This window comes from Mangrovibacter sp. MFB070, from assembly GCF_000705335.1.
GTDB classification, from domain to species: Bacteria; Pseudomonadota; Gammaproteobacteria; order Enterobacterales; family Enterobacteriaceae; genus Mangrovibacter; species Mangrovibacter plantisponsor.
Genome location: NZ_JJMI01000015.1, coordinates 57672 through 115342, shown reverse-complemented (window position 1 = coordinate 115342; position 57671 = coordinate 57672). Strand labels below are relative to the sequence as shown.

Annotated in this window: 56 protein-coding genes, 1 pseudogene and 1 other annotated feature (1 of these 58 only partly in view); of the genes and pseudogenes, 27 read left to right on the top strand and 30 right to left on the bottom strand. The window is 48.9% G+C overall.

Annotated elements, in window-relative coordinates; translation table 11 throughout:
- Positions 1-88 precede the first annotated feature (88 nt).
- The 8 genes from sapA to pdeR all read left to right on the top strand — a co-directional run bounded on the left by sapA (position 89) and on the right by pdeR (position 11134).
- A complete protein-coding gene (gene sapA / locus DT73_RS06020; RefSeq protein ID WP_036105500.1) occupies positions 89-1726 on the top strand; it encodes an ABC transporter substrate-binding protein SapA in 1638 nt (545 codons plus the stop codon).
- Positions 1723-2688, top strand: a complete 966-nt coding sequence (sapB, locus tag DT73_RS06015; RefSeq protein WP_036105496.1) for a putrescine export ABC transporter permease SapB — start codon at positions 1723-1725, stop codon at positions 2686-2688. The genes sapA and sapB overlap by 4 nt, the downstream gene beginning before the upstream one ends.
- On the top strand, positions 2675-3565 hold the full coding sequence (gene sapC, locus DT73_RS06010; RefSeq protein WP_036105492.1) for a putrescine export ABC transporter permease SapC: 891 nt from the start codon (positions 2675-2677) through the stop codon (positions 3563-3565). Before sapB ends, sapC begins: the two co-directional genes overlap by 14 nt.
- A complete protein-coding gene (sapD, locus tag DT73_RS06005) occupies positions 3565-4557 on the top strand; it encodes a putrescine export ABC transporter ATP-binding protein SapD (protein ID WP_036105490.1) in 993 nt (330 codons plus the stop codon). The genes sapC and sapD overlap by 1 nt, the downstream gene beginning before the upstream one ends.
- A 2-nt stretch (positions 4558-4559) precedes the next feature.
- Positions 4560-5369, top strand: coding sequence for a putrescine export ABC transporter ATP-binding protein SapF (sapF, locus tag DT73_RS06000; protein ID WP_036105487.1), 810 nt, complete (start codon positions 4560-4562; stop codon positions 5367-5369).
- Positions 5370-5552: 183 nt separating this feature from the next.
- The gene (gene fabI / locus DT73_RS05995; protein ID WP_036105486.1) at positions 5553-6341 is read left to right on the top strand and encodes an enoyl-ACP reductase FabI; all 789 of its coding nucleotides are present in this window, start codon (positions 5553-5555) and stop codon (positions 6339-6341) included.
- A 492-nt stretch (positions 6342-6833) separates the two neighbouring features.
- Complete coding sequence (locus tag DT73_RS05990; RefSeq protein WP_036105483.1) at positions 6834-8765, top strand: exoribonuclease II; 1932 nt, start codon at positions 6834-6836, stop codon at positions 8763-8765.
- A gap of 377 nt (positions 8766-9142) precedes the next feature.
- Complete coding sequence (pdeR, locus tag DT73_RS05985; protein WP_036105480.1) at positions 9143-11134, top strand: cyclic di-GMP phosphodiesterase; 1992 nt, start codon at positions 9143-9145, stop codon at positions 11132-11134.
- Here the strand turns inward: pdeR and DT73_RS05980 are convergent.
- Positions 11131-12000: a crotonase/enoyl-CoA hydratase family protein gene (locus DT73_RS05980; RefSeq protein ID WP_036105477.1), complete on the bottom strand. Its 870-nt coding sequence runs from the start codon at positions 11998-12000 to the stop codon at positions 11131-11133. The two genes, pdeR and DT73_RS05980, sit on opposite strands and share 4 nt — an antisense overlap.
- 497 nt (positions 12001-12497) lie before the next feature.
- Here DT73_RS05980 and DT73_RS05975 point away from each other — a divergent pair, with 497 nt between their 5' ends.
- Positions 12498-12677 carry a hypothetical protein gene (locus tag DT73_RS05975; protein ID WP_036105474.1) on the top strand — a complete coding sequence of 60 codons (180 nt, stop codon included), beginning with the start codon at positions 12498-12500 and terminating at the stop codon, positions 12675-12677.
- Between the two features lie 297 nt (positions 12678-12974).
- Positions 12975-13193: an osmotically-inducible lipoprotein OsmB gene (gene osmB / locus DT73_RS05970; RefSeq protein WP_036105471.1), complete on the top strand. Its 219-nt coding sequence runs from the start codon at positions 12975-12977 to the stop codon at positions 13191-13193.
- An 82-nt stretch (positions 13194-13275) separates the two neighbouring features.
- On the opposite strand, the gene yciH is transcribed toward osmB, so the two are convergent.
- The 6 genes from yciH to DT73_RS26725 all read right to left on the bottom strand — a co-directional run bounded on the left by yciH (position 13276) and on the right by DT73_RS26725 (position 16920).
- Positions 13276-13602, bottom strand: coding sequence for a stress response translation initiation inhibitor YciH (gene yciH / locus DT73_RS05965; RefSeq protein ID WP_036105467.1), 327 nt, complete (start codon positions 13600-13602; stop codon positions 13276-13278).
- Entirely contained in the window at positions 13603-14337 is a 735-nt protein-coding gene (pyrF, locus tag DT73_RS05960; protein ID WP_036105464.1) for an orotidine-5'-phosphate decarboxylase, read from the bottom strand.
- A 161-nt stretch (positions 14338-14498) separates the two neighbouring features.
- Positions 14499-15668 (bottom strand): lipopolysaccharide assembly protein LapB, encoded by a 1170-nt coding sequence (lapB, locus tag DT73_RS05955; RefSeq protein WP_036105461.1) that lies wholly within the window; start codon positions 15666-15668, stop codon positions 14499-14501.
- A gap of 3 nt (positions 15669-15671) precedes the next feature.
- Positions 15672-15971 (bottom strand): LapA family protein, encoded by a 300-nt coding sequence (locus DT73_RS05950; RefSeq protein WP_036105458.1) that lies wholly within the window; start codon positions 15969-15971, stop codon positions 15672-15674.
- A 153-nt stretch (positions 15972-16124) separates the two neighbouring features.
- The gene (gene pgpB / locus DT73_RS05945; protein ID WP_235234427.1) at positions 16125-16811 is read right to left on the bottom strand and encodes a phosphatidylglycerophosphatase B; all 687 of its coding nucleotides are present in this window, start codon (positions 16809-16811) and stop codon (positions 16125-16127) included.
- On the bottom strand, positions 16720-16920 hold the full coding sequence (locus DT73_RS26725; protein ID WP_235234428.1) for a hypothetical protein: 201 nt from the start codon (positions 16918-16920) through the stop codon (positions 16720-16722). The genes pgpB and DT73_RS26725 overlap by 92 nt, the downstream gene beginning before the upstream one ends.
- A 138-nt stretch (positions 16921-17058) precedes the next feature.
- Here DT73_RS26725 and ribA point away from each other — a divergent pair, with 138 nt between their 5' ends.
- Positions 17059-17649 (top strand): GTP cyclohydrolase II, encoded by a 591-nt coding sequence (gene ribA, locus DT73_RS05940; protein WP_036105452.1) that lies wholly within the window; start codon positions 17059-17061, stop codon positions 17647-17649.
- 45 nt (positions 17650-17694) lie between these two features.
- Here ribA and acnA read toward each other — a convergent pair whose 3' ends face one another.
- The 6 genes from acnA to DT73_RS26125 all read right to left on the bottom strand — a co-directional run bounded on the left by acnA (position 17695) and on the right by DT73_RS26125 (position 25474).
- Positions 17695-20379, bottom strand: coding sequence for an aconitate hydratase AcnA (gene acnA, locus DT73_RS05935; protein WP_036105449.1), 2685 nt, complete (start codon positions 20377-20379; stop codon positions 17695-17697).
- A gap of 424 nt (positions 20380-20803) precedes the next feature.
- Positions 20804-20974, bottom strand: a complete 171-nt coding sequence (locus DT73_RS26425) for a hypothetical protein (RefSeq protein ID WP_160173961.1) — start codon at positions 20972-20974, stop codon at positions 20804-20806.
- 8 nt (positions 20975-20982) lie between these two features.
- The gene (locus tag DT73_RS25405) at positions 20983-21108 is read right to left on the bottom strand and encodes a YmiA family putative membrane protein (RefSeq protein WP_072006909.1); all 126 of its coding nucleotides are present in this window, start codon (positions 21106-21108) and stop codon (positions 20983-20985) included.
- A gap of 347 nt (positions 21109-21455) precedes the next feature.
- Positions 21456-22430 (bottom strand): HTH-type transcriptional regulator CysB, encoded by a 975-nt coding sequence (gene cysB / locus DT73_RS05925; RefSeq protein WP_036105443.1) that lies wholly within the window; start codon positions 22428-22430, stop codon positions 21456-21458.
- Positions 22431-22671: 241 nt separating this feature from the next.
- The gene (gene topA, locus DT73_RS05920; RefSeq protein ID WP_036105439.1) at positions 22672-25269 is read right to left on the bottom strand and encodes a type I DNA topoisomerase; all 2598 of its coding nucleotides are present in this window, start codon (positions 25267-25269) and stop codon (positions 22672-22674) included.
- Complete coding sequence (locus DT73_RS26125) at positions 25244-25474, bottom strand: hypothetical protein (protein WP_146211493.1); 231 nt, start codon at positions 25472-25474, stop codon at positions 25244-25246. Before DT73_RS26125 ends, topA begins: the two co-directional genes overlap by 26 nt.
- Before the next feature lie 192 nt (positions 25475-25666).
- On the opposite strand from DT73_RS26125, the gene DT73_RS05910 reads away from it, so the two are divergent.
- Positions 25667-25918 carry a YciN family protein gene (locus tag DT73_RS05910; protein ID WP_036105435.1) on the top strand — a complete coding sequence of 84 codons (252 nt, stop codon included), beginning with the start codon at positions 25667-25669 and terminating at the stop codon, positions 25916-25918.
- 35 nt (positions 25919-25953) lie between these two features.
- Here the strand turns inward: DT73_RS05910 and sohB are convergent, their stop codons facing one another.
- Complete coding sequence (gene sohB / locus DT73_RS05905; RefSeq protein WP_036105554.1) at positions 25954-27003, bottom strand: protease SohB; 1050 nt, start codon at positions 27001-27003, stop codon at positions 25954-25956.
- Positions 27004-27234: 231 nt separating this feature from the next.
- Between sohB and DT73_RS05900 the strand changes: the two genes are divergently transcribed.
- Positions 27235-27996 (top strand): YciK family oxidoreductase, encoded by a 762-nt coding sequence (locus DT73_RS05900; RefSeq protein WP_036105432.1) that lies wholly within the window; start codon positions 27235-27237, stop codon positions 27994-27996.
- Positions 27993-28583 carry a cob(I)yrinic acid a,c-diamide adenosyltransferase gene (gene cobO, locus DT73_RS05895; RefSeq protein WP_036105429.1) on the top strand — a complete coding sequence of 197 codons (591 nt, stop codon included), beginning with the start codon at positions 27993-27995 and terminating at the stop codon, positions 28581-28583. Before DT73_RS05900 ends, cobO begins: the two co-directional genes overlap by 4 nt.
- Before the next feature lie 129 nt (positions 28584-28712).
- Here the strand turns inward: cobO and rluB are convergent, their stop codons facing one another.
- The 3 genes from rluB to DT73_RS05880 all read right to left on the bottom strand — a co-directional run bounded on the left by rluB (position 28713) and on the right by DT73_RS05880 (position 31309).
- Entirely contained in the window at positions 28713-29576 is an 864-nt protein-coding gene (rluB, locus tag DT73_RS05890; protein WP_036105425.1) for a 23S rRNA pseudouridine(2605) synthase RluB, read from the bottom strand.
- 237 nt (positions 29577-29813) lie between these two features.
- Positions 29814-30434 (bottom strand): L-threonylcarbamoyladenylate synthase, encoded by a 621-nt coding sequence (locus DT73_RS05885; RefSeq protein WP_036105422.1) that lies wholly within the window; start codon positions 30432-30434, stop codon positions 29814-29816.
- The gene (locus tag DT73_RS05880; protein WP_036105417.1) at positions 30431-31309 is read right to left on the bottom strand and encodes a PHP domain-containing protein; all 879 of its coding nucleotides are present in this window, start codon (positions 31307-31309) and stop codon (positions 30431-30433) included. The genes DT73_RS05885 and DT73_RS05880 overlap by 4 nt, the downstream gene beginning before the upstream one ends.
- A 159-nt stretch (positions 31310-31468) precedes the next feature.
- Positions 31469-31564, top strand: a sequence feature (Trp leader region).
- Between the two features lie 23 nt (positions 31565-31587).
- On the opposite strand from DT73_RS05880, the gene DT73_RS05870 reads away from it, so the two are divergent.
- The 5 genes and pseudogenes from DT73_RS05870 to trpA all read left to right on the top strand — a co-directional run bounded on the left by DT73_RS05870 (position 31588) and on the right by trpA (position 38164).
- The gene (locus DT73_RS05870) at positions 31588-33150 is read left to right on the top strand and encodes an anthranilate synthase component 1 (protein ID WP_036105412.1); all 1563 of its coding nucleotides are present in this window, start codon (positions 31588-31590) and stop codon (positions 33148-33150) included.
- Positions 33150-34741: pseudogene (gene trpD / locus DT73_RS26720) on the top strand (bifunctional anthranilate synthase glutamate amidotransferase component TrpG/anthranilate phosphoribosyltransferase TrpD). The gene DT73_RS05870 and the pseudogene trpD overlap by 1 nt, the downstream one beginning before the upstream one ends.
- A 3-nt stretch (positions 34742-34744) precedes the next feature.
- Positions 34745-36103, top strand: coding sequence for a bifunctional indole-3-glycerol-phosphate synthase TrpC/phosphoribosylanthranilate isomerase TrpF (trpCF, locus tag DT73_RS05855; protein WP_036105405.1), 1359 nt, complete (start codon positions 34745-34747; stop codon positions 36101-36103).
- Between the two features lie 61 nt (positions 36104-36164).
- Entirely contained in the window at positions 36165-37358 is a 1194-nt protein-coding gene (gene trpB, locus DT73_RS05850; RefSeq protein WP_036105402.1) for a tryptophan synthase subunit beta, read from the top strand.
- Positions 37358-38164, top strand: a complete 807-nt coding sequence (gene trpA / locus DT73_RS05845; protein WP_036105399.1) for a tryptophan synthase subunit alpha — start codon at positions 37358-37360, stop codon at positions 38162-38164. Before trpB ends, trpA begins: the two co-directional genes overlap by 1 nt.
- 197 nt (positions 38165-38361) lie before the next feature.
- On the opposite strand, the gene ompW is transcribed toward trpA, so the two are convergent.
- Positions 38362-38994, bottom strand: coding sequence for an outer membrane protein OmpW (ompW, locus tag DT73_RS05840; RefSeq protein WP_036105396.1), 633 nt, complete (start codon positions 38992-38994; stop codon positions 38362-38364).
- A gap of 374 nt (positions 38995-39368) precedes the next feature.
- Here ompW and DT73_RS05835 point away from each other — a divergent pair, with 374 nt between their 5' ends.
- Together DT73_RS05835 and DT73_RS05830 are read left to right on the top strand one after the other, a co-directional pair.
- Positions 39369-40112 carry a YciC family protein gene (locus tag DT73_RS05835; protein ID WP_036105372.1) on the top strand — a complete coding sequence of 248 codons (744 nt, stop codon included), beginning with the start codon at positions 39369-39371 and terminating at the stop codon, positions 40110-40112.
- A gap of 53 nt (positions 40113-40165) precedes the next feature.
- Positions 40166-40702, top strand: coding sequence for a septation protein A (locus tag DT73_RS05830; protein ID WP_036105370.1), 537 nt, complete (start codon positions 40166-40168; stop codon positions 40700-40702).
- Positions 40703-40960: 258 nt separating this feature from the next.
- Here DT73_RS05830 and DT73_RS05825 read toward each other — a convergent pair whose 3' ends face one another.
- Entirely contained in the window at positions 40961-41149 is a 189-nt protein-coding gene (locus tag DT73_RS05825; RefSeq protein WP_036105367.1) for a YdiH family protein, read from the bottom strand.
- Positions 41150-41412: 263 nt separating this feature from the next.
- On the opposite strand from DT73_RS05825, the gene DT73_RS05820 reads away from it, so the two are divergent.
- Together DT73_RS05820 and yciA are read left to right on the top strand one after the other, a co-directional pair.
- The gene (locus tag DT73_RS05820) at positions 41413-41793 is read left to right on the top strand and encodes a hypothetical protein (RefSeq protein WP_036105364.1); all 381 of its coding nucleotides are present in this window, start codon (positions 41413-41415) and stop codon (positions 41791-41793) included.
- Positions 41794-41935: 142 nt separating this feature from the next.
- Positions 41936-42328, top strand: coding sequence for an acyl-CoA thioester hydrolase YciA (gene yciA, locus DT73_RS05815; protein ID WP_036105361.1), 393 nt, complete (start codon positions 41936-41938; stop codon positions 42326-42328).
- A 19-nt stretch (positions 42329-42347) separates the two neighbouring features.
- On the opposite strand, the gene DT73_RS05810 is transcribed toward yciA, so the two are convergent.
- Together DT73_RS05810 and DT73_RS26420 are read right to left on the bottom strand one after the other, a co-directional pair.
- Positions 42348-43085: an energy transducer TonB gene (locus tag DT73_RS05810; RefSeq protein ID WP_036105358.1), complete on the bottom strand. Its 738-nt coding sequence runs from the start codon at positions 43083-43085 to the stop codon at positions 42348-42350.
- Entirely contained in the window at positions 43075-43230 is a 156-nt protein-coding gene (locus DT73_RS26420; RefSeq protein ID WP_160173960.1) for a hypothetical protein, read from the bottom strand. Before DT73_RS26420 ends, DT73_RS05810 begins: the two co-directional genes overlap by 11 nt.
- A 69-nt stretch (positions 43231-43299) precedes the next feature.
- Here DT73_RS26420 and DT73_RS05805 point away from each other — a divergent pair, with 69 nt between their 5' ends.
- Positions 43300-43596, top strand: coding sequence for a YciI family protein (locus tag DT73_RS05805; RefSeq protein WP_036105354.1), 297 nt, complete (start codon positions 43300-43302; stop codon positions 43594-43596).
- Between the two features lie 73 nt (positions 43597-43669).
- Here the strand turns inward: DT73_RS05805 and DT73_RS05800 are convergent, their stop codons facing one another.
- From DT73_RS05800 to DT73_RS25400, 3 genes are all read right to left on the bottom strand, one after another.
- Entirely contained in the window at positions 43670-45259 is a 1590-nt protein-coding gene (locus tag DT73_RS05800; protein ID WP_036105351.1) for a methyl-accepting chemotaxis protein, read from the bottom strand.
- Between the two features lie 280 nt (positions 45260-45539).
- Positions 45540-47114 carry an EAL domain-containing protein gene (locus DT73_RS05795; RefSeq protein ID WP_036105348.1) on the bottom strand — a complete coding sequence of 525 codons (1575 nt, stop codon included), beginning with the start codon at positions 47112-47114 and terminating at the stop codon, positions 45540-45542.
- A gap of 236 nt (positions 47115-47350) precedes the next feature.
- Entirely contained in the window at positions 47351-47524 is a 174-nt protein-coding gene (locus DT73_RS25400; RefSeq protein ID WP_110025312.1) for a YciY family protein, read from the bottom strand.
- A 145-nt stretch (positions 47525-47669) separates the two neighbouring features.
- Here DT73_RS25400 and cls point away from each other — a divergent pair, with 145 nt between their 5' ends.
- Positions 47670-49130 (top strand): cardiolipin synthase, encoded by a 1461-nt coding sequence (gene cls / locus DT73_RS05785; RefSeq protein WP_036105341.1) that lies wholly within the window; start codon positions 47670-47672, stop codon positions 49128-49130.
- A gap of 37 nt (positions 49131-49167) precedes the next feature.
- Positions 49168-49497 carry an HI1450 family dsDNA-mimic protein gene (locus DT73_RS05780; protein ID WP_072006907.1) on the top strand — a complete coding sequence of 110 codons (330 nt, stop codon included), beginning with the start codon at positions 49168-49170 and terminating at the stop codon, positions 49495-49497.
- A 100-nt stretch (positions 49498-49597) separates the two neighbouring features.
- Here the strand turns inward: DT73_RS05780 and oppF are convergent, their stop codons facing one another.
- The 6 genes from oppF to DT73_RS05750 all read right to left on the bottom strand — a co-directional run bounded on the left by oppF (position 49598) and on the right by DT73_RS05750 (position 56593).
- Positions 49598-50602 (bottom strand): murein tripeptide/oligopeptide ABC transporter ATP binding protein OppF, encoded by a 1005-nt coding sequence (gene oppF, locus DT73_RS05775; RefSeq protein WP_036105337.1) that lies wholly within the window; start codon positions 50600-50602, stop codon positions 49598-49600.
- The gene (locus DT73_RS05770; protein WP_036105335.1) at positions 50599-51612 is read right to left on the bottom strand and encodes an ABC transporter ATP-binding protein; all 1014 of its coding nucleotides are present in this window, start codon (positions 51610-51612) and stop codon (positions 50599-50601) included. The genes oppF and DT73_RS05770 overlap by 4 nt, the downstream gene beginning before the upstream one ends.
- A gap of 9 nt (positions 51613-51621) precedes the next feature.
- The gene (gene oppC / locus DT73_RS05765; RefSeq protein ID WP_036105331.1) at positions 51622-52527 is read right to left on the bottom strand and encodes an oligopeptide ABC transporter permease OppC; all 906 of its coding nucleotides are present in this window, start codon (positions 52525-52527) and stop codon (positions 51622-51624) included.
- A gap of 16 nt (positions 52528-52543) precedes the next feature.
- Complete coding sequence (gene oppB / locus DT73_RS05760) at positions 52544-53464, bottom strand: oligopeptide ABC transporter permease OppB (protein WP_036105328.1); 921 nt, start codon at positions 53462-53464, stop codon at positions 52544-52546.
- An 87-nt stretch (positions 53465-53551) separates the two neighbouring features.
- Positions 53552-55183, bottom strand: a complete 1632-nt coding sequence (gene oppA / locus DT73_RS05755; RefSeq protein WP_036105323.1) for an oligopeptide ABC transporter substrate-binding protein OppA — start codon at positions 55181-55183, stop codon at positions 53552-53554.
- A 762-nt stretch (positions 55184-55945) separates the two neighbouring features.
- On the bottom strand, positions 55946-56593 hold the full coding sequence (locus tag DT73_RS05750) for a YchE family NAAT transporter (RefSeq protein ID WP_036105320.1): 648 nt from the start codon (positions 56591-56593) through the stop codon (positions 55946-55948).
- Between the two features lie 477 nt (positions 56594-57070).
- Here DT73_RS05750 and adhE point away from each other — a divergent pair, with 477 nt between their 5' ends.
- Positions 57071-57671, top strand: partial view of a bifunctional acetaldehyde-CoA/alcohol dehydrogenase gene (gene adhE / locus DT73_RS05745; RefSeq protein WP_036105317.1) — the start only. Its footprint extends 2078 nt past the window's final position; 601 of the gene's 2679 nt are visible here — the first part of the coding sequence; it begins with the start codon at positions 57071-57073; its stop codon lies beyond the right edge, outside the window.

Below are 57671 nucleotides of genomic sequence, written 5' to 3'. Positions count from 1 at the left end.
ATATTTACAGCAAACATCCCGACATTTTTTGGGATGCCGATAAGAGTGCGATACACTTAAGTTATTGGTTATCGTCACTCAAAAAAATATGCGCTCATTTCTCGTTTCATTGCTGGCCTTGCTGGGTTCTTTTAGCAGCACAGCTTATGCTACGTCACAGGACTCGCCACCAGACATTCGCCAGAGTGGCTTTGTCTATTGTGCCAACGGCCAGGTTAATACCTTTAATCCGCAAAAAGTCAGTGAAGGATTAACGGTAGATACCCTTGCGGCTCAGCTTTATGACCGGTTGCTCGACGTAGATCCCTACACTTACCGCCTGGTGCCTGAGCTCGCTCAAAGCTGGGAAGTGCTGGATAATGGCGCGACCTTCCGCTTCCATTTACGCCATGACGTGGCATTTCAGACTACTGAATGGTTTGCACCAACCCGTAATTTTAATGCTGATGATGTGGTGTTCAGTTTTAAACGCATTTTCGACAAAAACGACCCATGGCATAACGTTAACGGCGACAGCTACCCCTATTTCGATAGTCTTCAGTTTGCCGATACCATTGAAAGTATCCGCAAGCTTGATAATTACACAGTTGAGTTTCGTCTTAAGCGCCCGGATGCTTCTTTCTTATGGCATCTTGCCACGCACTATGCGTCGGTAATGTCTGCTGAATATGCCCACAAGCTGGAAAATGCTGGAAAGCAGGAGTTAATTGACCGCCTGCCGGTAGGCACCGGGCCGTTTAAACTCGCCGAATACCGCTCGGGGCAATTTATTCGCCTGGCGCGGCATGAACATTACTGGCGCGGAGAGCCTAAAATGCCCCAGGTGGTGGTTGATATGGGTACCGGTGGCACCGGGCGTATGTCGCGGCTGCTTACTGGGGAATGCGATGTACTTGCGTGGCCTGCTGCCAGCCAGTTGACCGTTTTGCGTGATGACCCGCGTTTGCGCCTGACTTTGCGCCCCGGGATGAACATTGCATTTTTGGCGTTTAACACCAACAAACCACCGCTTAATAACCCGGCAGTGCGCCATGCGTTGTCATTATCAATTAACAACCAACGCCTGATGCAGTCAATTTATTATGGTACGGCGGAAACAGCGGCCTCTATTCTGCCGCGCGCATCATGGGCTTACGATAGCAGCTCCAAAATTACCGAATACAACCCGGAAAAATCACGCCAGCAACTGGAAGCGCTGGGTATCAAGAATTTGACATTACAACTTTGGGTTCCAACCACTTCGCAGCCCTGGAACCCCAGCCCACTTAAAACCGCTGAGCTGATTCAGGCAGATATGGCACAAGTGGGTGTGAAGGTGGTTATCCGTGCAGTGGAAGGCCGTTTCCAGGAAGCCCGTTTAATGGATATGAGCCACGACCTGACATTAACCGGTTGGGCAACAGACAGTAATGACCCGGACAGTTTCTTCCGCCCGTTATTGAGTTGCGCTGCAAGCCGTTCGCAAACCAACTTCTCTCACTGGTGTGACCGGGGTTTTGATGCAGTGCTACAACAGGCGCTGGATTCACCACAGCTTTCATCGCGTATTGAAGCCTACCACCACGCTCAGCAAATTCTGGCGCAGGAACTCCCTGTCCTGCCGCTGGCGTCTTCCCTGCGTTTGCAGGCCTACCGGTATGATATGAAAGGACTGGTGCTGAGCCCCTTCGGCAGTGCTTCATTTGCTGGTGTATGGCGTGAAATCCCTGAGGTGAAAAAACCATGATTATTTTCACATTGCGCCGCTTGTTACTATTGATGGTTACCTTGTTTCTGTTGTCGTTTGTTGGGTTCAGCCTGTGTTATTTCACCCCACATGCGCCCTTACAGGGAGCCTCTTTCTGGAACGCGTGGCTATTTTGGTTCAATAGCTTAATCCACTGGGATTTTGGTGTTTCCAGTATTAATGGCCAGTCTATTAATGAGCAACTTGCTGAGGTTTTCCCGGCAACACTGGAATTATGTATCTTGTCGTTCGGCCTGGCACTGGTAATAGGTATCCCTCTGGGCATGCTGGCTGGTATCACCCGTTATAAATGGCAGGATAACGTGATTTCAACTCTCGCTCTGGTAGGCTTTTCAATTCCTGTCTTTTGGCTGGCGCTGTTGCTGACATTATTTTTCTCTCTCACGCTGGGCTGGTTACCTGTCTCGGGCAGAATTGACTTGCTATACCAGGTCAAAGATGTGACAGGTTTTGCGCTGATTGATGCCTGGCTTTCGGACTCACCTTATCGCGACCAAATGATTATGAGTGTGCTGCGCCATATGGTGCTGCCAGTTGCCACGCTGACTCTCGCGCCAATGACTGAAGTAGTACGCCTGATGCGTATCAGTACAGTCGAAGTATTTGATACTAATTACATTAAAGCAGCAGCCACGCGTGGAATGTCACGTTTTACCGTGCTGCACCGCCACGTATTGCATAATGCCCTTCCACCGGTTATTCCCCGTCTGGGTTTACAGTTTTCAACGATGCTCACGCTCGCCATGATAACCGAAGTGGTGTTTAGCTGGCCGGGTCTTGGGCGCTGGCTGGTTAACGCTATTCGCCAACAAGATTATGCCGCCATCTCTGCAGGAGTAATGGTTATTGGCTCGTTAGTTATCATTGTCAATGTTGTTTCAGATATTCTGGGTGCGCTTGCCAACCCATTGAAACATAAGGAATGGTATGCCCTACGATAATGTTTACAGCGAAAAGCGCCCACCCGGCCCGTTGCTGATTACCTGGCGAAAATTTTATGGTGACACGCCAGCAATGATTGGCCTGTATGGTTGTGGTGCGTTATTACTGCTGTGCCTGTTCGGTCATTTTTTTGCCCCTTATGGTATTGACCAGCAATTTCTGGGCTACCAGCTACTGCCGCCTTCATGGTCGCGTTATGGTGATGTGTCTTTCTTTCTCGGCACGGATGATTTAGGGCGCGATGTATTAAGCCGGTTGCTCAGCGGCGCATTACCCACGGTTGGTGGAGCGTTTGCTGTCACCCTGGCGGCAGCATTTTGCGGGCTAATCATGGGCGTATTTGCTGGTTCAACCCATGGTCTGCGTTCTGCAGCGCTTAACCATATTCTGGACACGTTGTTGTCGATTCCGTCCCTGTTACTGGCGATTATTGTTGTTGCTTTCGCCGGGCCACATTTGTCTCATGCCATGTTTGCGGTCTGGCTTGCTTTGTTACCGCGTATGGTGCGTTCAGTTTATTTGCTGGTGCATGATGAGCTGGAAAAAGAGTATGTCATCGCCACACGCCTTGATGGCGCTTCCACACTGAATATTCTGGTTTACTCAGTTCTGCCCAATATTGCCGCCGGGCTGGTTGGGGAAGTCACCCGCGCTTTTTCTATTGCGATTCTGGATATTGCGGCACTTGGTTTTCTCGACCTTGGCGCACAGCTTCCCTCTCCTGAATGGGGCGCGATGCTGGGTGATTCCCTTGAGTTGATTTATGTCGCGCCCTGGACCGTGATGTTACCCGGTGCTGCTATCATGGTAAGTGTCCTGTTGATTAACCTGCTGGGTGATGGTATTCGCCGCGCAATCATCTCCGGGGTGGAATAATGCCACTATTAGATATACGTAATCTGACCATTGAATTTAAAACCAACGAAGGCTGGGTTAAAGCTGTTGACCGGGTAAGCCTGACGCTGAATGAAGGCGATGTGCGTGGTTTGGTTGGGGAGTCTGGTTCAGGTAAAAGCCTGATAGCCAAAGCGTTATGTGGTATCACGAAAGATAACTGGCGTGTCACGGCAGACCGTATGCGCTTTAATGACATCGATTTGATGCGCCTTTCTACCCGGGAACGCCGTAAGCTTATTGGCCACAATGTTTCAATGATTTTTCAGGAACCCCAGTCTTGCCTGGATCCTTCGGAATCCATTGGCCGCCAGTTAATGCAAAATATCCCGGGCTGGACCTGGAAAGGCCGTTGGTGGAAACGGTTTGGCTGGCGTAAACGCCGGGCTATTGAGCTGCTGCACCGTGTGGGCATCAAAGATCATAAAGACGCCATGCGCAGTTATCCGTATGAGTTGACGGAAGGTGAATGCCAGAAAGTGATGATTGCCATTGCCCTGGCAAACCAACCAAGGTTGTTGATTGCCGATGAACCCACCAATGCAATGGAACCCACCACGCAGGCGCAAATTTTCCGCTTACTCAGCCGGTTAAACCAGAACAACAATACGACGATTTTGTTAATAAGCCATGACCTGCAAATGCTCAGCCAATGGACAGACCGTATTATTGTTATGTATTGCGGGCAAACCGTGGAATCGGCCCCCAGCGATGAACTGATATCAATGCCTTACCACCCATATACCCAGGCACTGATTCGTGCCATCCCTGATTTCGGCAGTGCAATGCCGCACAAAAGCCGGCTTAACACCCTGCCTGGCGCCATTCCGTTACTGGAACATTTGCCCATTGGTTGCCGCCTTGGCCCACGCTGCCCTTATGCACAGCGTGAATGCATTGAGACACCTCGCCTGACCGGTGCGCGTAGCCGCCAGTATGCATGCCACTTCCCGTTAAACATGGAGAGCCAGTAATCATGGTGGAAACATTACTCGAAGTCCGCAACCTGAGTAAAACCTTCCGCTATCGTACAGGAATGTTTCACCGGCAACTGGTTGAAGCGGTTAAACCACTGAGTTTTATGCTCAGGGAGCGGCAGACACTGGCTATTATTGGTGAGAATGGTTCTGGTAAATCTACGCTGGCGAAAATGCTGGCAGGGATGGTAGAGCCAACAGACGGAGAAGTGGTGATTAATGATCACCCCTTGCATTATGGCGATTATGCATGGCGATGCCAGCAAATACGCATGATCTTTCAGGATCCTTCGACATCACTCAACCCTCGCCAACGGGTTTCCCAAATTCTCGATTTCCCATTACGGCTGAATACCGAGTTAGAGCCAGAGGCTCGACGCAAACAAATAGTGGAAACACTTCGCATGGTTGGGTTGTTACCTGATCACGCCAGCTATTACCCGCATATGCTTGCCCCAGGGCAAAAGCAGCGCCTGGGCCTTGCCCGCGCGTTAATCCTCAGGCCAAAAGTGATTATTGCCGATGAAGCACTGGCGTCTCTGGATATGTCGATGCGTTCTCAGTTGATTAACCTCATGCTGGAATTGCAGGAAAAACAAGGTATTTCATATATTTATGTTACCCAGCACATTGGCATGATGAAACACATTAGTGACCAGGTGATGGTGATGCAACATGGTGAGGTCGTTGAGCGTGGCAGTACCGCGGATGTACTTGCTTCCCCGTTGCACGAACTAACTCGCAGGCTTATCACCAGCCACTTTGGTGAAGCGCTGACCGCAGATGCCTGGCGTAAAGATAACAAATAGATGCACACCCGCTTTTCGTGGCACGCTGGTTGGATGAGGCGCCTGGTTATTGAGTGATATACTGCTCCGCCTGCCCGGCAGTGAGTTATAACTTCGGGCTGATTGCGAATAACTAATTGAAAAAATTGCTTTTAATAATTTGAATTTAAAAGCAAACAAGTACTGACGATAAGGATTAAAACTATGGGTTTTCTTTCCGGTAAGCGCATTCTGGTTACTGGCCTGGCCAGCAACCGCTCCATCGCCTACGGTATTGCTCAGGCTATGCACCGTGAAGGTGCTGAGCTTGCTTTCACTTACCAGACTGACAAACTGAAAGGCCGCGTGGAAGAGTTTGCTGCCAATTTTGGTTCCAGCATCGTACTGCAGTGTGATGTCGCTGAAGATGCCAGTATCGACAGCATGTTTGCTGAGCTGGCTACAAGCTGGCCGAAATTCGATGGTTTTGTACATTCTATTGGTTTTGCTCCGGCCGACCAGTTAGATGGTGACTACGTCAATGCTGTCACCCGTGAAGGCTTCAAAATCGCTCATGACATCAGTGCATACAGCTTTGTCGCAATGGCTAAATCCTGCCGCCAAATGCTGAATCCCGGCTCAGCATTGTTAACGCTGTCTTATCTCGGTGCTGAACGTGCCATTCCTAACTACAACGTTATGGGGCTGGCTAAAGCGTCTCTGGAAGCCAATGTCCGTTACATGGCCAATGCCATGGGGCCTGAAGGTGTGCGTGTAAACGCTATTTCAGCGGGTCCGATTCGTACCCTGGCAGCCTCCGGCATTAAAGATTTCCGTAAAATGCTGGCCCACTGCGAAGCGGTAACGCCCATTCGCCGTACCGTGACTATCGAAGACGTGGGTAATACAGCTGCGTTCCTGTGTGCAGACCTTTCAGCCGGGATTTCCGGTGAAGTTGTCCATGTTGATGGCGGCTTCAGCATTGCTGCAATGAATGAGCTTGAACTGAAATAATTCGTCCTGGCGTTTTCTGGTTCAACAGCAAAGAGCAGTGAAACACTGCTCTGAGTCTGATGACAAACCTCATGTTCGCACAGAACGAGAGGATGTCACCCAATAAAAAAACAGGAAAATCAAGTCATTGATTTTCGCCTGCTAACTAAAAAGAAGGAAAAACCACGCTTTTTCCTTCTTTTTCATCAATCTGAAAGAGCAGTGAAACACTGCTCTTTTTTATGCCCACAACACTGAGCGCATTCCGAATAAGCGGGCTGTAATAGATTACCGGCCCCGGGTTGTTTGGCAGTTAACCATGACCCAATGGCCGAACGACCCTAAAGCACTGTACTGATAAAACGTATTTATCCGGACAACCTGCTTGTAATCAGGTTACGTCAAGGGGAATAATTGCACGGACAAGTGATAACACAGGCAAACTTCACTTGCCGCCATACCCGTATTCGCGTAAAACTGTCTGCCGCTCTTTAGGCTACCGATACCAATATTATGTTTCAGGATAACCCGCTGCTTGCGCAGCTAAAACAGCAACTTCATTCTCAAACCCCGCGAGCAGAAGGCGTGGTCAAAGCAACTGAAAAAGGATTTGGCTTCCTTGAGGTTGACGCGCAAAAAAGCTATTTCATTCCACCTCCGCAAATGAAGAAAGTGATGCATGGCGACCGGATTATTGCCGTCATTCACACAGACAAGGATCGTGAATCGGCTGAACCCGAAGAGCTGGTTGAACCTTTCCTGTCTCGCTTTGTGGGCCGGGTCCAAAAGAAAGACGATAAACTGTCTATTATTCCCGATCATCCACTGCTGCGTGATGCCATTCCTTGCCGCCCTGCCCGCCAGGTGGATCATGAGTTCCAGCAAGGTGACTGGGCTGTGGCAGAAATGCGCCGTCACCCGTTAAAAGGTGACCGCACTTTTTATGCCGAACTGACTCAATTTATCACCTTCAGTGATGATCATTTCGTCCCATGGTGGGTAACGCTTGCACGCCATAACCTTGAACGTGAAGCACCCGATGGTGTTGCCACTGAACAACTGGATGAGCACCTGAACCGTGAAGATTTAACCCAACTGGAGTTTGTCACCATTGACAGCGCCAGCACGGAAGATATGGATGACGCGCTGTTTGTTCAGGTTACAGAAGGTGATGTACTGCAACTGACTGTTGCTATCGCAGACCCAACAGCCTGGATTGCTGAAAACAGCAAGTTGGATAAAATTGCTCAGGTTCGCGCCTTTACCAACTACCTGCCTGGCTTCAACATTCCAATGCTGCCACGTGAACTGTCTGATGACCTGTGTTCACTGCGCCCGAACATGCCGCGCCCGGTGCTGGCTTGCCGCATGGATATTCTTGCTGATGGCGCCATTGCGAACATCCATTTCTTTGCCGCAACCATTGAATCTAAGGCCAAACTGGCTTATGACAATGTTTCTGATTATCTTGAGAAACAAGGCGAGTGGCAGCCTGACGCTGAAGCTGTAGCACAACAAATTGGTCTGTTGGCTCAAATTTGCCAGCGCCGCAGTCAATGGCGTGAAACCAATGCGCTGGTGTTTAAAGACCGCCCGGATTACCGCTTTATTCTCGGTGAAAAAGGTGAAGTGCTGGACATCGTTGCTGAACCGCGCCGGATTGCCAATCGCATTGTTGAAGAGTCCATGATTGCAGCCAACCTTTGTGCTGCACAGGTATTGAAAGAAAAACTGGGCTTTGGCATTTACAACATCCATGCCGGTTTTGACCCATCTTCTGTTGAGCAACTTGCGACTTTACTGAAAAGCCACGGAATTGAAGCAGATGCTCAGGCATTGCTTACCCTGCCAGGTTTCTGCACCCTGCGCCGTGAACTCGACAGCCAGCCATCCTCTTTCCTGGACAGCCGCACCCGTCGTTTCCAGTCTTTTGCGGAAATCAGCACTGAACCAGGTGCCCACTTTGGACTGGGTTTTGAAGCCTACGCAACCTGGACATCACCGATTCGTAAATATGGCGACATGGTAAACCATCGTCTGCTGAAAGCGATTATCAAAGGTGAAACAATTGCCCGCCCTGCAGATGAACTGACGGTTCAAATGGCTGAGCGTCGCCGTCTTAACCGCATGGCTGAACGAGATGTCGGTGACTGGCTGTATGCACGGTTCCTGAATGATAAAGCAGGCACGGATACTCAGTTTAATGCTGAGGTAATTGATGTTTCACGTGGTGGTATGCGCGTACGTCTGGTTGATAACGGCGCAGTTGCCTTTATTCCTGCACCGTTTATTCATGCTGTTCGTGATGAACTGGTGTGTAGCCAGGAGCTGGGTACCGTGCAAATCAAAGGTGAAACCTGTTTCAAAGTTACCGATGTCATCCGGGTTACCATTGCGGAAGTCCGTATGGAAACACGCAATATTATTGCCCGTATCGCTGGTTAATATTGATGGTGGGTGGTATCACTCACCATCATCAGGCATCAGGGGCTGGTTGCTCTTTTTTATGAACAGCAATTAAAGAGGGGAATCATCGTGTTATCCCTGGTTGTCTGCATAGTTAAAGCCTCCAATTGGAGGCTTTTTTTATCGTTTATCTGCAGAATTCCCTTATCTCAAATGCGTTAATGTATAGCATGGGGAGTGCTGATTATTTTTAAGATAAATTCTGCGGGTATTGTGAGGCGCATCTGATTTGTTCACGCCGTGGTGGTCACATCACTTGTAAAAACAATCAGTTTTGTAATTTTCGCCCTACTATATTAAGGTTGATTAGTTAACCGCACTTATTAATGTGCAACATTGTGGGTTCAGGAGAAACCATGAAAGACGATCTGGAGCAGAACCTCCTTTTTCGTTATTCAGGCAGCTACAGCCCTTTCTGGCGCTTACCTGCTGACAGCAATGCGCTTCAGTTATCCGCCGCAGAACACGCGGAAACGTCGCAAGTGGTTGCTCTTACCCAGGAGCAGGCAGACCATATCCGTGAAATGACGGTTATTACGTCGAGCCAGACAATTTTGGTGTCTCTGTTCGGTGCTGATGTCACGCTGCACCTTGTTGGCCGTAAGTTGTCGCGCCAGGAATGGGGCGGCTCTGTCTCCTGCTGGAATGACACACCGTCTACAACTCGCGATTTAATCCATGGGCTGTCTTTCGCTGAACAGGTTGTAGCCGAAGCCAATTCAGTTATTGTGGTGCTGGATAAACTCGGGAATATCCAGCGGTTTAACCGTTTGAGTGAAGAATATACCGGCCTCAAAGAGCATGAGGTTGTGGGTAAAAATGTCTTCAAACTTTTCATGACGCCAACTGAAGCCGCAGCTTCAAGGCGTAATGTCAGCGCATTTTTTCACAACGGAAATGCGTATGAAGTTGAGCGTTGGGTGAAAACGCTCAAAGGGCAGCGCCTGTTTCTGTTTCGCAATAAGTTTGTGCATAACGGCAGCGGTAAGAATGAAATTTTTCTTATCTGCTCCGGGACAGATATTACAGAAGAGCGGCGAGCTCAGGAGCGCCTGCGTGTTCTGGCTAACACCGATGCCATAACTGGCCTGCCTAACCGTAATGCCATTAATGACCTGATTGCCGATGCAATAGAGAAGCGCGGTGACAGCCAGGTTGGTGTGGTTTATCTTGACCTGGATAATTTCAAGAAAGTGAACGATGCCTATGGGCATATGTTTGGCGACCAGCTGTTACAGGCAGTGTCTCTTGCAATTCTCGGTTGTCTGGATGGGGAACAAACACTGGCTCGCCTGGGCGGTGATGAGTTTATTATTCTGGCGAGCAACACCACACAGGTGGCGCTGGAAGCCATGTCATCACGGATTATTTCCCGCCTGCGCCAGGCTTTCCGTATTGGGCTTATTGAAGTCTACACCGGGTGTTCACTGGGTATAGCTATCGCCCCGCAACACGGTACTGATCGTGAAAGTGTTATTCGTAACGCAGACACTGCCATGTACACAGCCAAAGAAAACGGCCGGGGTAAATTTTGTGTTTTCTCCCCAGAGATGAACCAGCGTGTTTTCGAATATTTATGGCTGGACACCAATTTACGCAAGGCGCTGGATAACCAGCAATTAGTTATTCATTACCAACCAAAAGTCACCTGGCGTGGTGAAGTGAGGAGTGTCGAAGCCTTAGTGCGCTGGCAATCTCCGGAACGGGGTTTGATAGCACCAACAGATTTTATCAGTTATGCCGAAGAGTCCGGGCTGATTGTGCCTTTGGGGCGTTGGGTTATGCTTGATGTCATTCAGCAAGTCGCGAAATGGCGCAAAAAAGGGATAAATTTGCGTGTCGCCGTCAATATTTCTGCCCGGCAACTGTCTGACCAGACAATCTTCAGTGATTTAAAACAGGCACTGGCTGATCTCAACTTTGAATATTGCCCGGTTGATGTTGAGTTGACCGAGAGCTGCCTGATTGAAAATGAGGAACTGGCACTGTCAGTGATTCAGCAATTCAGCCGGTTAGGCGCACAGATTCACCTGGATGATTTTGGCACGGGGTACTCTTCCCTTTCACAGCTTGCCCGTTTCCCCATTGACGCTATTAAACTCGATCAGAGTTTTGTGAAAGAAGTTTATAAGCACCCGGTTTCACAATCTTTAGTCAGGGCGATTGTCGCTGTTGCGCAGGCTCTTAATCTGCAAGTGATTGCCGAAGGTGTGGAAAGCAAAAAAGAAGACGCCTTTCTTATTAAGAACGGCGTCAATGAACGGCAAGGTTTTCTATTTGCTAAACCTATGCCTGCTGCTTCTTTCGAACGATGGTATAAACGTTATCAGGCAAGAACCGGGTTTTAACCTGCCTTACGGATCGCCGTGGCAACATGGCGATCCTGTAACATCACCAGCCTTTCCATATAACTGATATCCCGGGATTCAAGTGCAAAGGCGCTCTCCACCCAGTCTTCAGTGATATCCATGAGCTCCGACCGGGGTAACGTCATTACCCGGGCTCTGGCTCGCAGCATCGCCCTGATACCATTAAGTTTAGTGCGAAAGGTATCAATTAACGTTCGCGTCGCTATATAGCCCTTTCCTGGTTCAAATAATTGGTCAACCAGGCCGTGATTTTGGTACCACTCAGCAGTATGAGATTCACCTTTGTATATAAGCTCCTCGGCGAGCTTCATACCAGAACGGCGGGCAACCAGGGAGTACGCGCCCATTCCTGGAAAAAGATTAAACGCGATTTCAGGGAAACCCATTCGGGCATCATGTTGCGCCAGTACAAAATGGTGTGCCAGAGCAGCCTCAAAGCCACCTCCCAGCGCGCTACCTTCTACCATAGCCATACTGATTGCTCCAGTATCGAAACCACGTGCGGCTGCATGTACGCAGTCTACACAGGCTCTTGCATAGGCGCGTAGTGCCTCACGTTTGCCGTTACGGATGCAATCAATAAAGAAGTTAAGGTCTCCGCCGGTATTAAACATATCGGGGACTAAAGAACCGGTAACCCAAAAATCCACAGCCATACCTAGTTTTTTTACCAGATAACTCAGGTTCATGATTTCCTCAATTAATTGGTGATTAAAGCATGGGCGGGGTTGAGAACTCAGCATCATCCACACGGTACGTCGTTCCTCTTCGTAATACCCGACAAGTTGAGTAAAACGATTAGTATCTGTAAAGCGTTCACAGCCCGGTTGGTTGTTTAATGTCATAGTCGTATCCTGCCAAATTCATCATGAAGACAGATCTAATGTCATTAGATCCCCTTGCTGAACAAAGGATTGCCTGATTCTGGCTTTCTCTGGGCAGCAACTGAGAGTTTGCGGCAAAATTGACACATGTTCATTGCCAGATAATAGTTCCGCATCTGACTGACGGCGAAAACAGCAATATTGTTCAAAATACCTTAGGTTATCAGAGGGAAACTCAGTGCAATTAACAACCACTAGCTGGCAGATTCGTCTCAACTGCAATTATTTGAGAGACGGCTATAACTGAAAACGTATAAATAAGCGCTAAAACGTCTTTATAACTATAGATTTGTGCTTCTCGCGCCCTGCAGATTCAGGCACTATACATACAGCTATGTGGTTCACGTTGTGGGTGTAATGGGCAAGCAGGGTTATAAAAGATATTGTTCTGCCAATTAACCTGTGGCAAACGTGGTAGCTGCATGCTGAGGTATAAAAGTGATTTATAAGGAGGCACCATGGCAGAACTTGACCCCCGAGAACTGGCCGCACGAATTGATACCGTGCTAAATATTCTTGTTGCTGGTGATTACGCTTCAGCAATCAACAACCTGGAAATTCTTAAGCAAGAACTGGAGTCACAATATAGCCAGTCTGCGGACAAACAAGGCACACCCCCTTATCCCTGGGAAGTTTAACCAGTATCCGGTGCCTGGTGCATCGGATTACTCTTCAGCAGTGACATATCCTGCCACTACATAATTTTGCAGCTAAATTGCTCAATCACTCGCTTAAAAATACAACTCACCCGGCTATTGTCTGGTATTCAGGATTATTCCTGGCAGGCATTAAGACTATTTACCTGTTTAAACCATCAGGGAAATTTACAATTAAACAAACCGCGATGCTGGCAACGCATTGTTTCGCGGTTGGTAGATTCATAGCGGCAGAGATTAGTCAGTCGCCGTTATGAAGTAATTACTCTGGAGAATGTTATGTCAGTTTCTAGCAAAAAAATTGCCTCAGCGGCGTTAGCCTTAACTCTTGCGATGTCGTTATCTGCCTGCTCACACTGGTCCAATCGTGACCGAAATACCGCAATTGGTGCAGGTGCCGGGGCTCTTGGCGGGGCTGTTCTTACAGGTGGCAGCACACTGGGTACATTAGGCGGAGCTGCTATTGGCGGTATTATTGGCCACCAGGTTGGAAAATAAAGAAATCATGAATGAGTCATAGCTGGCAGGGAAAGCCAGCTATGAAAATTGGAGCATGGGAAGTTGAAGCAATATCGAGTATTTAACCGCCAGCCAGTTTCACTTTGAAACCCTGCGTTTCAAGCACGCTCTTCAGCAGGTCTCGCTTATCACCCTGAATTTCGATAACCCCGTCTTTAACTGACCCGCCACAACCACATTTCTTCTTGAGATCTGCTGCGATTTTGGCAATGGTTGCGTCATCAGCATCAATCCCGGTAATTACGCAGACACCCTTACCTTTACGGCCACTGGTCTGGCGCTGGATACGGACAATTCCGTCGCCCGCAGGCCGGGACACTGGCGCTGGGGCTTCTTTGATACGCCCGGTTTCCGTCGAATAAACAAGACGGCTGTCTTTATCACTCATTTATAGCCCCTGTAACGACGCGAGAATCGCTTTAAGTGCCTGTGCAGGGTCTGCGGCACGAGTCACAGGCCGGCCGATAACCATATAGTCTACACCTGCAGCCTGAGCGGCTACCGGGGTCATAATACGACGCTGGTCGCCTGCATCACTCCCTTCAGGGCGTATTCCTGGAGTAACGAGGCGAAACTCTTTGCCAATGACCTGTTTGAAACGCACAGCTTCCTGTGCAGAACATACAACCCCGTCAAGCCCGCACCGGTTGGTCAACAGCGCCAGGCGTTCCGCGTATTCTGCAGGCGAAACAGTAATGCCAAGATCCGCGAGGTCAGAGGCTTCCATGCTGGTAAGCACAGTAACAGCAATCAATAATGGCGCGTCTGCTCCAAAAGGCACCAGTGCCTCTTTCGCCGCACTCATCATTCGCGCACCACCGCTGGCATGCACATTGACCATCCACACGCCTAAATCAGCAGCCGCAGCAACAGCTCTTGCTGTTGTGTTGGGGATATCATGGAATTTAAGGTCGAGGAAGACATCGAAGCCACGCTGATGAAGTTCGCGAACAAAATCTGGCCCAAAGCGGGTGAACATTTCTTTCCCTACTTTCAGCCGACAGTCGCTGGCATCGATACGGTCGACAAAGGCAAGTGCCTCATCTCGTTTGTCATAATCAAGCGCGACAACAATCGGTGAGTTCGTCGTGTGTCGGTGAGAAGATGAAGCAGATAGCGTCATAGTCAGATCCTGTTCTGGTAGCGGAAGCAAACAAACGGCAAGCATTCTACCTGCCCTCACGTAAAAATGACAGGTGCTTTGCCCTGCAAAGCCTGAGCTCGGAGCTGAGGTAAAATAATTTACCAACTATAAGTATGTTGTAACTAATGTATGATAAAAAATTATTGGCCGTCCAGCCCACGAATTGGTTTTACTGAAGCCCAGGCCCTGCATGACGGGCAATGCCAGTACAACGTATACGCAGTAAAACCACACTTCTGGCAACGGTAACGTGGTTTGCTACGCAGTTGCTCCCCAACCATATCACGCAGTACCACCAGGCTTTCCCGCGCCCGCCCTTCTTCGGCATCATTCAGGTGGTAATCCATAAGTTGGTGAAACACACGCATAGTCGGGTGCTGTTGCAGTTGGTGGGTAATATAAACTTGCGCGGCTTCGTGCCCTTCATGCTCAGCAATGATCTCTGCCAGCATTAGCTCTGCGGTGGCACCGGTATTTTCCTCAACGCAGCGGCGCAAAAATGCCACCCATTCCCCTTCACGGCCAGCCTGCTGGTAACAGGTGCGCAGCATCTCCAGAATTTCGGGAACCAGTTCTTTATCTTGTTCAGGCACACGAAGTAAGTGTTCGATGGCTTTGCGGAAATCACCCTGGTTCATATAAATACGCCCCAGCATGATGGAGATACGGGCACTGTTTTTGTCCGCCGCATCGCCCTTTTTCAGGAAGGTTAACGCTTTGTCGGTATCGTCACTGCCTAATGCCTGCAACGCCAGTTCACAATAAAAATGGGCGATCTCCATACGCTGGCGATCTTTGCCCAGTTTCACCAGGCGCTCTGCGGTATCAATTGCTTTTTGCCAGTCACTGGTTGACTGGTAAATTTGCAGTAACTGTTGTAAAGCCCCAATGCGAAAATCAGTTTCGTCCGTAAGCTGAATAAACATGCTTTCGGCTCTGTCATACAGCCCAGCCGCCATATAATCACGGCCCAGTTGCTGAATAGCCAGCAAGCGTTGTTCATAGGACAACGAGGCGCTTTCCATTAATGCCTGATGGATACGAATAGCCCGGTCAACCTCACCCCGCGAGCGAAACAAATTACCTAAAGTCAGGTGAGCTTCAACGGTACCGGTGTCTTCCTTAAGCATTTCAAGGAACAAATCGACAGCTTTGTCTTGTTGGTTACTGAGGAGAAAGTTCACGCCAGCAACATATTCGCGAGACAGCCGGTTTGCTTCCTGTTGCTTGTCCTGCTGAGCACTACGACGCCCCATATACCAACCATATGCAGCCGCCACAGGTAAGAGCAGGAACAACAATTCGAGCATAAATTAACCCCGGGAGTCCGACACTGTTGCCTCACCAGCAGCTGGGGAAATTTGCTGTTCAAGGCGTTTAATTCTGCGTTGCGCGCGCCCTAAAGATAAACGAGTCTTCAGCCAGAACAGCCCACAAACCACCCAGCCAATGATGAACCCGAGGCCAAACAACGAAGCCATAAGCGTTGAAACACGGTATTCGCCCTGAGCAATCAGGAAATTGAAGGTGACTTGCTGATCATTTTGCGCCCCCAGAGTGATTGAGATAACAAAGATAACCAGCACGACTAAGAAGATAAGAATATATTTCACACGACTTCCCGTAATGTGGAGTAGCGCGGCAGGTTATGCCGCCTTAAATGCCTCATTCTGCCCTATAAATTATCATTTACCTGGGCCCGCGCAAAATACAAAACAAGGCATTTCCTTTAGATGGTGACGAAAGTAGCGAAATCAAGCCTCACGCTAAGGGTTTTCTTGCACAGGTTGCCCCCGGCACCATAGCTGAGTCAGCCAGCAGGCAACTAATACAATGCAGGCAGAAATACCGGTTGCCATGAGTAAATCCTGCGGCCAGTGCATTCCAAGAGCCAGGCGGCTGGCCATAACGCCCACGGCCCAGGCAGTAACCAGTATAACGGTTATTCGATGCCCGCGAGGCCAAAGCAAGCCAATCGCCAGTAACGCCCAACTGGCTGCAAACATGGTGTGCCCGGAAGGGAACGCAAAGCCAGTTTCTTTTTCCCAGTGTTTGCGTAACCAGGAAGGCAATTCCGGGCTATTGCGTAATTGCTGTGCAACCAGCGCCGCACGCTGGTGCCTGGGCAGGCTGTAAAATTGTTCTACCGGCACCTGGTGTTGTTGTTCAAGCCAGACAACGTAAGGCCTTGGCTCCTGCACATGCTCTTTAATGGCCGACTTTATGCCCTGCCCGGCCAGTACCGCGCAGCCCAGCAGAAGCAGCAGTAACACAGCAGATTTTAACCGGAACCGCAGGCACCATAAAAACCAGACACACAGGAGACAATGCGTAAGGATCCCGAAGGGCTGCGTCACAGTTTCAGTTAGCCAGAATAAGGGTAACAACCAGGCAGGGTAACCGTTGGGTTGCCAGTGCCAGTTGCTCAGCATTACAGCCAAAGGTAATAACATCAGCAGTAACATACCCGCCAAAATTCGTATAGCTTGCGCTGGCATCACGACTCCACTGTTCTGTAAGGCCCAGGCAGAATACCTGAATTGTGCACGCATGGGTAAACATATCCAAAAACAACAGAGTAAAAATAGCCGCACAAAAGCCAATGAAGCGAATTGCCGCTGGTTATGGCAAAATGCTGGATAATAAAAGTGAGGCCAGCCATCTGGCCGACATAACTTGTGCTGTAAACTGGAGATTCACATGCAGCTTAAACGTGTGGCAGAAGCCAAACTGCCTACCCCATGGGGCGATTTCCTGATGGTGGGTTTTGAAGAACTGGCAACGGGCCAGGACCATGTTGCACTGGTCTACGGTGATATCAGTGGTAATACGCCTGTGCTTGCCCGCGTGCATTCTGAATGCCTGACAGGCGATGCATTATTCAGCCTGCGTTGCGATTGCGGTTTTCAACTTGAAGCGGCACTGGCGCACATTGCCGAAGAAGGCCGGGGGATTTTACTGTATCACCGCCAGGAAGGCCGTAATATTGGTCTGTTGAATAAAATTCGCGCCTATGCGCTGCAGGACCAGGGCTATGACACCGTCGAAGCAAATCACCAGTTAGGTTTTGCTGCCGATGAGCGCGATTTCACTTTATGCGCAGACATGTTCAAATTGCTGGGCGTTGAAGCGGTTCGCCTGCTGACCAACAACCCCAAGAAGGTGGAAATACTGACTGAAGCCGGCATTAACATTGTTGAGCGTGTCCCCCTGATTGTGGGCCGCAACCCCAACAACGAACGTTATCTGGCAACCAAAGCGGCAAAAATGGGCCACCTGTTATCTGAATAACCCTTTCTCATCCCCGGCAAGCATTGCTCTGCCGGGGAATTCACATTATACCGCCCCCGCCATTTTGCGAATAACGTAATGCAGTATTCCGCCATTGCGGTAGTACTCATATTCATTACTGGTATCAATACGGCACCGGCATGCTACTGACTGGCGTTTGCCATCGCGGGCAAAAGTGACGTTAACTGTGCTGCCTGGCGCTACCTGGCTCGCGTCATCAATTGAGATTAACTCTTCACCGGTAATGGCCAGGCTGGTTCGCGTTTCGCCCTGAGGAAATTCCAGTGGCAGTACCCCCATGCCTATCAGGTTGGAGCGGTGAATACGCTCAAAAGATTCTGCTATGACCACTTTGACACCCAACAGCATCGGTCCTTTTGCCGCCCAGTCACGACTGGAACCAGACCCATACTCTTTCCCTGCAACTACAACCAGTGGTACACCTTCCGCCTGGTAAGCCATTGCTGCATCATAGATGGGCAATGTTTCATTGCCCGGCAAATGGCGCGTAATGCCGCCTTCTGTACCCGGCACCATTTCATTGCGAATACGGATATTGGCAAAAGTACCACGCATCATGACTTCGTGATTTCCCCGGCGCGAACCATAGGAATTGAATTCCTCTGGCTGAACGCCGTGTTGTTGCAGGTAAAGCCCCGCCGGGCTGTCGGGTTTAATATTACCTGCAGGTGAAATATGGTCTGTCGTTACTGAATCTCCCAACACTGCAAGAACCCGGGCGTTAACCACAGGTTTGAGAGGAGCTGGCACCTTTTGCATGTCATCAAAAAACGGTGGGCGCCTTATATAGGTGGAGTCTGCCTGCCATGGGTAGGTTTCACTGCTGGCAACAGTAATAGCACGCCAGGCGTCTGTACCAGTGAATACTTCAGCATATTCTTGCCTGAACAGATGGCTGGTAACCGCTGAAACAGCTCCGGTAATTTGCTCGCTACCGGGCCAGATATCTTTCAGGTATACCGGTTTGCCGTGATGCCCATGACCCAATGGATCATGATGCAGATTGCAGTTCATATTCCCGGCAAGTGCATAGGCCACTACCAGCGGGGGTGAAGCCAGCCAGTTCGTTCTGACCAGTGGGTGAATTCGCCCTTCAAAGTTACGGTTGCCGGATAACACCGCCCCGACTGTCAAATCGCCTGCTTTAATGCCCTCTTCAATGGGCTGTGGTAGTGGGCCTGAATTACCGATGCAGGTTGTACAACCGTACCCAACAAGGTTAAACCCCAGTTTTTCCAGCCAGGGCATCAAACCGGCCTCGTGCAGGTAATCTGTTACGACCTTTGAGCCGGGAGCCAGGGAGGCTTTGACCCAGGGTGCACGTTGTAGCCCCTTTTCAACAGCATTTTTTGCCAGTAACCCTGCAGCCAGCATGACATTGGGGTTTGAGGTATTGGTACAGGAAGTAATCGCTGCAATTACCACCGCACCGTCTTTGAGTGTGAAAGTGTCACCGTTATAAGTAACTTCAGGTAGTGTGTCTGTAGTGGTATTCCGGTTGACTGAAAGCTCACAGGCTTGTTTAAACGCACCAGGCACATCGCCCAGAGCAACACGGTCCTGGGGGCGTTTAGGCCCGGCAAGGCTGGGTTCTACATCAGGCAAATTAAGGTGCAGAGTGGAAGTAAACTGTGGTTTATCACCCGCCTTACGCCACAGCCCTTGAGCCTTTGTATACTGCTCAACTAAAGCCACCTGCTCTTCGTCACGCCCGGTCAGGCGCAGGTAATCAAGCGTGACATCATCAACAGGGAAATACCCACAGGTGGCGCCATATTCCGGAGCCATGTTGGCTATAGTTGCACGGTCTGCCAGCGGGAGTTCACTCAGGCCGTCGCCATAAAACTCGACAAACTTACCCACCACACCATGTTTACGCAGCATCTGCGTCACCGTTAACACCAGATCTGTGGCAGTAATACCTTCTGCAAGGTGCCCATTCAATTCAAAACCAACCACATCAGGAATCAGCATAGAAACAGGTTGCCCGAGCATCGCGGCCTCTGCCTCGATCCCGCCAACACCCCAGCCCAGGATCCCAAGGCCATTTATCATTGTCGTGTGGGAGTCGGTTCCAACCAGAGAGTCAGGGAATACATACCATTCGCCGTCCTCACTTTGTTCAGACCAAACTGTTTTACCAAGGTATTCCAGGTTCACCTGGTGGCAAATACCGGTGCCAGGCGGCACTACACGGAAATGGTTAAATGCCTGCTGCCCCCAGCGCAGAAATGTATAGCGTTCGTGATTACGGGTCATTTCCAGCGAGACATTCTGTTCGAATGCGTGGCTGTCGCCAAAATGGTCAACCATCACTGAGTGGTCAATCACCAGGTCAACATCAGACAAGGGGTTAACCTGGCGGGCTTCACCCCCTAACCGTGATACTGTTTCACGCATCACTGCCAGGTCGACAACAGCGGGCACCCCAGTGAAATCCTGCATCAGAACACGCGTTGGCCGCCAGGCTATTTCACGCCCGGCATGCCCACCAGAAAGCCAGCTAACCAAAGCGCTGATATCACTCTGCGTTACTGTTTTTTCATCATGAAAACGTAACAGGCTTTCCAGCAGAATTTTGAGAGACTTGGGCAGCAGGGATAACTCCGCACCCAGGTGACGTGCAGCCTCAGGAAGGCTGTAGTAGGTATATCGGCGGTTATTAAGAGCAAGTGTTGATTTACAGGCTTCTCCTGTTGTTAACGACATAGCGCCTCCTTAACGAGCAAGTCTGGCATTCCCCTTTCAGGTGCAGGGAGTTGTCATTAAAGATAACACAAAATATTGATAACACTTTTGCAACAGCACAAACAGGCACACAAGATTGCGCGCCTGCCAGGCAAATTAATGCAAGAGATATTGCAGATGAAGGTGATTCATAGATGAAAAAAATGAATCTTCAATTCGGGCAATTACAAATGTGATTAATATCTCGCTAATAAAAATATATGTGTTAATTTTGTGCAGATCGATCACATATATTCGTGGCTTTTTCTTAAAATAACCTTAAGCCGAAAGGAGTAATTGACATACTACTAAGAGAGTATTGCTGTGTGTAGTGTGAATAAATAATCAATAAGAAACGTATATTACTTGTTTTTATGCAACTGTTGTTACGTTATGTGTAACAAGGTTAAAGATTGTCATCTTCATTTAGAAAAGCATCAATAAATGCTTTCTGCTGCTGATTCAGCTCCCAGGACTCAGGGATTTCTACTAACTCTTGTTTCCTGGTTTTAGCGGCTTTATCAAAATGTGATACCGCAATTGCCTCTTGAGAGGATGTATTTTGTTGCGTGCACATATTAATTATCACCAATATTTCAGGACTAAAAGGATTACCGCCACCCAGAACACAGCTGATACTGCAAAGGCTGCAAGCCAGGCTTTGCGCTTCGCAGAGACCGGACTACGTGGAGATTGTTTTCCTGATGACATTGCCGTCCTGATTACTTCTGTATCGCTAATCATTTTCATTTGGAACTACCGTAAATGTCGTGGACAACTCGGAGTAATCCTAAAGAATATTCGCGTTAATTTCCAGCAAATTTACCTGAATCTTCCAGTGAATAATTTAATCTTTTGACGTGAAATAAATAATTGAAGTCGTTCTAATGCAAAAGTTTTAGTTTTTTTCTGATCGGTGTCTCATATTGGCGACATAACCCTTAGGCTGATTATGGTTTTTCTATTTATTATAAAATTTAGCGCGTTATTATTTTTATTTGCATTAAAGACAGGAAATGTCGGCACTTAAGCTAAATTATTCGTGCCGACAACAAGGATTATTTGGAAGGCAGCTTAATGTCTTTAAACATCGCTTCAATATCTTCATTTGAACGTAATGCGACTGCGGTATCCACTACATCTCTTGTCAGGTGGGGCGCAAAACGCTGAATAAAATCATACATATAACTACGTAAAAATGTACTGCGGCGGAACCCAATTTTAGTCGTACTGTGGCTGAAAATGCTGTTGGCATCCAGTTTGACCAGGTCCGGGTCCGATACCGGGTCTACTGCCATACTGGCTATCACACCAACGCCAAGCCCCAGGCGAACATAGGTTTTGATGACATCCGCATCCGTTGCCGTAAACACAATCCGGGGAGTGAGCCCGGCCCGGTTAAATGCTGTATCCAGTTCAGAACGCCCGGTAAAACCAAAGGTATAAGTTACCAGCGGGTATTGTGATAACTCTTCTATCGTTATCTCCTTCTTCCCGGCCAGAGGATGATCCGGGGTGACTACAACCGAGCGATTCCAGTGATAACAAGGTAGCATTACCAGGTCTTCATAAAGATGAAGGGCTTCGGTTGCGATAGCAAAGTCAGCATTCCCTTTAGAAACCGCCTCAGCAATCTGTGTGGGCGAGCCCTGATGCATATGTAATGACACACGAGGGTAACGCTCAATAAAGCCTTTGATGACCTCAGGAAGCGCATAGCGTGCCTGCGTATGGGTCGTGGCAACATACAGAGAGCCTTTATCGGGCCAGGTATGTTCCCCGGCAACCGACTTGATTGCATCAACTTTGGACAGCACTTCACGCGCAATGCGAATGATCTCCTGGCCCGCCGGTGTTACCTGAGTCAGGTGCTTACCACTGCGAGAAAAAATTTGAACACCCAGCTCATCTTCCAGCATGCGAACCTGCTTACTGATACCAGGCTGGGATGTATAAAGCCCTTCCGCTGTGGAAGAGACATTCAAATTATGATTCACGACTTCGACGATATAGCGCAATTGTTGTAATTTCATGTATCACTTCACTTCCCACGTATTTGAGTAAGCAACCAACTCTCAAGAGCTTATGGTAGCCAGGCTTATTCAACTATATCACTTATACCCATGTTGTATAGATTTCTCTTATTAATTACTTTCTGGTTATATCGGTGTGAGGGAAGAACATTCAGGAGAGGTAATACTGCGCTGGGGGCTTCACGTTCATTATCCATGAAAAAACCGGGACAAGCCCGGTTTTCTGTTCACGCAAACAACTTTATTTTTTGGCTTCAGCCCATTTTCCGTCGACATAAAACGCAGACCAGCCGGTCGCTTTTCCGTCTTTTTCAGACGCGACATACTGCTGTTTCGTTTTACGACTGAAGCGGACTATGGTTGGATTGCCTTCAGCGTCCTGTTGCGGCGCATCAGCAAGGTAGCGCAGCTTTTCCGGTAACCGGTCACGGAAACGATACAACTCAGCAACCTGAGGCGCCCGTGTCTCGCGTGATTTCGGGAAAGTATTTGCCGCCAGGAAAACACCTGCTGCACCGTCACGCAATACGAAGTACGCGTCGGATTTTTCACAAGGTAATTCTGGCAACGGAACCGGGTCTTCCTTCGGCGGAGCCACTTCCCCGTTACGCAGGATCTTACGCGTATTTTTACACTCGTCGTTGGTACAGGCCATGTACTTACCAAAACGCCCCATTTTCAGGTGCATTTCAGAACCACATTTTTCACACTCAACAATCGGCCCGTCATAACCTTTAATCCGGAATTCACCTTCTTCGATTTCGTAACCATCACAGCCCGGGTTGTTACCACAGACATGCAGTTTCCGTTTCGGATCGATAAGGTAGCTGTCCATCGCTGTGCCACATTTCGGGCAACGGCGTTTGGCACGCAACGCATTGGTTTCGGCATCATCGCCTTCCAGTACGTTCAGCACTTCATTTTCTGGAACCAGGTTAATAGTTGTTTTGCAGCGCTCTTTCGGCGGCAGAGCATAACCGGAGCAACCAAGAAACACACCGGTGCTGGCGGTACGAATCCCCATCTTACGCCCACAAGTTGGGCAATCAATACTGGTCAGAACCATCTGGTTCGGCAGCATCCCGCCGTCGTCTGGATCTTTCTCAGCCTGTTCCAGTTGGCGGGCAAAATCGTCAAAAAAGCTGTCCAGAACACTGCGCCACTCTTTTTCATGGCTGGCAACCGCATCAAGGGAATCTTCCATTTGAGCAGTGAAGTCATAGTTCATCAGCTCACGGAAGTTTTCTTCAAGGCGGTCAGTAACAATTTCACCCATTTTTTCCGCATAGAAACGGCGGTTCTCAACGCGCACATAACCACGATCCTGAATCGTAGAAATGATAGAGGCGTAAGTTGACGGGCGGCCAATACCGCGTTTTTCCAGCTCTTTAACCAGCGAAGCTTCGCTGAAACGTGCCGGTGGTTTGGTGAAATGCTGCTCTGGCATCAATTCAACCAGGCTAAGCTCTTCGCCCGTTTCCACCGCAGGTAATGTCCGGTCTTCATCCCCTTTGCGCAGTGCCGGCATGACTTTAGTCCAGCCATCAAAACGCAAAATACGCCCGCGCGCTTTAAGGCGGAAATCACCTGCACTTACAGTCAAGGTTGTTGAATCATATTTCGCCGGTGTCATCTGGCAGGCCACAAACTGGCGCCAGATAAGCTGGTACAGACGCTGGGCGTCTGATTCCATATCCTTGAGCGACTCAGAAACCACGTTCACATCGGAAGGACGAATTGCTTCATGCGCTTCCTGGGAATTCTCTTTGCTCGCATACTGATTAGGGCTACCCGGGAGATACTGAGAACCGAAGTTATCCTCAATATAACCACGCACCATATTCACGGCGTCCTGGCTGAGATTGGTAGAGTCAGTACGCATATAGGTGATATGCCCGGCTTCGTAGAGGCGCTGGGCAAGCATCATCGTCTTCTTCACACCAAAGCCCAGACGTGTGCTGGCAGCCTGTTGCAAAGTGGACGTGATATAAGGCGCACCCGGCTTACTACTGGTCGGCTTATCTTCGCGTTCCGTGACAGTGTAACGCGCTTTCTCAAGCAAACTGACCGCAGCCATAGTTTGCTCACGGTTGACTGGCCTGAATGGCTTATCACCCTCATGAGAAACCTGTACCGGTAAACTGTCGCCCTGTGCTGTAGTCAGTGAAGCGCCAACTTCCCAGTATTCTTCAGGGACAAACGCTTTGATTTCACGCTCGCGTTCTACAACAAGGCGAACAGCCACAGACTGAACCCGCCCGGCTGAAAGGCCACGAGCAATTTTTTTCCACAGCAATGGCGAAACCATATAACCGACAACACGGTCCATAAAACGCCGTGCCTGTTGCGCATTCACCCGGTCGATATTCAGCTCACCTGGCTTTTCAAAAGCCTGACGAATTGCATTCTTGGTGATTTCGTTGAAAACCACCCGGCTGTAGCGTTTGTCATCACCACCGATTACTTCCCGCAGGTGCCAGGCAATGGCTTCCCCTTCGCGGTCAAGGTCGGTTGCGAGATAGATATGATCAGCTTTTTCTGCCAGTGATTTCAGTTCAGAAACCACCTTCTCTTTGCCAGGCAGCACTTCATATTGCGCAGCCCAGTTATGCCAGGGGTCAACACCCATTCGATTAACCAGCGCGCTCCGCTCATCTTTCTTCACCTTTTTCTTGGCAGGTGTTGCAGATGCAGAGTCGGCACTCTTTTTTGTTGAACCACTGGTCGGCAAATCACGGATATGGCCTACGCTGGATTTCACCACGTAGTTACTGCCAAGATATTTGTTTATCGTTTTGGCTTTTGCCGGGGACTCAACGATAACGAGAGCTTTGCCCATATTCACCTTTACCTTTTTGATTCTTCCAGGAATACGTCGCACCCTGATGCACCATCCACTGGCGACGAGCCTGTTTTATATTGCGGCTGTCTTCAGGGAGATCAACCCATTTCTTAACAACTGGCCAGCTTACACCCGGCCACAGGTTGTCCTGACGCGTTTTATGCAAAACGGCTGGTGCAACAGCATCCTGGCTGAATGTCAAGCAATTCCGTTGCCAGATATGCGAAAGCGTCACACTCTACCTGATAAAATTCGTTACGCAACTTTAATTAGCATGCAAAATTAAATATTGCCAGTCACAACAAAAACTAACCAGAGACCTGCCACACTAACCAAATTTGCGCACAAGCCCGGCGCAGGCGTAGAATACCTGCAGTTTGTAAGGAGAAAAGTCATGCAAGGCAATACCCAACCTATCGACCGTGAAACCCTCTTACTTGAAGCCAATAAGCTTATCCGTGAACATGATGATTTTATCGCAGGAATAGAGGCCACAAACGTGGTGCAAAAAGGAAGCGTTCTGGTATTTCAGGGAGAGTATTATCTCGATGAACAAGGCCTGCCTACTCGCAAAACCACGGCAGTGTTCAATATGTTCAAATACCTCGCACACGTACTTTCAGAAAAATACCACCTGCAAAATTAACAGGTGAGGCTCACAGGCCCCACCCAATTAACCAATCATGGCAGCGGGCTGCCACCACGTTGCCACCAGCGTAATAACAGGCGGTCCGCACTTTCAGCAGCAGCTCCGGTCAGGCGCTGAACCATTTTCTTACGTTCAACATAGTGTAAGTTAATGACTTCGTAGTCTTTCATACGTTCCAGCAAAGCATCATCACTGGTTCCTATTTCATCCACCAGCCCTTTTTCTAACGCCTGGGTACCAAACCAGTGTTCACCAGTCGCCACTGCATCAACGTCCAGTGAAGGCCGCATTGCATGAACAAAATCTTTGAATAATTTGTGTGTTTCGTTCAGGTCTTCACGGAATTTCTGGCGCCCTTCTTCGGTGTTTTCCCCCAGAACGGTCAGCGTGCGCTTGTACTGGCCCGCGGTATGCAATTCAACATCAATGTCATTGCGTTTGAGCAAACGGTTGATGTTGGGTATTTGCGCCACCACACCAATCGAGCCAATGATAGAAAACGGCGCTGCAATAATCTTGTCTGCCACACAGGCCATCATATAGCCACCGCTTGCCGCTACTTTATCTACCGCTACAGTCAGTGGAATTTTATGCGCACGCAGGCGTTGCAGTTGTGAAGCGGCCAGGCCGTAACCATGCACCACACCACCGGGGCTTTCCAGGCGCAACAGCACCTCGTCTTTCGGTTTGGCTACCGACAGCACGGCAGTGATTTCTTCACGTAATGACGACACTTCCTGCGCATCCATACTGCCTTTAAAATCCATAACCCACAGAACTGGCTTACCTGACGCGTCAAATTCACCTTGTTTTGCACGTGCCTTTGCGGCCTTTGCCTCTTGTTTGTGTTTCTTCTTCTGGGATTTGTGCCATTGTTTTTGCTGATGGGGATCCATCATGGCCGCCGCCACTTCTTCTTTCATGTCATCGTATTGCTCCGATAACCGCGTCATGCGCAACTCACCGCGCTGCTGCTTTTTACGTTGTGACAGGTTAACGATGACAGTCACTACAACCACTATCGCGAGAACAATGGTCACAACTCTGGCCAAGAACAACCCATAGTTAGAGAGTAAATCCACTTCATCCGCCTTGATAATCAGTAATAAAGACAAGCAGGGCAACAGAAAACAGCCGCCTCTGCCTGTGCAACTATAAACGCAACCAGCGGAATATCCGAAATAATTTGCACGCCGTGGTTACCCTGAATTAACTAAACTCTCTTTACGGCTGATTGAATTCGCCTGTTGTTTCAGGCATAAAGCCCGTTAGGTTTTTGAATACCTGAACCATCAAATGGCACAGGAGTGTTTATGCATTATCAACCACAGCGCGATTTGTTACTTGGCCGAACCATTCTGGTGACTGGCGCAACTGATGGTATTGGCCGGGAAGCGGCACTCACTTACACCCGTTTCAGCGCAAAAGTTGTGTTGACCGGGCGCGATACTGAAAAGTTACGCCAGGCAGAAGCCGCTATTATCGCGGAAGGCGGCCAGGTCGCAGGCAGTTTTTTATTTGACCTCACCAGCGCCACTCCTGAACGCTGCATGGAATTTGCCCGTCAGGTAGAGCAAGTTGCACCGTTGCTCGATGGTGTTCTCCATAATGCTGGCGTGCTGGGCGATGTTGCGCCAATGGTTGAACAAACAGCGCAAACCTGGCAGCACGTAATGGATATAAATGTTAACGCCACCTTTTTCCTGACACAGGCACTCCTCCCCTTGTTACTCAGGTCTGATGCCGGCTCACTGGTTTTCACCAGTTCAAGTGTTGGGCGGCAGGGGCGTGCAAACTGGGGAGCGTATGCAGTGTCGAAATTCGCCACCGAAGGCATGATGCAGGTGCTGGCCGATGAATATAAGCACACCAGCCTGCGGGTGAACTGTATTAATCCCGGTGGTACTCGCACCAAAATGCGGGCCAGTGCGTTTCCACAGGAAGATCCAAATAAATTGAAAACCCCTGCAGACCTGATGCCTTTGTATCTTTGGCTGATGGGGGATGACAGCCGCCGTAAAACAGGCATGAGTTTTGATGCACAACCAAACCGAAAACCGGGGATTGCAGAATGAGTGATTCACGTTACCAGGAACGCCAACAACGCGTTAAAGAGAAAGTTGATGCCCGTGTCGCAGCCGCACAGTCTGTTCGGGGTATTGTTATGGTTTTCACTGGCAATGGTAAAGGGAAAACAACCGCCGCATTCGGTACAGCAACACGTGCTGTCGGGCATGACAAAAAAGTTGGCGTGATTCAGTTTATTAAGGGGCAGTGGCCTAACGGTGAGCGTAATCTCCTTGAGCCACACGGTGTGGAATTCCAGGTGATGGCAACAGGGTTTACCTGGGAAACACAGAATAAGGAAACGGATACACAAGCCTGCCTGGAAGTCTGGGTGCATGCTGAACGGATGCTGGCAGATACAGCACTTGACCTCGTCGTTTTGGATGAACTGACCTATATGGTGGCCTACGACTATTTACCCCTCGAGCGTGTGATGCAGGCTTTACAACAACGCCCTGAGCACCAAAGCGTTATTATTACAGGGCGGGGGTGCCACCGAGATATTCTGGAATATGCCGACACTGTTAGTGAGTTACGCCCGGTGAAACATGCATTTGATGCCGGGATTAAGGCACAATTGGGGATTGATTACTAATCAGGGAATGATACCTGTAACACCCGGCGGTTTATTAACAACATAAAAGCAAATAGTTAGCTTAATAAAACTGTGCAATAAAAAACGCGCCCCTGTGACACAGCGGCGCGCCTTAAGAACAACCAGTAATTAACGGGAAGTGTTGTTACGACGCCCGCCAGTCTGGCTATGGCGCTTAACAGCGCGACGAATCTGGTTAGCTTTAGTGCGCCGGCGGTCTTTTTCCACCGCCACTTTGGTTTCCGTTTCAGCGGGTAATTCCACTAACTGGCGCAAATAGTTTGTTTGCTTCAGATCCAGTTCAACCCAGCCCCCACGCGGCAACTGTTTAGGCAATGGAATGTCGCCGTAGCGCACACGGATCAGGCGGCTAACCTGCACACCCACGGCTTCCCACAAGCGGCGCACTTCACGGTTACGCCCTTCAGTCAGTGTAACATTGTACCACTGGTTCATGCCTTCACCGCCGGTGAAACGCAAGGTTTTAAAGGCTGCCGGGCCGTCTTCCAGTTGAACACCACGCTGTAAATCGCGTAACTTACTGTCGTCTACCTGCCCAAATACCCTGACAGCATATTCACGCTCAACTTCACGGCTGGGGTGCATCAAACGGTTTGCCAGTTCGCCATCGGTTGTGAACAACAACAAACCACAAGTATTCACATCCAGGCGCCCTACCGCAATCCAGCGCGCACCACGTAGCTTAGGCAACCGGTCAAAAACAGTAGGACGACCTTCAGGATCACTGCGTGTACACAGTTCGCCTTCCGGTTTGTAATACGCCAGAACCCGGCAAATTTGTTGTGCGGATTCACGCAAAGAAACAAGATGCCCGTCGATACGGACTTTCAATGCGAGGCTGACTTCAACACGGTCGCCCAGAGTGGCGATTTTACCGTCCACGCTGACACGCCCTGCTGCAATCATGCCTTCAATTTCACGACGTGAGCCATGGCCCGCGTTCGCCAAAACTTTTTGTAACTTTTCGCTCATGGAGCTTCCTCGGGTGTCGCCTTCCCAGGCGTCTTTGATACCTGCAAACGCCTTACGTTATTTAATTGAGCTTAACGTAAGGCTGTTAAATTTGTCTGGAATATGTTTTGGCAATAAAAAAGCCACACATTCACCATTGTGGCCGCACATAGTACACGAAATTATTGCCAAAAGCTTATGTCAGAATACACACAGAATATGAGTGGTTATATCTGTGTGTATCGGGTTAAGCCGGGCTTACTGAAACGGACGAACATCTCCGACACCTTCACGAATGACTACCGGAGCATCATCCGTCAAATCAACCACCGTTGTAGGGTGCTGGCCGAGATAACCGCCATGAATAATCAAATCTACCTGTTTTTCCAGGCGGTCTTTAATTTCATCCGGGTCGGACTCTGTAAACTCACTGCCTGGCAGCATCAGTGAGGTAGACAACATAGGCTCATTCAGTGCGCCCAGCAGCTCAATAGCAATGGGGTTGGAAGGCACCCTCAAGCCAATGGTTTTGCGTTTTTCTTGCAACAAACGCCGTGGTACATCTTTGGTGCCTTTAAGAATGAATGTGTAGTTGCCCGGAGTGTTGTTTTTTATCAACCGAAAAGCCACGTTATCGACGAATGCGTATGTGGATAATTCCGACAAGTCCCGGCACATCAGGGTGAAATTGTGCCCTGAAGGTAGCTGGCGAATCCGGCAAATACGTTCCATGGCATTTTTATCTTCCAACTGGCACCCCAATGCATAACCGGAGTCTGTGGGGTAAACAATTACGCCGCCTTTTCTGATAATTTCGACGGCCTGATTGATTAACCGCAATTGCGGGTTTTCCGGATGGATGTAGAAAAACTGACTCATACCTCGTTTACTCCTTCATTGGCACCACTCCAGCCTGCCCAAACCGGCGTTACACCTGCGGGCAGCCACAGTTTCCGCCCTAACTCTATCCATGCACAAGGTTGGTGGAAGTCGGAGCCTTGTGAGGCGAGTAAATCAAACTGGATAGCCAGTTCGGCCAGTTGCTTGCGTTCCTGCGGAGCCTGTTGGCATTGTGCCACTTCCATCCCGTCGCCGCCTGCAGCATGAAATTGCGCCAGTAAGCGCTTCAACCACTTCATAGATAACCGGTAGCGGCCTGGATGGGCTAATACCGCTTGCCCGCCAGAATGGTGAATCACATCAATAGCTTGTTCTATTGTACACCACTGTGGTGGGACATACCCGGTTTTCCCGCGTGCAAGGTACTTTTTAAACACGTCATTATGAGTACGGGCTACCCCACTTTCGACGAGGAAACGTGCAAAATGGCCCCGGGTCACGGCTCCGTCCCCGGCAAGACGACGAGCCCCCGCCAAAGCGCCCGGGATATGATTTTTCTCAAGACGCTCGGCAATCATTTCTGCCCGCAGGTTGCGCCGTTCACTTTGTTGAGCAAGAAACGTTGTTAACTCCAAAGACTCGATATCAACCCCCAGGCCCACAATATGGATCTCATGGTTTTCCCACACCGTTGATATCTCTACACCAGCAATAAGTTGCAGACTCAGACCTGCATCGGCAATCGCCAGGCGTGCAGGCGGGATCCCATTAATCGTGTCATGATCGGTTATTGCCAGCGTTCCCACACGCATTTCACTTGCCCGTAATACCAGCTCAGCGGGGGTTAATAATCCGTCCGATGCCGTGGTATGGCTGTGGAGGTCATAAATATTGGCGTAGATTGATTCTTGCAAGTGTGCTCCCTGTCCCCAGTCGTGCTTGTTTGCCAGGCATCATACCGATTTCCTGACAATAATAAAAAATGATGCTTGACTTTCTTTTCATGAACCAGTTAACTAGTACGCAAGTTCACTGATGAGGTATCTGCAATGGCACAGTTCATTTCCAACAACAGCAAATGGTGGCGCACTTCCTGATTACGGGCGGTGTAATACAGTTTGCTTCTGGCAAAACAGATACCACAGCCCGCACTAAGCGGGTTTTTTTTTGAACAAAATAATGAGAACGCACCATGCAAACAACCAAACCAGCTTTAACACTTCTCGCTCAGGAAGGGCCTTATCGTGATAACCCTACCGCACTGTTTCACCAAATCTGCGGGGCTCGTCCTTCTTCTCTGTTACTCGAATCGGCGGATATTACCAGCAAGAATGATTTAAAAAGCCTGCTGCTGGTCGACAGTGCCTTGCGCATCACAGCCTTCGAAAACGTCGTGACTATTAAAGCGTTATCAGCCAATGGCTGTGCGTTATTACCTTTACTGGATAAAGCATTACCGGCGGAAGTGGAATCGGTAGTGCACCCTGACGGGCGAGAATTGCGTTTTCCGGAAATCACCGCAGTGATGGATGAAGATGCCCGCCTGAAAGCATTATCGGTGTTCGATGCGTTGCGCCTGATGCTGACACTGGTGAGTGTTCCGGAGGATGAGCGCGAAGCCATGTTCTTTGGTGGCTTGTTTGCTTATGACCTGGTTGCCGGTTTCGAAAACCTTCCTCTCCTGCGCCAGGACCAGCGCTGCCCGGACTACTGTTTTTACCTGGCGGAAACACTTTTGGTTATCGATCACCAAAAGAAATCCACCCGTATCCAGGCAAGCCTGTTTACTGACTCTGCGGCTGAACACCAACGGCTGACTCAACGCATCAGCCAGTTACAAAAACAGATGCAGGAAGCTCCACCTGCCGTACCGGTGCAAAAAATCGAGTCCATGGAATTGAGTTGTAACCAGAGTGACGAAGCCTATGGTGCGGTAGTGAGCCAAATGCAGCAGGCAATTCGGGCCGGGGAAATCTTCCAGGTTGTTCCCTCGCGCCGCTTCACACTGCCTTGCCCTTCTTCACTGGCGGCATACCAGACACTGAAGAAAAGTAACCCCAGCCCTTATATGTTCTTTATGCAGGATGAGGATTTCACGCTGTTTGGTGCCTCACCTGAAAGCTCCCTCAAATACGACGCGACAGACCGCCAGATTGAAATTTACCCCATTGCCGGTACTCGCCCCAGAGGGCGCAAAGCAGATGGCTCGCTGGATAATGATCTGGACAGCCGTATTGAGCTGGAAATGCGCACCGACCATAAAGAGCTGTCCGAGCACCTGATGCTGGTTGACCTTGCCCGTAACGATCTGGCGCGGATTTGTACTCCTGGGTCTCGCTATGTGGCTGACCTGACAAAAGTTGACCGCTACTCCTTTGTTATGCACCTGGTTTCCCGGGTTGTGGGCGAATTGCGCGAAGATTTGGATGTGCTGCATGCGTATCGCGCCTGTATGAATATGGGCACACTGAGTGGCGCACCAAAAGTACGCGCGATGCAATTAATTGCCGATGCCGAAGGCACACGCAGAGGTAGCTATGGTGGTGCGGTTGGGTATTTCACCGCTCACGGCGACCTTGATACCTGTATTGTGATTCGTTCTGCCTGGGTCGAAGACGGGATTGCAACCGTGCAGGCTGGTGCTGGTGTGGTGCTTGATTCCATTCCTCAGTCTGAAGCCGATGAAACACGAAATAAAGCACGCGCAGTGTTGCGCGCCATTGCTGCCGCACACCAGGCGAAGGAGATGTTCTGATGGCCGATATCTTACTACTCGATAACGTTGATTCATTTACCTACAACCTGGTTGACCAGTTGCGTGCCAACGGCCATCACGTTGTGATTTACCGTAACCAGGTTCCCGCTGACACGATTATCGCCCGGCTGGCTGAACTCACTAATCCGATATTAATGCTTTCACCAGGACCTGGCGCGCCGTCTGAAGCAGGCTGTATGCCAGAGCTGTTGCAACGCCTGCGGGGTGAGTTGCCGATTATTGGTATCTGCCTTGGGCACCAGGCCATTGTCGAAGCTTATGGAGGCTATGTGGGCCAGGCGGGAGAAATTCTCCACGGTAAAGCGTCCTCCATAGAACATGATGGTATGGCCATGTTTCATGACCTGCCAAACCCATTGCCGGTGGCCCGCTATCACTCACTGGTCGGTAGCAAAATACCCGCCACATTGACCGTCAGTGCCAGCTATGCGGGGATGGTTATGGCGGTACGCCACGATACAGACCGTGTATGCGGTTTCCAGTTTCACCCTGAATCTATTCTGACAACACAAGGCGCACGTCTGCTGGAACAGACACTGGCCTGGGCGCTCAGCAAATAAAGGAGCCTGATATGCAAACGATTCTTGAAAAACTTTTCCAGGCTCAGGTACTCAGCCAACAGGAAAGCCAGCAGTTATTCAGTGCTATTGTGCGCGGTGAACTGGAGCAAAGCCAACTGGCCGCAGCCCTGATAAGTATGAAAGTTCGTGGTGAGCACCCTGATGAAATCGCAGGTGCAGCCAATGCACTGCTGGATAATGCACAACCATTTCCACGCCCTGATTACCCCTTCGCAGATATCGTTGGTACAGGTGGCGATGGCAGTAACAGCATTAACATTTCCACCGCCAGTGCATTTGTGGCTGCCGCCTGTGGGCTGAAGGTTGCTAAACATGGCAACCGGAGTGTTTCGAGCCGTTCAGGCTCTTCGGATTTACTGGCAGCATTTGGTATTAAGCTGGACATGTCGGCAGAAACGTCACGCCAGGCCCTGGATGAACTGGGTGTGTGTTTTCTGTTTGCACCGCTTTACCACACAGGGTTCCGCCATGCCATGCCGGTACGCCAGCAACTGAAAACACGCACGCTGTTCAACGTGTTGGGGCCACTGATCAACCCGGCACACCCGCCACTGGCGCTGATTGGTGTGTACAGCCCTGAGCTGGTTCTGCCGATTGCAGAAACACTGAAAGTACTGGGTTACCAACACGCGGCAGTAGTACACAGCGGCGGAATGGATGAAGTGTCATTACATGCCACAGTCCAGGTTGCGGAGCTGAAAGACGGAAAAGTAAGCAGTTATGAGTTACAGGCGAGTGACTTTGGTTTAACGCCTTATGCCAAAGAAGACCTGGCCGGTGGCTCACCAGAAGAAAACCGTGACATTCTGGCGCGTCTGTTACAAGGTAAAGGTACACCTGCTCACGAAGCGGCTGTTGCTGCCAATGTCGCACTTTTGATGCGGCTGTTTGGTGAAGAAGACCTCCGTGTTAACGCCAGTAAAGCACTGGCTGTATTGCGCAGTGGCGAAGCTTATCAGCGTGTTACTGCACTGGCTGCAAGAGGGTAAGAGATGGAAACCGTATTAGCAAAAATCGTCGCAGACAAGGCGATTTGGGTAGAACAACGCAAACAACAACAACCGCTGGCTTCGTTCCAGAATGATGTGCAACCGAGTACCCGTGATTTTTACCATGCCCTTGCTGGCGCCAAAACCGCGTTTATTCTGGAGTGCAAAAAGGCCTCTCCATCAAAGGGACTGATTCGCGAAGATTTTGACCCTGTCGCTATCGCAGGTGTCTATAAGCATTATGCTTCGGCTATTTCAGTTCTGACTGATGAGAAATATTTCCAGGGCAACTTCGATTTTTTACCTCTGGTCAGCAAAACCGTTACACAACCCGTACTGTGTAAAGATTTTATTATCGATCCATACCAGATTTACCTGGCTCGTTTTTACCAGGCTGATGCCTGCCTGCTGATGCTTTCTGTCCTTGATGACGAACAGTACCGTAGCCTGGCCGCTGTCGCGCACAGCCTGAATATGGGCGTACTGACCGAAGTGAGTAATGAAGAGGAACTGGCGCGTGCCATTCACCTTGAAGCACGGGTGGTGGGCATTAATAACCGTGACCTGCGAGACCTGTCTATTGACCTGAACCGTACCAGGACACTCGCCCCGCAACTGGGTAGCGGCGTGACTGTTATCAGTGAATCCGGTATCCATACCTATGGCCATGTTCGCGAACTGAGCCATTATGCCAACGGTTTTCTGATTGGATCCGCGCTGATGGGTGAAACGGATCTGAATACTGCCGTACGCCGGGTGTTACTGGGGGAAAATAAAGTATGTGGTCTGACTCGCCCTGAAGATGCATCAGCAGCATACCGAGCAGGCGCTGTCTATGGCGGGTTGATTTTTGTATCAGGTTCGCCGCGTGCGGTCACCGCTGAACAGGCACGCCTTGTGATGTCTGGCGCGCCTTTACGCTATGTCGGGGTGTTTCGCGACGAGCCGGTGGCTCAGGTCAGTTCACTCGCAGCACAACTGAAACTGTCTGCAATTCAGCTTCATGGTAACGAAACCCAGCAATATATTGATGAACTGCGTTCGGCTTTGCCTGATGACATTGCTATCTGGAAAGCATTGAGCGTTGGTGATTCGCTCCCGAAACGCCAGTTTAACCACGTCTCACGCTATGTTTTCGATAATGGTCAGGGTGGAACGGGTCAGTCTTTTGACTGGTCACTGTTACAAGGCCAGGACCTGAGTGACGTAATGCTGGCCGGTGGGCTCAGTGCAGACAACTGCGTCGAAGCGGCCAAAGCAGGCTGTGCCGGTCTTGATTTTAACTCAGGCGTGGAATCCCAACCTGGTGTTAAAGATCACGAGAAGATTGCCGCTGCGTTTCGCACCTTGCGCGCCTACTAACTTTCGTATTGCCCGAATGCATTCACCGGGAAAAGCCCGGTAGTTAAGGAATACAACAAACATGACGACTTTATTAAACCCGTATTTTGGTGAATTCGGCGGAATGTATGTTCCGCAAATACTGATGCCAGCATTACGCCAGCTTGAAGAAGCGTTTGTCAGTGCGCAAAGCGACCCTGAGTTCCAGGCGCAGTTCACTGATTTGCTGAAAAATTATGCCGGGCGCCCCACTGCCCTTACCCGCTGCCGTAATCTGACTGCGGGAACCAAAACCACGCTGTACCTTAAACGTGAAGATTTGCTCCATGGTGGCGCACATAAAACGAACCAGGTGCTGGGCCAGGCTCTGCTTGCCAAACGCATGGGCAAAACCGAAATCATTGCTGAGACCGGTGCCGGGCAACACGGTGTGGCATCCGCACTAGCCAGTGCACTGCTCGGGCTGAAATGCCGAATCTATATGGGTGCGAAGGACGTTGAGCGCCAGTCTCCAAACGTTTTCCGTATGCGTTTAATGGGCGCGGAAGTGATTCCTGTTCATTCCGGGTCATCGACCCTGAAAGACGCCTGTAACGAAGCTCTGCGTGACTGGTCTGGTAGTTATGAAACCGCGCACTACATGCTGGGTACTGCTGCCGGTCCGCATCCTTACCCGACTATTGTCCGTGAATACCAGCGTATGATTGGCGAGGAAACCCGGGCGCAAATTCTTGAGAAAGAAGGTCGCCTGCCAGATGCCGTCATCGCCTGTGTAGGTGGAGGTTCTAATGCCATTGGTATGTTTGCAGATTTTATTGACGAAACCAGTGTCAGCCTGATTGGTGTTGAGCCAGCCGGCCATGGTATTGAAACCGGTGAACATGGTGCGCCACTCAAGCACGGGCGCGTGGGCATCTATTTCGGTATGAAGTCTCCCATGATGCAAACTGATGAAGGGCAAATTGAAGAGTCATACTCTATTTCTGCCGGGCTGGACTTCCCGTCAGTAGGGCCACAGCATGCATTCCTTAACAGCACTGGCCGCGCAGATTATGTCTCGATCACTGACGATGAAGCGCTGGAAGCGTTTAAAGAACTGAGCCGCCATGAAGGCATCATCCCGGCACTGGAATCTTCCCATGCACTTGCGTGGGCGCTCAAAATGATCAAACAAAACCCGGATAAAGAACAGTTACTGGTTGTTAACTTGTCAGGCCGCGGGGATAAAGACATTTTCACGGTTCACGATATTCTGAAATCCCGGGGGGAAATTTGATGGAACGCTATGATACGCTTTTTGCAACATTGAAATCCCGCAATGAAGGTGCATTTGTTCCTTTTGTTACGCTGGGAGACCCGGGTGTTGAGCAGTCGCTTAAGATTATTGATACGCTGGTTGAAGCTGGCGCAGATGCACTTGAATTGGGTATTCCGTTCTCTGACCCGCTGGCCGATGGGCCGACAATTCAGGGAGCTGCCCTGCGCGCATTTGCGGCAAACGTCACCCCGACCCAGTGTTTTGAAATGCTGGCAATGATTCGCCAAAAACACCCGGATATTCCAATTGGGTTACTGATGTATGCCAACCTGGTTTATAGCCGTGGTATTGATAACTTCTATGCGCGTTGTGAAGAAGTGGGCGTTGATTCCGTACTGGTTGCAGATGTGCCTGTTGAAGAATCTGCTCCTTTCCGCCAGGCCGCAATGCGCCATAATATTGCTCCTATTTTCATTTGCCCACCTAATTCCGATGATGACCTGCTCCGCCAGATAGCTTCCTACGGGCGCGGTTATACCTACCTGTTGTCCCGCGCTGGTGTTACCGGGGCGGAACAACGTGCCAGCCTGCCCATACACCATTTGGTGGAAAAACTGGCTGAGTACCATGCAGTACCACCGTTGCAGGGCTTTGGTATTTCTGAGCCATCTCAGGTGAAAGATGCCATCAGTGCGGGCGCTGCTGGTGCAATTTCCGGGTCAGCTGTAGTGAAAATTATTGAAAAGAACCTGGGTAACCACGCTGAAATGCTCAAAGCATTGGGTGAGTTTGTCACAGTGATGAAAGCTGCAACACGCAGTTAATCAATTCACTATGCCCGTGCGTGCGTAATCGCCATAATGTAAAAATGTCTGGATGATAAAAAACGCCAGCCTGAAATGTATCAGGCTGGCGTTTTTGTTTTCTGCCGCCATAAACTTCATAAAAAAAACAGCATGCTATGATTACTTGCTGCATGCTGTCTTTGTGCTGCGAGTCAATGGAGGTCAGGCGTTCCCTGTCAGAAACGGTAGCCCGCAGAGAACATAAATACCCACGGGTCGATACGCGTTTTAATGCTTTCTTGCTGGTCACCGGCTTTAAATTTCACCGTGGTATCAATGTCCATATACCATACAGACATATTCACCAGCCAGTTTCTGTTAATCAGGTAATCCACCCCGGCCTGCCCGGCAAGGCCCCAGGAATCTTTCAGGCTCAGGTCAGATAATCCGGCATCTTGGCCTGTCTGGTTAAATTTATTATTGAAGAACGTGGTGTAGTTCACCCCGGCACCAATATAGGGGCGCACTTTGCTTTGCCTGTCACCAAAGTACCATTGCGCCATTAATGTCGGCGGTAGTTGGTGTACGGTTGCGATAGTGCCTGTAGATGCAAGGCCTACTTTGTGGCGGAAAGGCGTTGCAGCCAGCAATTCGACCCCCACATTGTCAGTCGCCATATAGGTAAATGTCATACCCAGCTGTGTGTTGTTACTGACATTAAAGCCACCCAACCCAAGCACGTTATCGGACCCTTCGGTTGGACGAACAGTGGCGCTACCTGCACGGACGAAAAATTCACCCGCTTCATGTGCGCTCACCATTCCAGAAAAACAACTCATCGCCAGTAGTGCCACTGTTAACTTTTTCATGCCCATGTCCTTTGTAAGTTTTTTTATAAGCGGCCTGACTATACCTTTACATTTTCCTTTTTTGATCCAACATTGGTCACACTTTGTCAGGTATTTCGACATTCATTGATCCACGTTAATTTGAACTTATTTTGTTAAAAACAATGAATTTGTTTTAGATCAATTTCCTGTAATCGGAGCAAATTACGACTTAGCAGACCTGTTTCAGGCCGGATTGCACAATAGTTATGAAGTTCGGAAACAGGTAAACCGGTGGCAACTTAGCCACAAGATGTTCTGACAACATTCCTTTACAGGGGATGTGACTGACATCCCACCTTGAGCGGTGTACAATCGCCAGCATTTTCATCCTGACACCGACTCAAGGAGAGTGCATGACAATCACGGCAGGTTCTGTTTACCGTGACACAGGTAATTTTTTCCGTAATCAGTTTGTCTCCATCCTTCTGATTGCCCTGCTTTGCGCATTCGTTGCTGTAGCATTAGGGCATGCGTTTTACCCGGATGAGGACCAGATGGCGGCCATGTTGCAGGGTGATAACCTTCAGGGTAGCCAGGGATTTTTCGAGCTGATCCAGAATATGACACCTGAGCAGCAACAGACACTTTTGAAGGCGTCTGCGGCAACGACGTTTTCAGGCCTGATTGCTAACGCCATTCTTGCCGCAAGCTTACTGACTCTGGCAAAACTGGTTTCTGCTGGTCAGCGCGTCAGTGCGTTACATGCAATTGGCCTTTCCGCACCATTAATGCCACGGATGCTCGTGTTAATGTTTATCACCACGTTCGCGGTGCAGATTGGGATTATGGCGATTATTGTGCCTGGCGTTATCCTCGCTATTATTCTGTCAATGGCGCCGGTACACCTGGTTGAGGATAAATCAGGTATTTTTGCGGCATTACGCTCCAGCAGCCGTTTGTGCTGGGCAAATATGCGCCTGGTCGCCCCCGCGATTATCGGCTGGCTGGTTGCCAAAACAGCACTGTTGCTGTTCTCAAGCACCTTTGCAGCCTTGACGCCAACAGGTGGCGCTATTACCGTCAATACCATCAGTAATCTGCTGTCGGCATTGTTGCTTATTTACCTGTACCGCCTGTACATGCTGATCCGTCAGTAAGCCTTTAACCGGCCTGCCCACGTGGCAGGTTATTTTCGATTACGGAAGCCTTTATGAAGCAGTTTCTTGATTTTCTTCCTCTGATTGTCTTTTTTGCTTTTTATAAGCTGTATGACATTTATGTCGCGTCCGGTGCTCTGATTGCCGCAACAGCACTCGCTCTGGTTTACAGTTGGTATAAGTTTCGCAAGCTCGAGAAAATGACACTGGTTACCTTTATTCTGGTTGCCGTGTTCGGTGGGTTAACTATCGCTTTTCACAACGTTGAGTTTATCAAGTGGAAAGTAACCGTTATTTATGTACTGTTTGCCGGTGCGCTTCTGGTCAGCCAGTGGGTAATGAACAAACCACTTATCCAGAGCATGTTAGGCAAAGAGCTGACACTGCCGCAGGTTGTCTGGAAACGGCTTAATTATGCCTGGGCGTTGTTTTTCATCCTGTGCGGGCTGGCGAATATTTATATCGCTTTTTGGCTGCCTGAAAACATCTGGGTTAACTTTAAGGTATTTGGCCTGACGGCACTGACCCTGGTGTTCACATTATTAAGTGGCCTGTATATTTACCGCCATATGCCCCACGAAGAGAATTAGTACCTATGGCGCCAGCTACTGATTAACTAATCAATTAATCAACTACAGGCCCAGCCTCTGCTGGGTGCTTGCTGAATTTGAAAGCCTCAAATACAAAAAACCACTGCAGTGAAATGCAGTGGTTTCAGTGACAGGCAACATGGAAGAATCACTCAGCACTCAGGTGCCTGCAGCAACTTTCACTCCTTTCGCCTTGTGTGATAAGCCCTTCTCGCCACTACAGCACATTAACACCGCAGTAAAGCGCAAACTGGAAAATCAGTGAATACCCAGCCGGTGAGCAAATACAATTTCTTCCTGCAACTCAATGTAAGAGAGTTCCATCAGGTCAGCGAACTCTAGTTGCAGTTGTTTAAAACGTTTAAGAAATTGTGCAGGAGTTAAATTTTCTTTTTCCCGACGAAGATATTCAAAAGCCAGAACAGTAGGGCTTAGCTCGTTTTCCATATAAACCTCAGTGAATGTGACAACGGGTAAATAATACCACAAAGAGAACAAAAAACAACCAGCGGCAAGGATGGAACAATCTGATTAGCATGCTAACATAAATGGTAATCACATGATTATTAATATCATTTTATTAAAATCAGCCAGACTAAACTGTCAATTAACAGCTCTGCAGTTCACACAAATACATTTTGTTGTTACTGACCACTTATGGTTTTCCTGCCACAGCCGATAATTACCATAATTACCCAGGGAAAATAATTATGAATGCGGATATTTTCACAGACCAGTTACCCCATTCTGACTGTGCGACACAGTGCCAGTGGTTTGATGGCAACAAAGAAACTGATGCCCTGATTGCCATCGCAGCAGAATTTATTGCTGAAGAACTCACTGTAACCTGGTTTCGCATTCGCCTGGTGTGCCACAGAGTGTGTGATAGCGAGGGTAAAACTACGTTTTCGGCATCACTGGCTTACATGGAAACCGAGCAGGACGATTATCACGCGTGGTGTGGTCTTGATTGCCTCAATGCAATGAGCTGTATTACAGAAGTTCTTAAGGGAAAGAACTGGAGTGAAGCGGTACTGTTTATTACTCACTATAAAGGCGTGTCATTCTACTGGTGCGGCCCTGTAGCATAAGGTGACAAATCCAGAAGCAATCCCTCTGGGTTGCTGTCAGGGTTCACGTTACAATGCCCTGCACACTCTGAACGGCCTCAGGGCAATGTTTTCGGTGTTGCATCACAGATAACAATGAAAATGCGTGATCAAGGAATAACAAATGACCACACAAAGTGATGCCCCTCAGGGCGATTTAGTTTTACGCACCCTGGCAATGCCAGCAGATACAAATGCTAATGGTGATATTTTCGGCGGCTGGTTAATGTCCCAAATGGATATGGGGGGCGCGATACTTGCCAAAGAAATTGGCCAGGGCCGCGTAGTTACAGTGCGTGTAGAAGGGATGACGTTCTTGCGCCCTGTAGCAGTAGGTGATGTTGTCTGTTGCTATGCACGCTGTGTGAAGCGTGGTACGACTTCCATCAGCATCAATGTTGAAGTGTGGGTGAAAAAAGTTTCATCGGAACCGATTGGTCAGCGCTACCGGGCCACCGAAGCGCTATTTATTTATGTTGCAGTAGATAACCAGGGGAAACCACGCCCACTACCGTGAGCGTGATATAACCGGCGCATCACTCCATAGATGCGCCACCATTAATCCTGAAAATAATGTTCACCACCAGACCTTTCCCCGGGCGACCACTTTCATAGCGCCAGTTACGCATCGCCTGGCGCACATCACGCTCAAACATATTGGCTGGTTTGGCGGATAAAATCTGAATGTTTTCCACACTCCCATCCGCAGCCACATCAAATTTAACCCGAACATTACCTTCAATGCGCAGAGCAAAAGCACGTGACGGGTATTGTGGCTGGTTGCGTGACAACGCTTTAGGGCCACGCGGTGCTGTGTTTACTGGTGCCGTATTTGCCGTTGCATTTTGTGCAGATGATGCACGTGGAGCAGCATTGCCTGTAAAAGGGTTGTCCTGAGGTGGGGCTTTTTGTTCAACCGGTTTTTCGACTGGCTTAACGGGCTCTTTGCGGTGCTCAACCCTTTTAACTGGCTTCGGTTTAGGTTTTGGCTTATGAATGACAACTGGCGCCTCTTTTGGTGCTTCGGGCACAGGCTCCGGTTCAACGACGGGTTCGGGCTCCGGCTCTGGCTGGGTAACCTGGGGTGCAGGCGCCGGAGCGGGTGGTGCTAAATCTGCCGGGTTAACCATGGTAACGGAAATGGGCTGTGCCGGTGAAGGCAGCTCAGTGACCTGATGCATTGAGGTATACAGAATACCTGCCAGTACAGCACCATGTATCACTACCGAAAGCAAGGCAGGCCATGGAAAACGGCGAGGAAAATCAAGGGTCATCGAACTCATCAGTTATCCGGTTAATAGCGCGAAAAGCTAATTTTAAATGCAAATAGCAATCATATTCAACAACCAGACACCGGCCAGGCGCGATTTCCGCAGTATTGGGTAAAATATCGGCTGTATAACCGAATATGTATGACATTTTCGTTGCACCTGCGGAACGATTCACTTACCGTATCGTTACTTTCGTCCCTGATACAGGAGCCTTTCTGTGCTTTACGTGATTTATGCTGAGGATGTAGCCAACTCACTGGATAAACGTATGTCGGTGCGCCCTGCTCACCTTGCGCGTTTACAGTTGTTGCGTGATGAAGGCCGTTTAGTTACCGCCGGACCAATGCCTGCTGTTGATAGTAATGACCCGGGCCAGGCTGGTTTCACTGGCTCCACTGTCATTGCGGAGTTTTCATCGCTGGAAGAAGCACAGTCCTGGGCAAATGATGACCCGTATGTCGCTGCCGGTGTTTATCATAAGGTGGACGTTAAGCCTTATAAGCAAGTATTTTAAGCAGCTTTTAATGAAACGGGCCCACAACGTGTGCAGGCCCGTTTTGCAACTTGCTTTATTAGCAAACCAAATTTCAGCCCTGGGGCTTAGCCAGTGCGATTAATGGCGCAGATGGCACATGTTCCCCGACAACAAAGACATCCACATCCGCCAGTAACTCACCAGCCTGCCCACGCAGTGAATTAGCTGCAGCAGCCATTTGTTCCACCATCGCAGCATTCTGTTGCAGTACGCCTTCCATTTGGTTGACCGCGATATTCACCTGGCTGATGCCATGGCTTTGCTCTGTGGATGAGTGTGAGACCTGGTTTATCAAATCTTTGGTTTCACTGACTGCGCTGGTTGCCTCTGTCATTTTATCAGCCACCTGCTGGGTATATTTCACACCAAGGGTCACTTTCTGCAATGCAGCCTCTATCAACTCTTTGATATCTCGCGCAGCACCAGAAGAACGTTGTGATAAAGTACGCACTTCACCAGCAACTACAGCAAAGCCCTTACCATGTTCGCCTGCCCGCGCAGCCTCTACCGCCGCATTGAGAGCCAGAATGTTGGTCTGGAAAGCAATCCCTTCAATAATGGCTGTGATTTCGGAGATTTTTGCCGAAGAAACGGCGATATCATCAATTGTTTCTTTCAGGCCACCTAATTCACTGCTCGTGTTGTGCACTAATTTATGCACCTGGTGCATCAGTTGGTCGGCATTACGTGTAGTTTCCACATTGCTTTGAACTGTGGCTGACAACTGATTCATACTGGCAGCGGTCTCTTCCAGTGAGGCCGCCTGCGCTTCAGTACGGGATGAAAGATCATCATTACTGGCCGCAATTTCGTGCGCTGCTGTGTCCACCAGGCGTGAGGAAGATTTCACCTGGCTCAGCACTTGAGCCATTTTTTCCACCAGCGCGTTAAAGCTTAATGCAGCCAGGCCAATTTCATCACGACGGCGAACAGCGACAGATTGAGTCAGATCCAGTTCATGACTGATGGTACTGATTTTATCACTGAACAGACGCAACGAGACCGCAATATACCGCAGTACGAAAAAGGACAATAGCGTGCTGATGGCAACAGACAGCACTATAAATGCTGCCAGCATGATTATTGTTGTATTAAATTTTTTATGATTGGCAGCACTGAATGTTTCGGCGTGCTGATAATTATATTGGATCTGTTGGTTAAGCCCGTGAGTTAATTCATCGGACATTCTCGCCATCTCACCACCGCTCTTTAACATCGACACAGCAGCAGCCTGGCCAACTGCCTCATTCGCGGTGAATAAGTCATTAAGTACCTGCATATAATTCGCCATAATGGCAAGGTTTTTATCTGTCAATTGCTTATCGTTAGTATCTGAAACCAGCATACTGCGATACTTTTTGAGTGATGCAATACTCTGGTTCATTGCATCGAGCGCATCGTTTTTATGCTGGCTCATGAGTGAGTCATCATGGCTTAGCAAGTACAGATAAATTTCACGGCGCGCTTTTTCACGAAAATCGATGGTACTTTGTAGCTGTTTGATACTAGGGAGGCTATTCGTAGTAATGTAGTCAAAGCTGGTTATCGAACTTTTATAGACAGACAACGACCAGACACCTACAACAATGACGGAAATAATAGAAATTGCAAATGCAATAAGAAGCTTGTGTACGATACGCATAGTTTTTCCTGTTTGTCCATTTCCATAACTCCGATTTATCGGCACTATGCCTTTGATCGTTAGAGTATAAAATGATCAGTAATACAACAGGAAGGAACCGCTGAGAAATATATTCAGTGAAATCCGTAGCATATCCATTCAGTTTTTTTAGTTTCAAAAGTAAGCAATATAATAAAGGGCACCGGTTATATTGTTATCTTATGCTCCGTTTGTTTATTTTTAACAAAAATAAAACAATAAATAAACGATTAACAAACAGCCTCTGGCGACCCCGGCTCCATTACTGTTTGAGCGTACTATGGTAAAGCCGGATAAACTCATTGACGGGCACCGCACGGGAATAATACCAGCCCTGGCCAATGGCTGTTGCATGGGCTGACAGAACAATCTCTTTCTCTTCCCGAGTTTCAATACCCTCAAAAACTATCGTCTTATTCAACGGGACAATAATGCTCAGCAACGCATCTAGCATCGCTTTCTTAAAGTCATCCCCCAGGCCGCGGACAAAATATTTATCGAGCTTAATTTCATCAAAAGTAATTTCTGTGAGCCAATGAATATTTGCCACACCTGTCCCAAAATCATCTAACGACACCAGATACCCCAGCCGTTGGAGTTCTCGCGCCGACTCAGCAATAATTTTATAATTAATATCTGTTTTTTCGGTTATTTCCATTTTAATCTGCTGCCGCATACAGCCGGAACTGTCTGCCAGAGCATTAAGATAGGGTAAAAACGTTGCGTCCGTAATATCGTGCTTGCCTACGTTAATACTCAAGGTGAAATCAGGATGCTGCGCAATTAAACCGGACATATCCACCAGTGACTGCTCAATAACAAACCGGGTAATCTGCCGATAAATTCCCAGGCGCTCGGCAAGTTTAATAAAAAACTCAGGGGAGACATTGCCATAGACATCATCTTTCCAACGCACCAATACTTCTGCACCAACAATAGACTCATCAGACAGGCGATACTGTGGCTGGTACTCCAGGTGAAGAAGATGGTAGTAAACCGCTTTTTTCAGGCGGGCATCGATAGAGTTAATCCTCCCCAGCCACACCATTAATGCAAACCCTGCTAAATAACCTGCACCAGCTCCCAGTGCGATAATCACCAGCAACACACCTGAAGGTAAGCCAGCCAAAGCGTTGTTTTGTGTTGTCGTTTCAACACACAAATCAAATTGCTTACTACAGATACGTTGTTGTGAGCGCTGCGTAAACAGTGACAACCAGCTATGGCTGTCAACCGGTGATGGTGCGGAAAATGTATCAAAGACATAAGAACCATTGCGGGTAATCAGATGCCAGTCCAGCATTAAATCACTCATATACTGCATTTTGATATTTACCGGCGAGGTAAATATCACCGTATTACCTTTTACAATCAGGTCATTTGTTTTCTTTACTGGCAGCATATCTACGGCATGGCGGTAAAAAGTGCGCCCTTCTGAATGCGAGTAGTACCCCGTTTCTGGCAATACAGCTGCATGCTTCAAAATCCCCCATCCTGCCGTACAAATTATTTTCCCTTGCCAGACCCGCCCAATATCCTGCACTAATTCATATTCCAGCGTTACACGCCTCAGCAGGTTGATATCATCAACTGTACATTCGGGATACGGGCTATTACTGGCAACCTGCTGTGCAGTGTCTAACTCTTTGGCCACTCGTTCTGCCTGTGACAGGATATGTGCCGACATCCCCGTCTGGTTTTCAAGTGTCAATGTTGTGCTGACCAGTTGTGTCAGAAGTAGTGTAACAATCATACTGACAATCGCTGCCAGTATGGGAATCAGGCGTTTTCCGGTTAACAGGCGCGCCTTAAAATTTGGAGTATTCTGATTTTCCACGCGCTATCCATCTCCACGAGTTATTACCAGTAAGGTACCAGCCAGCCCCTGAATCTTGCTAAAGATAATATCGGCAAACGTGACAAGCTTCTTTACCCCATTACAGGGCAACTCAGTGTGACTGACAAACCAAAAGTAACCAATAAACGGAGAGATGCGCGCATCGGCGACGCCAGTGACGGGTTTTGTTTGAAGAGTATTGATAAGAAAACCGGGCACGTAATGTGCCCGGCAGGCTATATATCGTAGATTGAAAACAGCAAAGAATTGCGCTGACGATTAACGATACATTTGCGGATTGCGTGAATACGCATATTCCGGCGGGATTGTGCTTCCAGCCAGCGGGTTTTCCTCCGCTGCGACTGGCGTAGCATCCGCCAACGCCCAACTTCTGTACGACTGTGTCTCATTTTATATTGGCTCACAATACAACAAGTAGGGGTATTATACGCCCAGGTAATTACCCGAAAAGCTGTTTTCACCCGTTTTTTTCTTTGATAAGCACAATCTTGTGCGTACACTCAAAAGTATACGGAAGATAAAGGATTTTTACCTATGGCGACGCTCTACACGCTGGTGAACTGGCTGGTAATTTTGGGCTATTGGCTACTGATAGCCAGTGTGACATTGCGTATTTTAATGAAGCGCCGTGCAGTACCATCGGCTATGGCCTGGCTACTTGTTATTTATATTCTCCCTCTGGTTGGTGTCATCGCTTACTTGTCATTTGGTGAGCTTCACTTAGGGAAACGCCGTGCAGAACGCGCCCGCGACATGTGGCCTTCCACTGCTAACTGGTTAAAAGCCTTAAAAGAAAGCAAACACATCTTCGCCAACGAAAACAGCACTGTAGCGGAATCTTTATTCCAGCTGTGCGAACGCCGCCAGGGTGTGGGTGGTGTTAAAGGGAACCAGCTTCAGTTGCTGACAGAGACAGATGATGTCATGCATGCCCTGATTCGCGATATCCAGTTAGCCCGGCATAATATCGAGATGGTGTTCTATATTTGGAATCCTGGTGGTCTTGCCGATGAAGTTGCCGAGTCACTGATGGCTGCAGCACGTCGCGGTGTACATTGCCGCCTGATGCTCGATTCTGCGGGTAGCCTGGCGTTCTTTCGCAGCCCCTGGCCGGCTATGATGCGCAATGCCGGTATTGATGTGGTCGAATCACTGAAAGTTAACCTGATGCGTGTTTTCCTGCGGCGTATGGACTTACGCCAGCACCGGAAAATGGTCATGATTGATAATTATGTTGCTTACACTGGCAGTATGAACCTGGTTGACCCGCGTTATTTCAAACAGGATGCCGGCGTGGGCCAGTGGGTGGATTTGATGGCTCGCATGGAAGGCCCTATTGCTACAACAATGGGAATTGTTTATTCCTGCGACTGGGAAATTGAAACCGGAAAGCGGCTGCTGCCTCCCCCACCGGATGCGAATATCATGCCCTTTGAAGAAGCCAGTGGCCACACAATACAGACCATTGCTTCAGGCCCGGGGTTCCCGGAAGATCTGATACACCAGGCATTATTAACTGCGGTATATGCTGCGCGTGAAAACCTGGTTCTCACTACGCCTTATTTTGTTCCAAGTGACGATCTCTTACACGCGATCTGCACGGCGGCCTTGCGTGGTGTGAATGTCAGCCTGATTTTACCTAAAAAAAATGATTCATTGCTGGTAGGCTGGGCCAGCAGAGCTTTCTTTGCGGAGTTACTGGCAGCAGGTGTTAAGATCTACCAGTTTGAAGGCGGTCTTCTGCACACGAAAAGCGTACTGGTCGATGACGAACTCAGTCTGGTTGGCACGGTCAACCTGGATATGCGCAGTTTATGGCTGAATTTTGAAATTACCCTGGTTATCGATGACCAGGGCTTTGGCAACGATTTGGCTGCTGTTCAGGATGACTATATCTCGCGTTCTACTTTGCTTAATGCCCGCGACTGGGTAAAACGACCGCTATGGCAACGAATAACTGAGCGAGTGTTTTACTTCTTTAGTCCATTGTTGTAAAAAGGCCCCAAAAGCCTATGACTGCGGATGTATAAAGATGGATATGGACCTGAATAACCGCCTGACTGAAGATGAAACTCTTGAGCAGGCTTACGATATTTTTCTGGAACTGGCGGGCGATAACCTGGACCCGGCAGACATCATTTTATTTAATCTCCAGTTCGAAGAGCGTGGCGGCGCAGAACTTTTTGACCCGTCTGAAGAATGGGCGGAGCATGTCGATTTCGATCTGAATCCTGACTTCTTCTCAGAGGTTGTTATTGGTCTGGCAGAGGAAGACGGTGGTGAACTGAATGATGTGTTTGCACGTATTCTTCTGTGCCGTGAGAAGAGCCATAAGCTGTGCCATATTCTGTGGCGTGAATAATTGCCCCGGTTATAACGGCTCAGCCTGAAAAAAAACCTGAATGCGTTAAACATTCAGGTTTTTTATTCACACTATACACAGCCGCACAGGCCGGGTGTATTTACAGCGGGTCAACCTTCAGGCAGGAAACCGCATGGCGGAAACTACCTTCCAGTACCGGTCGCGTTTTTGCACATTCCGGGCCAGCCATAGGGCAACGGGTACGGAACACACAGCCTGAAGGCGGGTTGATTGGTGATGGCAATTCCCCTTCCAGCAACTGTATTGTTTTATTGCGCTCCTGGTCAGGGTCCGGCACCGGCACAGCAGACATCAGTGCCCGGGTGTACGGGTGCAGAGGGTTGTTATACACCTCATCGTAAGTCCCCAACTCTACGGCATGGCCAAGGTACATAACCAGTACCCGGTCAGAGATATGTTTTACCACTGCCAGGTCGTGGGCAATAAAAATCAAAGATAACCCCATTTCCCGCTGCAGTTGCTGCAACAGATTAACGACCTGCGCCTGAATGGAAACATCAAGGGCTGAAACCGGCTCATCACAAATGATAAGCTTTGGTTCAAGGATAAGTGCCCGGGCAATACCAATACGCTGGCACTGGCCACCTGAAAACTCATGCGGGTAACGGTTGACCAGGTTCGGCAACAGCCCCACTTTCATCATCATCGTTTTAACCCGGTCCTTTACTTCCTGGCGGGGCATTTTCGGGTGATAAGTGCGCAACGGTTCAGCAATGATATCGCCAATCGTCATGCGCGGGTTCAGCGATGCCAGCGGGTCCTGGAAGATCATCTGGATATCGCTGCGCACTTCACGCCACTGTTCCTGGTTCATCCCTGTCAGGTTTTTACCCAACCAGGCAACGTGCCCTTCAGTCGCTTTCACCAACCCGATAATTGCCCGGGCAAATGTAGATTTACCGCATCCGGATTCACCTACAACGCCCAGCGTTTCCCCTTCATACAGGCGCAGGGTCACCCCATCTACCGCTTTGAGGGTTTTAGCGGGTTGCCAAAACCACTGCTTGCTGTCACGAATATCGAAATGGACTTTCAGGTCAGTAATTTCGAGCAGCACTTTCTTTTCTTCTGCCAGCGCGTTCATGCCAACTCCTCCACTGACTTAAAGCAGGCGCGTAACCGGCCTTCACCAAAGGATTCCAACGGTGGCGTATTCTCACAACCTTCAGATGCATATGGGCAACGCGGCTGGAACGGACAACCTTTGGGTAATTTCAACAGGTTCGGCGGGTTACCTGGAATGGTGTCCAGAGCCTCACCTTCTTTATCAAGGCGCGGTACAGCACTCAGCAACCCCAATGAATAAGGGTGTGACGGGTGGTAGAACACATCCCGTGCGCTGCCATATTCCATGGTGCGCCCGGCATACATCACCAGTACTTTGTCACAGATACCTGCAACAACGCCGAGGTCGTGGGTAATCATGATAATAGCGGTATTGAATTCATGTTTCAGTTCATTCAACAACGTCATGATTTGTGCCTGGACAGTGACATCCAGTGCCGTGGTGGGTTCATCAGCAATCAGCAGTTTTGGCCGGCATAACAATGCCATTGCTATCATCACACGCTGGCGCATCCCGCCTGAGAATTCATGGGGAAACATTCTCATGCGCTTACGAGCTTCAGGCATTTTGACCGCATCAAGCATACGCACTGATTCTTCAAACGCTTCTGCCTTGCTCATCTTTTTATGCAGCATGAGCACTTCCATCAGTTGCTCGCCCACTCGCATATAAGGGTTAAGGGAAGTCATTGGATCCTGAAAAATCATGGAGATCTGTTCCGCACGCAGGCGGTTCAGTTCATGCTCTGGCAGGTTAAGAATTTCTCGCCCACCAAATGTGGCGGATCCATCAATACGCCCGTTTGAAGCCAGTAACCCCATCAAAGCAAATGCGGTTTGTGATTTACCCGAGCCGGACTCCCCCACAATCCCCAGAGTTTCACCGGCATTCAGGGTAAAGTTCAGGTCATTAACAGCAGTAACATCACCATCCGGGGTACCAAAAGTTACCCGCAGATCTTTAACATTTAATAAGGACTCACCCGCTAACGGGGATGCACCCACTACAGAACTAATAAGCGAAGCCATGGGTACTCCTTAACGGTCTTTCGGGTCGAGGGCATCACGCAAGCCATCGCCAATGAAGTTAAAACAAAACAGCGTCACTACCAGGAAACCCGCCGGGAATAACAATAACCACGGGGAAACTTCCATTGAGTTCGCACCATCGCTCAGCAATGCGCCCCAACTGCTTAATGGTTCCTGAGTACCTAACCCAAGGAAACTGAGGAAGGATTCAAACAAGATCATGCTGGGAACCAGCAACGAGGCGTAAACGACCACCACGCCCAGAACGTTTGGCACAATGTGGCGAACAACGATATTGCCGGTAGATACACCACCAACCTGGGCTGCTTCAATAAACTCTTTGCGTTTCAGGCTCAAAGTTTGCCCGCGGACAATACGCGCCATGTCCAGCCAGGAAACCATACCTATTGCCACAAAAATCAGCAGGATGTTTTGCCCAAAGAAGGTAACCAACAGAATGACGAAGAACATAAACGGAAAGGAGTTAAGGATCTCCAGCAGACGCATCATCACTGAGTCAACTTTTCCCCCAAGGTAGCCGGAAAGTGAACCATACAAAGTGCCCAGTATCACAGCGACCAGTGCAGCAGACACCCCAACCATCAGGGAAATTCGCCCACCAATTGCCACACGAACCAGCAGGTCACGGCCAGATGAATCAGTACCGAAATAGTGACCAGAAGCAAAATCTGGCCCACTGGACATCATGTTCCAGTCGGTATCGAAATAAGTAAACGAAGACAACATTGGGGCAAAGGTAACAAAGAGTGCAATCAGCACCAGTACCACCAGGCTTGCCACTGCAGCGCGGTTATGAATAAAACGCCGCCGCGCATCCTGCCATAAGCTACGGCCTTCCACTTCAAGCTTTTCGCTGAAGTTTTCCAGGGCCTCACTGTTTTTCTTGCTCAACATTTGGCTAACTCCAGCATCAATAACGAATTTTTGGGTCGATCACGGCATAAAGCACATCGACAACAGCATTGAAAACAATAGTCAGGGCCCCGACTAAAATCGTCAGGCTCAGTACCAGTGAGTAGTCACGGTTCAGCGCACCGTTAACAAACAACTGGCCAATCCCCGGTAAACCGTAAATTGTTTCAATCACCATCGAACCCGTGATAATCCCAACAAATGCTGGCCCCATATAAGAGAGCACAGGTAATAACGCAGGCTTCAGTGCGTGGCGCATAACAATGCGGCGCATAGGCAGCCCTTTAGCGCGCGCAGTACGAATGAAGTTAGAGTGCAACACTTCAATCATTGAGCCACGCGTAATACGCGCGATACTGGAAATATAGGACAGCGAAAGTGCGACCATTGGCAGCAACATATATTTGAGTTCGCCCCCATTCCAGCCACCACCCGGCAGCCACCGTAATGTAATGGCAAAGATCATGACCAGCAGTGGCGCGACAACAAAACTGGGAATAACCACACCTGTCATGGCAAAACTCATGACTATGTAATCCCATTTGCTGTTCTGTTTGAGTGCGGCAATCACCCCAGCGGTAACGCCCAGCACAATAGCCAACAAGAAGGCAGCCGCACCCAGTTTTGCTGAAACCGGGAATGATGCAGCAACCAAATCATTGACACTGTAATCTTTATATTTGAACGAAGGCCCAAAGTCCCCATGTGCCAGTTGTTTCAGATAATGAAAATACTGGGTCATCATTGGATCATTGAGATGATACTTCGCTTCGATGTTTGCCATAACTTCTGGCGGCAGGTTGCGCTCCCCGGTAAATGGACTTCCCGGAGCAAGGCGCATCATAAAGAAAGAAATAGTAATAAGAATAAAAAGTGTCGGAATTGCTTCCAGACAGCGACGTAAAATAAATTTCAACATTGCCCGTACCTTCTGGCGTGTGCCTTTGCACTGCGATGAAATAAGACACAGTGAGGCAGAGCAAACGCCCTGCCTCACAAACGGCCATTAATGTTTGATAATGTACAAATCTTTCACATAAACATTATCAAGCGGGTCTTTACCGGTATAACCACCAACCCATGGTTTCACCAGGCGGGCGTTAACATAGTAATAGACCGGGACAATGACGGAATCTTTGTCAAGCTGTTGCTCTGCTTTGTTATACAACTCAGCACGTTCTTCTTCTGTTTTCACTTTCAGTGTATCAGCCATTATTTTATCAAAGGCTTCACTCTTATAGTGTGCGGTGTTGTTAGAGCTGTCGGACAGCATAGTATTCAGGAATGAACTCGGTTCATTGTAATCTGCACACCAACCAGCACGCGCAACCGAGAAGTTACCCTGATGGCGGTTGTCGAGGAATGTTTTCCATTCCTGGTTATCCAGTTTGACATTGGCGCCAATGTTTTTCTTCCAGATAGAAGAAACTGCAATAGCCAGTTTTTTGTGCAGGTCAGACGTATTGTAAAGCAGGTCGAAGGACAGCGGTTTATCTTTAGTGAAGCCAGCTTCTTCCAACAATTTGCGCGCTTCTTCATTACGTTTTGCCTGGCTCCAGCCAAACCATGCAGGCTGAGTCAGTTTAGCGCCATCGGTATACGGCGGTGTGTAACCATAAGCTGGCAGGTCGCCCTGGTTTTTCACTTTATTGACAATGATATCGCGATCCAGGCTCAACTTAAGCGCAGTACGGACACGCACATCATTGAATGGCGGTTTTTGGTTGTTAATTTCGTAGTAATAGGTGCACAGATACGGGTCAACATGTACCTGATTTGGGATTTCTTTTTTCAGTTTCTGGAACAGTTCAATCGGTAACTGGTTGTAAGTCATATCAATTTCACCGCTACGGTAGCGGTTAACATCGGTGACTTCAGAAGAAATTGGCAGGTAGGTTACCTGGTTAATTACCGTTTTGGCATTGTCCCAGTACTGTGGGTTACGCACCAGGTCGATACGTTCGTTCACCACCCAGTCTTTCAGTGTGTAAGCACCGTTGGTAACGATGTTACCCGGCTGAGTCCACTTTTCACCGTATTTTTCAATTGCGGCTTTTGGTACCGGAGACAACGATGCGTGAACTAACAATTTATAGAAATAAGGCACTGGCTCACTCAGTGTGACTTCCAGTGTATGGTCATCCAGCGCTTTCACACCTAAAGTGTCTGGCGCTTTTTTCCCGGCAATAATATCGTCAATATTGGCTACGTGGCCGTATTGCAGGTAGCTCTCATAAGGAGAAGCTGTTTTCGGGTCAGCCAGGCGCTCCCAGCTGTAAACAAAATCTTGTGCGGTAACAGGTTCACCATTGGACCATTTCGCATCTTTACGCAGGTGGAAAGTCCAGACTTTAAAGTCTTTATTTTCCCATTTTTCTGCAACACCCGGGACGGGGTGACCTTGCAAATCAGTAATCAGAAGGCCTTCAAACAGATCGCGGTTGACGTTAGCTTCCGGCACACCTTCAATTTTATGCGGATCCAGCGACTGGATCTCGGCACCATTATTACGAACCAGTGTTTGTTTTTCTGCCAGTTGGACACCGGCTGGTACATTCGCAGCCATTGCAACGTTACCAGCAAATAGCGCAGTAAAAATCCCTGCAGCTACCAGATTTTTTTTCGTGATGACGGACATTGTGTTGATACTCCACTCATTATAATTACTGGCTTTACAGCCAGACTGTTTTCCCCTTTGGGGGCCTGTACAGCGCAGGAGCTTTCGCGTCTGCCAGGTTATTGTTGTTTTACTGCTATCACCGACTTCATTTATTACCGGCCGCACTTGTAAGTACCGCCTGTGTCGATTCTTTCTCACCTCACCTTTCCTGTCATAAAGGCGGGGATTTCTGTTCAAGTGTAAAAGCCAGCGCAATACGACGCTGTGACGACTTTTCTGGCGGAAAGTAGCAAACCCACTCCGGCCAGGCTAATACAATTTGCAGATTTGTTAAACTGAGAGGCATTCACTACAAGAATGCGTTCACAATTACCTCCCGGAAAACACACCGGAAGGCAGAACAATCCTTGTAATTACAGAGAATTAAAAAAAACGGGGTGAGCTATGTGCATTTGTAAAAATTGTAACATTGCTCATTTTCCACAAAAAACTTAACAACTGCTTATTTTTAGTACATTCGTCTGCGCGAAGGTGAGTTTTACTAATATCATTTCAGGAAAGCCCCAGCAAGAGCCAATTTGTCGTGTCATTCAAATAACAAATTGAACGCCTAATTATTAATCAGCATTGCTACTAATTTACGTGTTTTCAAAAGTTTCTCTTATAGTAAGCAGACTGTTTTATACGGGGTGAGTACAAAGAAAGACAAGGTGGTGTACGCCGCAGGAGAGGAAAAGCGGAATAAGTTTTTCCGCTTTTGTGATCAAGGCTAAAAAAATTTTACCCGAGCAGACCGGGGAAAAGCGCACGCACCCCGGTGACAATAAACTCAATACCAAGTGACATCAGTAACAAGCCCATAATACGGGTGATAACGTTGATACCCGTTTGCCCCAAAAAACGGACCAGCCATGGAGCAAGCCTGAAAATAAACCAGCAGCACACCGCAAAAAGTGCAATGGACAGCGTAAACCCGACCATATAGGTCCATGTGTGATAGCGCGTTCCCCAGACAATAGTGGAACTGATAGCGCCCGGCCCTGCCATTAATGGTAACGCCAGGGGGACGACACCCACGCTCTCACGGATGGCCGTTTCTGATTTTTCCTGTTTATTCTGCTTATCTTCGCCCAGTTTCCCGCTGATCATCGACATCGCAATAGTGACAACCAGAATACCTCCGGCAATACGGAACGAATCAATTGAGATACCAAACAATTGCAGAATGCCATCTCCAAGGAACAGCGAGGTCCACAAAATAATCGCTACCGACAGATTAGCCGTCAGGTTAGTTTTATTTCTTGCCGCCGCTGTCTGGTAGCTGGTCATGCTGATAAATACCGGAATGATGCCAACCGGGTTGACCAGTGCAAACAGTCCAATAAAGAACTTAAAAAATGTCGATAAATCGAACAATGATTGTGTCACGCAGAGCTCCGTTCACGCGCTGAAAATAGCTGCGCTACTCTAAATGAAAAACCTTCAACAGACTATGGGATTTACTGTACTCATCCGATTACCTTAGAAAAAGTTACATTTTAGCCGCATTCATGTTACTTACATGTTTCATATATGATAGTGTGAAATAATTGTTTTGTAAGTAAATTAACCATCATTAACACATATGTTCGTTTCCTATGCTGAAAGGAGTCAGCTTCAATAGAAATTGACCTGGATCATGAAATACGCCCTGATATGTGAGTAATCTTTACTTGCCGCCAGGGAAAAAAACAGTGACCCAATCAGGTAATGTTGAAGGTAAGGCTCTTTTAGTAAATCAGCAGAAAGTTAAAGAAAACTGAACATAGTTGGTAGTGATGGTTTCTTGATACAACTGGCGCTGTCTATACTGACTCTCGGGCAGCTGGTTTACTAAAAGAGTTTAACATTTATCAGGAGAGCATTATGGCTGTTACTAATGTCGCTGAACTTAACGCACTCGTAGAACGAGTGAAAAAAGCCCAGCGTGAATATGCCAACTTTACTCAAGAGCAAGTAGATAAAATCTTCCGCGCCGCCGCTCTGGCTGCTGCAGATGCTCGTATCCCACTCGCTAAAATGGCCGTTGCTGAATCTGGCATGGGTATCATTGAAGATAAAGTGATTAAAAACCACTTTGCTTCTGAATATATCTATAACGCCTATAAAGATGAGAAGACTTGTGGTGTCCTTTCTGTAGACGACACTTTCGGCACTATGACCATTGCTGAACCTATCGGCATTATCTGTGGTATCGTCCCGACTACCAACCCGACTTCTACTGCTATCTTTAAGTCACTCATCAGCCTTAAAACCCGTAACGCAATTATCTTCTCTCCGCACCCTCGTGCAAAAGACGCCACCAATAAAGCCGCTGATGTTGTGCTGCAGGCTGCTATCGCTGCTGGCGCACCAAAAGATTTGATTGGCTGGATAGACCAACCTTCTGTTGAACTGTCTAACGCATTAATGCATCACCCGGATATTAACCTGATCCTCGCCACTGGTGGCCCGGGCATGGTTAAGG

Coding starts and splice junctions, on each gene's coding strand:
- sapA (WP_036105500.1), top strand. CDS start 89: ATGCGCTCATTTCTCGTTTCATTGCTGGCCTTGCTGGGTTCTTTTAGC.
- sapB (WP_036105496.1), top strand. CDS start 1,723: ATGATTATTTTCACATTGCGCCGCTTGTTACTATTGATGGTTACCTTG.
- sapC (WP_036105492.1), top strand. CDS start 2,675: ATGCCCTACGATAATGTTTACAGCGAAAAGCGCCCACCCGGCCCGTTG.
- sapD (WP_036105490.1), top strand. CDS start 3,565: ATGCCACTATTAGATATACGTAATCTGACCATTGAATTTAAAACCAAC.
- sapF (WP_036105487.1), top strand. CDS start 4,560: ATGGTGGAAACATTACTCGAAGTCCGCAACCTGAGTAAAACCTTCCGC.
- fabI (WP_036105486.1), top strand. CDS start 5,553: ATGGGTTTTCTTTCCGGTAAGCGCATTCTGGTTACTGGCCTGGCCAGC.
- DT73_RS05990 (WP_036105483.1), top strand. CDS start 6,834: ATGTTTCAGGATAACCCGCTGCTTGCGCAGCTAAAACAGCAACTTCAT.
- pdeR (WP_036105480.1), top strand. CDS start 9,143: ATGAAAGACGATCTGGAGCAGAACCTCCTTTTTCGTTATTCAGGCAGC.
- DT73_RS05980 (WP_036105477.1), bottom strand. CDS start 12,000: ATGACATTAAACAACCAACCGGGCTGTGAACGCTTTACAGATACTAAT.
- DT73_RS05975 (WP_036105474.1), top strand. CDS start 12,498: ATGGCAGAACTTGACCCCCGAGAACTGGCCGCACGAATTGATACCGTG.
- osmB (WP_036105471.1), top strand. CDS start 12,975: ATGTCAGTTTCTAGCAAAAAAATTGCCTCAGCGGCGTTAGCCTTAACT.
- yciH (WP_036105467.1), bottom strand. CDS start 13,602: ATGAGTGATAAAGACAGCCGTCTTGTTTATTCGACGGAAACCGGGCGT.
- pyrF (WP_036105464.1), bottom strand. CDS start 14,337: ATGACGCTATCTGCTTCATCTTCTCACCGACACACGACGAACTCACCG.
- lapB (WP_036105461.1), bottom strand. CDS start 15,668: ATGCTCGAATTGTTGTTCCTGCTCTTACCTGTGGCGGCTGCATATGGT.
- pgpB (WP_235234427.1), bottom strand. CDS start 16,811: ATGTTATTACCTTTGGCTGTAATGCTGAGCAACTGGCACTGGCAACCC.
- DT73_RS26725 (WP_235234428.1), bottom strand. CDS start 16,920: ATGTTTACCCATGCGTGCACAATTCAGGTATTCTGCCTGGGCCTTACA.
- ribA (WP_036105452.1), top strand. CDS start 17,059: ATGCAGCTTAAACGTGTGGCAGAAGCCAAACTGCCTACCCCATGGGGC.
- acnA (WP_036105449.1), bottom strand. CDS start 20,379: ATGTCGTTAACAACAGGAGAAGCCTGTAAATCAACACTTGCTCTTAAT.
- DT73_RS26425 (WP_160173961.1), bottom strand. CDS start 20,974: ATGTGCACGCAACAAAATACATCCTCTCAAGAGGCAATTGCGGTATCA.
- DT73_RS25405 (WP_072006909.1), bottom strand. CDS start 21,108: ATGTCATCAGGAAAACAATCTCCACGTAGTCCGGTCTCTGCGAAGCGC.
- cysB (WP_036105443.1), bottom strand. CDS start 22,430: ATGAAATTACAACAATTGCGCTATATCGTCGAAGTCGTGAATCATAAT.
- topA (WP_036105439.1), bottom strand. CDS start 25,269: ATGGGCAAAGCTCTCGTTATCGTTGAGTCCCCGGCAAAAGCCAAAACG.
- DT73_RS05910 (WP_036105435.1), top strand. CDS start 25,667: ATGCAAGGCAATACCCAACCTATCGACCGTGAAACCCTCTTACTTGAA.
- DT73_RS05900 (WP_036105432.1), top strand. CDS start 27,235: ATGCATTATCAACCACAGCGCGATTTGTTACTTGGCCGAACCATTCTG.
- cobO (WP_036105429.1), top strand. CDS start 27,993: ATGAGTGATTCACGTTACCAGGAACGCCAACAACGCGTTAAAGAGAAA.
- rluB (WP_036105425.1), bottom strand. CDS start 29,576: ATGAGCGAAAAGTTACAAAAAGTTTTGGCGAACGCGGGCCATGGCTCA.
- DT73_RS05885 (WP_036105422.1), bottom strand. CDS start 30,434: ATGAGTCAGTTTTTCTACATCCATCCGGAAAACCCGCAATTGCGGTTA.
- DT73_RS05870 (WP_036105412.1), top strand. CDS start 31,588: ATGCAAACAACCAAACCAGCTTTAACACTTCTCGCTCAGGAAGGGCCT.
- trpCF (WP_036105405.1), top strand. CDS start 34,745: ATGGAAACCGTATTAGCAAAAATCGTCGCAGACAAGGCGATTTGGGTA.
- trpB (WP_036105402.1), top strand. CDS start 36,165: ATGACGACTTTATTAAACCCGTATTTTGGTGAATTCGGCGGAATGTAT.
- trpA (WP_036105399.1), top strand. CDS start 37,358: ATGGAACGCTATGATACGCTTTTTGCAACATTGAAATCCCGCAATGAA.
- ompW (WP_036105396.1), bottom strand. CDS start 38,994: ATGAAAAAGTTAACAGTGGCACTACTGGCGATGAGTTGTTTTTCTGGA.
- DT73_RS05835 (WP_036105372.1), top strand. CDS start 39,369: ATGACAATCACGGCAGGTTCTGTTTACCGTGACACAGGTAATTTTTTC.
- DT73_RS05830 (WP_036105370.1), top strand. CDS start 40,166: ATGAAGCAGTTTCTTGATTTTCTTCCTCTGATTGTCTTTTTTGCTTTT.
- DT73_RS05825 (WP_036105367.1), bottom strand. CDS start 41,149: ATGGAAAACGAGCTAAGCCCTACTGTTCTGGCTTTTGAATATCTTCGT.
- DT73_RS05820 (WP_036105364.1), top strand. CDS start 41,413: ATGAATGCGGATATTTTCACAGACCAGTTACCCCATTCTGACTGTGCG.
- yciA (WP_036105361.1), top strand. CDS start 41,936: ATGACCACACAAAGTGATGCCCCTCAGGGCGATTTAGTTTTACGCACC.
- DT73_RS05810 (WP_036105358.1), bottom strand. CDS start 43,085: ATGACCCTTGATTTTCCTCGCCGTTTTCCATGGCCTGCCTTGCTTTCG.
- DT73_RS26420 (WP_160173960.1), bottom strand. CDS start 43,230: ATGTCATACATATTCGGTTATACAGCCGATATTTTACCCAATACTGCG.
- DT73_RS05800 (WP_036105351.1), bottom strand. CDS start 45,259: ATGCGTATCGTACACAAGCTTCTTATTGCATTTGCAATTTCTATTATT.
- DT73_RS25400 (WP_110025312.1), bottom strand. CDS start 47,524: ATGAGACACAGTCGTACAGAAGTTGGGCGTTGGCGGATGCTACGCCAG.
- cls (WP_036105341.1), top strand. CDS start 47,670: ATGGCGACGCTCTACACGCTGGTGAACTGGCTGGTAATTTTGGGCTAT.
- DT73_RS05780 (WP_072006907.1), top strand. CDS start 49,168: ATGGATATGGACCTGAATAACCGCCTGACTGAAGATGAAACTCTTGAG.
- oppF (WP_036105337.1), bottom strand. CDS start 50,602: ATGAACGCGCTGGCAGAAGAAAAGAAAGTGCTGCTCGAAATTACTGAC.
- DT73_RS05770 (WP_036105335.1), bottom strand. CDS start 51,612: ATGGCTTCGCTTATTAGTTCTGTAGTGGGTGCATCCCCGTTAGCGGGT.
- oppC (WP_036105331.1), bottom strand. CDS start 52,527: ATGTTGAGCAAGAAAAACAGTGAGGCCCTGGAAAACTTCAGCGAAAAG.
- oppB (WP_036105328.1), bottom strand. CDS start 53,464: ATGTTGAAATTTATTTTACGTCGCTGTCTGGAAGCAATTCCGACACTT.
- oppA (WP_036105323.1), bottom strand. CDS start 55,183: ATGTCCGTCATCACGAAAAAAAATCTGGTAGCTGCAGGGATTTTTACT.